Source organism: candidate division WOR-3 bacterium (assembly GCA_029858255.1).
GTDB lineage: Bacteria > Hydrothermota > Tepidihabitantia > SM23-42 > SM23-42 > SM23-42.
The window spans coordinates 57672-104735 of record JAOUFJ010000006.1; the positions used below are offsets into that span (position 1 = coordinate 57672).

The window sequence follows — 47064 nt, forward strand, 5'->3', positions numbered from 1 at the left end:
GGTGATTACGATCACTGACAGACCGATAAGCAGGGGTTTCGCGATGATATCCGGCTTTTCTTTCGTCATTAGCAGGAAGAAGAAAAGGAACCAGATGTAGAGTGAGATGTAGAATAGCGGGAAATGTGAGAAGATCATAAAAAAGGAATTTTCAGTGATGGGGGAGAAGCCGAATGTCTGGGTACCTTCGAACGCGCTCTCAAAGATATTGCGGACAGTTATTATGGAAAATAGACCTATGAGTCCGAGGTGAAAAGAATACTTTTCTTCTTCGAGTCTATTGATTATTGATTTAATGCTTGCACCTCTTTCTGTGCAATAAGAAAAAGGGGGAGTCACCTCCCCCTTTTGCGTGGTTCTTTTTCTATTCGAGAATCACTTTTCTCGTGGCGTCGACATCATCGTATTCCAATTTTAGGAAGTACACACCTTTTGGTAAATCGGCGCCTACATTGTCTTTACCGTTCCAGGACACAGTGTACGTGCCCGCGGTTTTGTGTTCATGGACCACCGTTGCGACATGTTGGCCTATCGCGTTGAACGCACGGATTGAAACCATTCCACTGACCGGAACCGTGTATGAGAAACGGGTCATGGAAATGAACGGATTCGGATAGCTCGGCCCCAGAAGGTTTCTTGGCGCGACGATCTTGTTTTCCTCGACCCCGGTATTTGACCAGGCATCAAAATAGACATTGTCGCCGCCTTCACCGACGTAAGCGAGCGCCGGAACTCCGGGCGCCTGGAAGGTCTGGATCGGCCTTGTGAATTCGGGCACCGAGTCATTGAACGTGTCTGGCTGTGCCCAGCTGCTGTCTGTATCCCATACAGTAGTATGTATGATCTGTCCGGTCCAGGTTGTGTCGTTCTCAGTAATTATGAAGCTGAGGTATGGAGTGTAGTGGGTAGCCGAATCGTAAACGACGATGCTTGGCAGAACTTCGTGCTTGAAGTAGGAAGACACGAACGCAGGTGACGACCATGCGCCGCCTTCGTCTTGTGTCCAGGAATACCACAGGTCATAGTCATATGGTGTGCCAGACCAGCGCCTCGGCCAGACGACCCAGGCATCGTCCGTGCCATCGTGAGAAGCCGCGATCTGTGGGCCGTGTTTAATTAACGTATCGGTTTGAACGACCTGAGAGCTAGCCCAGTTGGTACCGTAGTTTGTGCTGACGCGGGTTTGTATGTTCTTGTTGCCACCGGTCGGTCTGTAGAGATAAGCCTCGAAAATGGTACCGCCGCTGCCGTAGGTGATGTCCGGATAACCGGACCCGCTAAATTGAAGCTGCGTGGCTGCTTCCCAGGTTGTGCCATAATCGACCGTGCTGGTCCACCAGATTCCGTCCTGACCTGGACCCCCGAGAGATTTATGGTACGCGCAATAAACATAGTAGCCGGACGGCCAGTCTGCCCGGTCTGAGCAAACCGAGTAATTGGTGACTGTGTCTGCGGTGCTCTCGATCCCCGTGCCGCTCAGCGTGCCCGTATCGTCGTACCTGGCACCATAAAGATTACCGTTGCCCAGGGAATTGCGGACGATGATGTGGTAATAACTGCCGGTTGGGCCATGGATGATTTCGGGTTCATATACCGCAGACGGCGTAGTGAAAAAGAAGCCGTGTTCGTATGCCCAACTCAGTCCGTTATCTAACGAGATGAATACCCTCACCAACGAGTCAAGGCATGCGACAACTGCGCGGACCGTATCACCGCGGTGATAATCAACCGATATCGCTTCGTCATCAACGTCTGCAACCATAGCCCAGCTGTTGTAATTGACCTGTCCACTGTATATTATCTTATCATCACCCCATCTCAAGAGCGGGTCGTCTTCCGGCTTAACATTGATGACGTCTGGGAGCCTGTATTCATCCGCTGGCAGCGACATGCTCTTGTATTCTTCGAGCAATTTATTGTAGGTTTCCATATCCTGATTCTTTCTGGCTTCCATCAGGCGCTCGACAAGCGGATGAACTTCAGGAAAAAGGTCAGCGCCGATCGCTGGTTCAGGATTCTGTATGGTGACGTCATCGGAAATGTTCTTCTGCGGCGCTGCAAACGCAACTGCACATATTGCCAACATAATTACCACTTTGTTCATTGATCCTCCTTGTAGTACGTGAAAAACAGACTGTAACTTGTTTGCCCCAATATCACCCCCTTTTGTTTTTGATGTATTTTTTACTATTTGATTATTATATTGAACGAGGATTAAATGTCAAGATTTTTCTATGGTTTCCTGTCAGCAACGGGTGTGCAATATCGTGCGATATTATTACGGTACACAGATTTCGTTTTCCTTTTATTCTCGATGTATAGGTTTTGCAGATATTTTGAAGTAGAAAGGGACAGCATTGCTGTCCCTTTTCTCTATTCTGGTGAGTGCATACAATGCACTCGGTTGTTGTTATCTTACAACGGTCATTGTTTGGGTACCGACACCCTCAGGAGCTTCTACTCGCACAAAATAGATGCCAGCAGAGATATTTCTGGCTTCAATGTTGACCGAGTGGTCACCCGCCGTCATTGTCTGGTCGACGAGTGTATTGACCATCCTGCCTGCTGCATCATAGAGCGAGACGCTGACATGTCCTGGAGTACGAATCGTGAATGAGAGCCTTGCTATGTTTCGGGATATGGTAGGTGTCAAGAGCAGGTTTCTGATGGACGGTTCAGTTACGGGATATTCCTGTACTGCCGTGTTCCAATAATAGTCAAACCAAATAGCATTGTATCCACAATAGACTATCGCGCCGCCGCCAGCTGCTAGCACGTAGTTGACCGATGGCGCAGTGCCAACCTTGGACAGATGATCGCTGAGATTTTGAGTTGTGGTCCAGCTTCCGTACTGGCAGAATTGATAATCGACCCTTGTATCTGCCATGGTTGTCTGCGTATTATACACTGCGCGCGCCTGATTTGCGGCGTCCGAACCAACCAGGAGCTCAAAATATTTTTCATCGCGTGCCGGGTCGTTGGCCAGGTCTATATCAGGGAACAAGCTGTCATTGCGCCACGCGATGCCATCGTAGGAGTAATCCCACACAAGATTCCAGTCGCCGGAGTTGTTAAGGTTCTCTTCGGCAACCACCCATGCCGTATCACTGTCATAGAAACCGGTGATCTGGCCGTTGACATCATCCGAAAGCCCGCGGAAATTATGGGTGTGAGGCGTGATTCCTTCCCAACCGGCAAAACCCTGGTAGTCATTGCCTTTTGAGTAGGTGACAGGACCATTGTCCCAGACGATGTATGACCAGATTTCAGGCGCCGCAAGCATCCTGATATCGGGGTTGTGCACTGTTTGACCACTGAGCACATTGTAAGACGAGGTCCATGTGGCTCCATAATCGCTCGATGCCCTGAATCTGAGTATTGTGTCGTACACGCAGTATGCCATGTACATGTATTCCGAGCCAGGCAGCTCGAGTTGATCTAATGCCGGATCGAAAACAAATCCTGTCGTAACCTCGACCCAGTTAGTCGTTCCGGCAGTTATGTTGTATCTCAGCAACCAGATATCATCGTCCTGGGCATTGCACATCACAAAGATGAATGTGGAATCACTTTCATCCTCAAGGACGACATCGATATTATAGATCTCTGTTGTGTCGTCGACCGATGCGTCGAGGATCCAGCTCCAGGATTCTCCGTTATTCGTTGACCTGCATATCGTGATGGAAGAATTAGCACTGATGAGCGGTCCCATATACTTGTAGACGACATATAGCGTGCCGTCAGATGACTTGAGGAGTTTGCTGTCAGTTGCAAGCGTGTCATCGATAACCAACACATCCGTTCCCCAGTCAGGATTGGTCCCACTGCCATGTCTCTCTGTTTGTATGATTCCAGGGATCCGTGTGTTGGATGTTACATCACACTCAGCGTTGTAAGGTACAGTGGATTCGATGTATGGCGTACCTCCAGTCTCGATCAGTGTTCTGTCTCCCGCCTTTACGGGGGCAGGGGTTACTTCACTTACACCGTAGATTTCCTGATCACTTGCTGGTTGTGCGATGCTCATCGCAGTCAAAGCCAACACGCTAATAACAATATAAGACACATACTTCATTTTGCTCCTTTCTGTTGATTGATCACGTGACCTATTTCTATTCGTTGTGTTTATCCATCACCTCCTTCCCCTTTGAAGATACGCATGATCTGATATGTCAAATCAAAACACGCGTTTTTATACATTATTACTCTCTGCGCCAAAACAACTCTAAGATTATAACGAATTTTTGGGTATGTGTCAAGCTTGTTATGATGCGCGAATATTCAACATACTATTTGCAGATGCGTAAGAAAATGGGGCGGTTTTGCCGCCCCATTCCAATGATTATTCTTGGTTTACGGTCACGGTGCTACATCATAAAAGACAAGACCGGACACCAACTTCGGGTAGAAATCAGTAGATTTCTGAGGCATGCGCTCTCGGTTCTGCGCGACTTCCTTTACCTGTTCGGGTCGGGTTGGATTCATGAGTAGTGCTATCTGGAATTCGTCCGAATCAACTTTCCTCATCGTCTCTTCGGCTCCCCGTTCGTATCTTACGTGATCCTCGATCTTGTCGGGTTCCACGCCGAGTACTTTCTCGATCAGGAGTGTATGCAGTATCGCCACATCAAGATTACGGTACTCATCACTTCGATCGGGCATTACTTTTTCCATCACATCATGTGATTTCAGCCTCAAAATGTAAGCAGTGATATGGCTGTAGAATCCGAAAGTCCCGAGATCGGAAGCGGCCAGCTCATCTACGATGTGATCGCGGTCGGTCTTCTTAATATCAAAATACTCATTCGTTTTTTTCAGAAAATCTTCGAGGTTAAACCCCTCGAGGTTTCTTATAAGCCGGTGGGTTGGCAGGATTACCAGACCAGGATCTTCTATGTTCACGAGGGTGATCAGCTTGTAGTTTGCCGGATGCTCGAGGTCGTTTCCTTCTAATTCACTATGGTAATTGTAGGCCGTTTCATAGCGGTGATGACCGTCCGCGATTACGAATATGGAATCTTTGATCGCCGCGGCGATTTTCTTTATGGCCGCAGGTGTATCCACTGCCCATATCTTGTGGGTTACACCTTTTTCGTCGCTTACTTCAAGCAGGGGTTCTTTTTTGCAGTACTTATCAAGTGCTTTGTTGATGCTATTCTTCGTATCCGTGTAAAGCAGAAAGACCGGTTCAAAGTCCTTCTGGGTGATCCTCAACAGGTTAAGACGATCGGCCTTGGGTTTTGAGAGCGTTTTTTCGTGAGGCAGGATATTACCTTTACCGAGTTCTTCAAGGCGCACAAGGCACATGAATCCCTTTCGTTTATACGTCTTCTCACCGACCGAGAATTCCTGCCAATAGGGATAGATTGCTGCTTTGTTGTCCTGCACAAATATCTCATTCTTGAACCAGTCGTCATAGAACCTTTTCGCATCTGCATATTCCTTCTGTCGGTCGTGTCCCTCTGCATATTTGGTCAGCACCAGCCTTACATAATTATACGCACTCTTCTCCTTATAATCTCTCTCCATCCGGTCGGTTATCTGGTCATACGGCTGAGTGACTACATCGGCGAGGTTTTCTATTTTTTCGAGATTGTATCTAATTCCCTTGAATGGTTTTATTTCAGGCATAAATTCTCCTTCTAGTATTTACCGTTTGAACGTGGTAAAAGCTATTATTGTCCAGCGGACAGAACTGCTGCTATGCCCCTTTTAGCGCATCCCTCACAAGTTCAGCGATCTGGATGCCGGCGCGCAACTGTCCTTCGGCCGTCTGCGCACCTATATGCGGTGTCACAATAGCCTCATCAAGGCTGAATAATTTGTGTTCTTTTGCAGGCTCGTTCTCGTATACGTCCATTGCCGCGATCCGCACCTTGCCGCTTTTTACCGCGTCATAGAGTGCGTCTTCATCAACAACGCCACCTCTTGCGCAGTTTATGACTACCACGCCATCTTTCATTTTTTCGAATGCCGTCTTGTTGAGTATGTGAGTAGTTTCGTCGGTCTTCGGTATGTGCAGCGATACGTAGTCTGCCTCCTTGAGCAGTGTATCGAGATCTGATATCTGTGCTTGTTCGTGCGTTTTGATATAGGGATCATAGGCGAGTACTTTCATACCCATGGCCTTGGCCCTTTTTGCCAATTCAGTACCGATACGTCCCACTCCGATGATTCCCAGAGTCTTCCCAAAAAGCTCAAAACCCTTGAATTTCTTCTTCTCCCATTTGCCGGCTCTGGTTGACGCCGTTGCCTGCGGTATCCGTCTGGCTGCGCTGAACATCATACCCAGTGCAAGTTCGGCAACTGATATGGAAGTCGCGGCCGGTGTGTTGACTACCTTGATGTTCTTGTCTTTTGCCGCGGCGCGGTCAACGTTATCGAGACCGACTCCAGCGCGGCCGATGACCTTGAGATTTTTCCCGGCATCGATCACATCCTTTGTGACTTTTGTAGCGCTGCGGACAATGATACCGTCGTATTCGGGGATCACCTTGATCAATTCTTCCGGTGCAAGTCCTGTCTGTTCGACGGGCTCGATATCTGCACTCTTCAAAATCTCTATGGCTTCCTTGGCAATTGGATCTGATATCAATACTTTCATGGTTGCCTCCTTAGAAGATAGGATAAAATTCCTAAATACCTAAATGCCTTGACGGTTTGCCAGACGTCCAGTCATTTGGTGAGTCATTTTCATGCGTCCCTGTGTTCTCTACAATTTCAGGATTTCTTCGATATTCCTGATGACTTCCTTTACCTCGTCGAGGGTCAGGTCTCCCATGTGAGCGATTCTGAAGGTTTGCTCTTTGATCTTACCGTATCCATTGGATATCGCATAACCACGCTTGCCGAGTTCGGTGTTGAGATCCGCAACGCTGATATTCTTCGTGTTGTTTATGCAGGTTACCGTCACCGATTCGTAACCCGGTTCCGTGTAAAGACTGAAATGCTTTTTCGCCCAGTCCTGGACATAGTGAGCCATTTCGAGATGACGTTTGTACCTGTTCTCCATTCCTTCTGCCTTGATCTTGTCGAGTTGCTTGTCCATCGCCCACATCAGACTTATCGCCGGGGTCGTCGGAGTCTGTCCCTTTTTGTCGAAATAATCCTTGAGGTCGAGAAGATTCAAGTAATGGCCCTTGCCGCTTACGGTCTCTGCTTTTTTGAGAGCCTTTTCACTCACGATACCGACCGCCAAGCCAGGTGGCAGTGCAAAACACTTCTGTGAAGAAGTGACACACACGTCAATACCCAGTTTCTCTATCTCTATCTTATCGCCCATTAACGAACTGACGGTGTCAACGAGCAGCAATACATCAGGATATTTCTTCATCATTTCGGCTATTTTTTCGATTGGAGCTCTCGTTCCGGTAGAAGTTTCGTTCTGCACGACGGTTACTGCTTCGTATTTCTTCGTTTTCAATCTCTCTTCGATCATTTCCGGCTTCACTACTTTACCCCAATCAAGAGCAATCGCGTCCGCATTCCTGTCGCATGCTTTGGCAATCTTGAACCATCGTTCGCTGAAAGCGCCATAAGTACAGCATAATACGTCCTTGCTTACACAATTCCGGATCGCGGCCTCCATCAAGGCAGTGCCTGATGCGGTAAGCACGGTAACGAAATTATTTGTTTCGAGTAACTCCTTCAATTTAGTGACCATTCCCGTATAGAGTTCAGTAAATGCTTTCATGCGATGCCCGATCATTGGTTGCGCCTGGGCATTGAGAATATCTTCCCTGACTTCGGTTGGACCTGGAATAAATAACTTCTTATGCATCAGACCTCCTTTAAAATAGTTCCACTAATTTCCGTTGAATATCAAGTTTGAACAAACTTGATCCATATCTCTCTGGTTCTCGGCCCGTCGAATTCGCAAAGAAAAATACCCTGCCAGGAACCAAAACCGAGCTTTCCTCCCTCAATGAATAGAGTTCTCGATGAGCCCATAAGCGCGGCTTTTATGTGGGCATCCGAATTGCCCTCGGTATGGGCATACTTAGCGTTATGGGGTATCAGCCTGGCGAGTGTTTCAATTATGTCGTGTTGTACGGATTCGTCGTAATTCTCGTTGACCGTGACGGCCGCCGTAGTATGCGGGCAATATACGTGGATCAGCCCGTCAGTCATCTTGGATTGACCGACAATCTTCTGGATTGCGCCAGTTATGTCAACCATTTGCTGGCGTTCCTTTGTACTTACGCTTATTTTCTGGACCATCTGTAAATTATACAAAACCGAACCCATTTGTCAACGGGGATACGTCTCATCTTGACACGACAGATTGGATGATTATCATTATTCTAATGAAACATGTACGGTCTGTGAATTGGTTCAGAATACTCACGCAGGTCGATAGAATCAGTTCAAAGAAGCACACTCTTAAGAAACTCACTAAGGGCATTGAAAAAATACTCAGCGGGAATTTAAAAAATACTAAAGTTTTCGTAATTATCGGTCATGGCGGAAGCGCAAAAACTGCAGAATCCAATATGGGCAGAACCATCAAAACCGGCTCATTTGTCGATGACTTCGCCGCTCTCGTAGTTAGTAAGAAGAAGAATGTGACCGTGAACAAGAATCTGGCTGTGTTTTGCAGGAGTCATCGAATAAAACCTGCGCACCGCAATGTTCGCAGCGTGTTCGGTGCACCGCTTCAGCATCAGAGTAAGGTATACGGTGCAATCATCCTCGAGAATGTAAAAGACGTGAATGCATTCAAAAAGGAGGCGGAAAATACAGTCGGCATGATTGCGCAGCGGCTTGCCGCGGAGATAGCTTATGACCGTCTTGCCCAGGAGAATAACCGACTTGAGCAAGATATCAAGGATGCATGTTTGACCGACCCGTTGACCAACATGCCGAATCGTCGCTTCTGTGATCTGATTCTTGATATGGAATTCAGGAGGGCAAAGGGGTATACCCGACAGCTCAGCCTGGCTCTGATAACGCCTGACAATTACCGCAGTATCAGTTCAAAATACGGTAATGCCGCCGGAGATTCATTATTATTGCATGTGGCTGCTACTCTGAAAAAAAATGTCCGCGATACCGATTTCGTAGGGCGATTCAAGGATGACGAATTTCTGGTGTTGCTACCCGAAGCAGTAAATGAAGCGGCCGTGAATGCGGCTGAGCGTGTGCGTGATGCTTTTGAATGTGCGCCCTTTGCCGTGAAGAGATTGGGCAGAAAGAAGGTGACCCTATCGATCGGCGTGGTCACTTACCCAAGTAGTGCAGAAACACTGATCGCACTGCTCGAGCACGCCGGCAAAGCGCTTAAACGCGCGAAACAGGTTGGCCGAAATCAAGTTGTAGCATTATAGCATAGTGCAATAAGTGATCAAAAATAATCGAAAGGAGGGATTGATGAGAAAGGTTTTCACTTTGAGTATGTTGCTTACTCTGATGCTGCTATTTTGCGGTGGCCCTCAAGAAAGCCCCAAGGCAGAAACCGAGAAACCCGAAACAAAGGATGAAAGCAATCTATACTATGGTACTTTGGGTGAGTCAGAACTGCAGAGTCTTATAAAGGCGATCCCCGTATTCAATGCAGAAGTCGAGAAGCTTGATATGGAGTTAGAATCAGCCGAGGGTCCACAAGAATTAGCCGCGATGCTGGGGCAATACTCTACTCTGAACAAGCGACTGCCTGAACTCGACGCAAAACTCAGGAATGCAGGCATGTCCTGGGAGGAGTTCTGGCCAGCTTTAGGTAAGACCTATATGGCCGTAGGTGCAGTGATGATGGATTCGCTAACGATCGCGATGAAGAAAGAGATGCAGGGTGTACAGGAAGATATGCTTAAGGAAATGATGAAGAATATGGAAGAGGCTAATGAGGTATACAAGCAAGTTCCTCAAGGCAACAGAGATCTGGTTAGAAAGTATATAAAAGAGCTCAGCGCAGTAATGGATTAATACCCTATTCATGAGGATCTTTCTGGGGCACGACGGCGAAAACCGCCGTGTCCCATTTGTATCAGCATAACACTGTCCGACGCAGGCACCATCTGGTATGAACAAGAATATAATAGAACGTTTCATTGACAGAGTCGAGAGCCATTCCCTTGGACTGGCTGGCTTTTGCGTTATTTGTTGGGTTTTCCTGCGGATTTTTCTTGAGGGGATATTCGAATCCTATCACTACATTGGTTTTTCACCATTTTCATATAAGATGCTTCTGACCTATTTCGTACATTTCCCGCTATTCTATTTCTGTCTATTTCTTCTTTTGGTGATTATCATATCCGGGCTAATCAATGAACCTGTCAGAAATGTGACCAAGACTGCCAGCATCGGGCTCGTGATAATAGTATTTGTGCCACTAGTTGACCATTTTGTCGGTGGCGGATACGCGATCACCTATCCGCTCCGTTTGGAACCTTATCTTGTGAATTTCCTGAATCCTTTTGTTTCACTTGTCGACATCGGTGTGTCACCCGGACAGCGTGCTGCCGTGTTTTTGATATCTTTTCTGATCGGTATTTACGCTTTTTCGAAGACGAGAAGACCAATACGTTCCATCTTCATGTTCCTGATTAGTCTCGCGGTGATCATCCTATTCGGAGGGCTCACGACGCTACTGGCTGTCAACCACCCTGAATCTGTCTATGTCCCAGGCGGCATTCTCTATACAGATACTCAGAAATACTGTGCGTTGTACATGGTGCTTTTCTCAATACTTGCTTTTGTTTATTTGTTTTTGCTTAACGGAAAGTCTGCGAGAGCGTTACTCTCAACCTTACGGTTGGAGCGTGTTTCTTTCTATGGTGGAATGGCGGTCTTCGGGTTTGCGGTCTCTCTGCTACAGCGAGGTGTAGTACTAGAGGCAGGCATATTCAACTATGCCGGTATCTTGACGATATTTCTGAGCCTCGCTTTTGGATTTTGGAGCCTCCAGGTATGCAATGATCTCTTCGATGCAGATATCGACCGCACAGTTGGCAAGAAGAATCTTGTTCTGAGCGGTATCACGGGTGAGTACTATTATTCATTCCTTGTTTTTTTGTTTGCATGTGCCCTGTGCTGTGCTCTGATCATAAACTTCCAGGCTTTTCTTATCCTCCTTGCATATCTTGTGCTGGGGATCGTATATTCCATGCCTCCGGTACGGTTAAAAAGAATTCCTGTAGTTTCCACTTTTGTGATCGCTGTTGCCGTTTGCTTATGCATTGGCCTGGGTTTCTCTGTATACTATGGTGGTCGCGCATTCGCCGGGATCCCCGGCAGGGTGTTGATCCCGACCCTGGTCGGTGTAACACTTGGCTTTATTGCCAAAGATATTGGTCATGTGGAAGGTGACAGGTCTCAGGGAGTGATCACAGTACCCGTTCTGCTTTATGACCGCGTACGTTTGCCGGGTAGGATTCCTGTCGCTATGTTGGTTAGCTCCAGCTATTTGGTCTATGCCTTATTCATTCCGCAATCTTTTCCGGGTGCGCTTCTTTGTGCATCAATTACGTTCCTGTATACTATTGCTGTTAAGAAGACCAGTGAAGTATTCTATTTCTTAATGCTCTATGTTTTTGGTGGCTATCTGCTCTATGTGCTGTTAAGCGTATTGCCTTTTTGAGTTGACCGTGCGGAGAATTGTTTCCGTCAGACCTTATTGACCAGCGTTAAGCACGGGATAAAATATTGTGCTTGAGAGGAGATGTGATGAAAAAGATTGGGTCGATAGTAATCGTCTTTTCGTTGCTTTGCGCGGTGATGTATGCCCTTGAATATATAGAGTTCTCTAATGGTCTCCAGAATCCACAGCTTGAAGCAGGGCGGACCGAGGTTGAATTCGTGGATATAAATGCAGACGGCAATATTGACATCATATCCATTGGAGATCATGGGTCACCGTATGTCAATACCCAGGAACACGGTATAATGGTCTGGTTTGGCGATGGTGCGGGTAATTGGGACGTATATCAAAACGGTAATTTTGGCTATGGTGGTATTGCGGCTGGTGACCTGAACAATGACGGGTACCTGGATGTAGGCTACGGAATGCATCACAACTATTCGGGTAACGATCTGGGTGATTCGATCCTCGAAGCTGCACTGGGAGATGGGACCGGTCAGAACTGGCTGCCGTGGGATGACGGCATCTCGACCGGCAATCCAAATCAGTGGGGAATGTTCTGCACCGATTTTGCCGACGTGAACAACGATGGTTTCCTTGATCTCGGTGCTAATTCCTTTGGTGCCGGCGATGGTGTGCATATTTTTCTTAATAACGGCGACGGCACCTGGAACCAGTGCTTTGGATTCCTGGGCGGGAATTCAACAATGGATTTCTGCTTTGGGGATGTCAATGCCGACGGCAACGTGGATTTTGCGGTTGCGCATGAATACGGCACGGTTTATCTGGGTGACGGTGGCGGCGGTTTCACGGTTGCTGATGGGAACTTGCCTTCGGGAAGCTTACTCGGCCGGGAAGGTCCCTCACTCGGGGATGTCGATAATGACGGAGATCAGGATATTGCCTTCTGTAATTCTGACGGCGGGGTGGAAGTATGGGCATGGCAGGGTGATAACACGTGGGCAGATCTTTCTGGTTTGTTACCTGTTACTGGATCTTATGAAGTCACACAATTATGTGATATGAATATTGACGGGTTCATGGATATTATTGCTTTCGGTTCAGGAACAACGCGGGTATGGTTAGGCGATGGCACCGGGTACTGGACGGCAGATGCAATCTTGATAACTCCTGCACCCGGCGACTACGGAGCCTTCCGCATTGGCGGAGATGCCGATCACAACGGATACCCGGATATTGCGATTATCGCCGAAGAGGGTGATACATGGAGCGCGATAAATCATTTGAGATTCTTCAAAGAAACGTCGGCTGCGGATAGTCTCTTCGTGTTCCCTGTTTACCCGCGAGGGAGTGAAGTTTTCAGAACGGGCTCGGTGCGCTACATCCTGTGGACTTGCGGAGTTCCGGCCGGTCAAGTCGCTTACCTGAAGCTTGAACTATCCACTTCCGGGCTGTACGGTCCCTGGATAATGATCGCGGACAGCGTGCCTGACAACGGTCGCTATCAGTTCTCAGTCCCCGAGGGTGTTAATTCCACCAGTTGCTACATTCGTTATACTGCGGTTGCATCGATCGACACATTCACCTGCACGACCGCAGCGTCGTTTACCATTTCCGACGGAACGGGAGCGGATTCAGGTGATCTCTACCCAAAAGATACTGGATCTAGGATCTCGGTCACACCATCGGTCAGCAACACACGCTTCTCTGTGCGCATTTCGACATCAGGCCAAGGTGTCAAACGCGTCGTTGTATATGACCGCGGCGGGAATTCAATCCGCGAGCTGCTCGTGGTGAACGGTTCCGGCCAATTTGTAGTACCATGGGACCGAAAAGACGAAAATGGACAATTCGTAGCGGCGGGTACTTACTTTGTCAAGATAGTTGGTGGTGAGAGTAGTCTGACGGCTAAACTTGTTGTGGTTGATTGATCAAGTAGTAGTATACTTCTTTATTATTTCATTCAGCTCTTCTTCCCGTTCGACAAGTACCCTCCGTGACTTGCTTCCCTGGAACGGTTCGACGATGCCTGCAGCCTCGAGCTGATCGACAATACGTCCGGCCCGTGCATAACCGAGATTCAACCTTCGCTGAAGCAGCGATACAGACGCGACCTGGTGTCTGAAGACGAGGCGCGCCGCTTCTTCAAATAGCGTATCGACGGTCATATCTGTTTCTATTTCCTCGACAACTTCTTCGATTTCGGTTTCCGGCAGCTTGGGGTAATACCCCGCATCTATGATCTCGTCGATTTTCTCAACGGCGAGGATATTTGAAAGTGCCCGGCGTTTTTCATCGAATGCTACATCGTTTGTGTTAGTGAATATTGTCCAGAGATCTTCATCGACGATCGCCTCCACAATTTCTTCGAGGTCGCCTTCGACATCGCTCAGTAGTTCACGCAGATACATGCGGGCAATTAGTTGACCGATGCCGCTGACCTCGTCGGCGGCGATGTAGGCGCCATGCAGCCTCACTGGTGTTCCCTTCCCCGGCGGCAAGAAGAGCATGTCCCCGCGCCCCAGGAGCGATTCCGCTCCGTTCATATCAAGGATCGTGCGTGAATCGGTTTTCGACGCTACCTGGAACGCTATGCGGCATGGAAAGTTTGCCTTGATCAGGCCGGTAATGACATCAACCGACGGTCTTTGCGTTGCCAAAACAAGATGGATACCCACGGCTCTCGACATCTGGGCAAGGCGCGTGATGTTCTCTTCGATTTCACTCGGTGCGGTAAGCATAAGGTCGGCGAGTTCGTCAACCACCACGACGATGTAGGGTTTATTCTTGCCTCCCTTTTTCCTCATTTTTTCATTGTAGCCATCTATGTCGCGTACTCCTTCACGGGCAAAATGGCGGTAGCGCATCTCCATGACCGCGACCAACTTCTCCAATTCCCCGACCGCTTCCTTCGGCTCTGTTATTGCTCGGCGCAGTAAGTGTGGTATAGCATTGTACATTGGCAGTTCCAGCCGCTTCGGGTCGATCATCAGGAACCTTACATCCTCGGGGTTCGAATGATACAGGATGCTGGCGATCAGCGTATTGATGCAGACACTCTTTCCGGAACCAGTTGTCCCGGCGACCAGCATATGCGGCATGACCGCAATGTCCTCACACACGGGCTGGCCTGTAATATCTTCGCCGAGAACAATGGCCAAAGGTGATGGATGGTTTTCGAAATCGTCAGTCACCAGACCGTTCTTCAGGTAGACCAGGCTTCTCTCTTTGTTCGGGACTTCGATTCCAACCGCGGATTTCCCCGGGATCGGCGCAACGACCCGGATCCTGGTAGCCTTCAGAGCGAGTGCCAGGTCATTGTCGAGGTTTGCGATACGGTTTACTTTGATACCGGGATCGGGTTGGAATTCAAATCTCGAGATTACAGGACCTGATTCTACTGCGACAACCTCGCCGGTAACGTCGAACTCGGCGAGGCGTCTTTTGAGGATATCCGACTCTTTCTGTAGCTGTGCTGTGTCCACACCGTATTTTTGTGTCGGAACTTGTAGTATCTTCAGGAATTCCTCTTTAAAATCGATCTGCGGCGGGGGTTTTGCTCCAGCTTTAGCTTCCGGCGCCTGTTCTGGCTTTGGTTCTGGTTCCTTCTTTTTCTTCTTCTTAGGTGGCTTGGTGATCTCCTCCGCCGGCTGGATAATTTTTATCTTTGGAAAGACCTTCTCCTTGACCAGCATCAATACGACTACCACGATGCTGAAGCCTAAGATGATATATGTTCCCACCTGACCGAAATAGCTGGCCAGAAAATTACTGATAAGATACCCGAGAATGCCGCCGCTGCGCATGCCGTTGACACTCGTGTTGAGGAACATGGCCAGAAGTGTGTCTGCAATGAAACCGACAGGGATGAAAAACAGCAGCCGGGTGCCGATCTGCTTCTTGACGTCTGAGATCAGAACATAACCGGCGTAGCCGAACAAGGCGGGGATGATAAATATATATAATCCGATGAGCCAGAACAATCCATAAGACGAATAATGACCAAAAAGCCCGCACCAGTTCTTGTATCGTTCACTCGGATACATGAGGAAAGACACCTGCGCAAGAATGAAGAGAATCGACAGGAGTACGAGAATGATGCCGGAAAGTTTCCTTTTCTTCGCTGAATCCAATTCGCGTGCAATGAAAACTAGTATGCCGATTGCTGCGACGAGCAAGACCAGCGATATGATTGTGCCAAAACCGCCCACATCGAATTCTATTGATAAATCATATTTTGTCAATGATTGTTCATAATAAGACTGTGCCAGAACATGGGAAATCGTGCGATTGAATATCTTGATTTTTTTGTTTTTGTATGTATTATTTATGAATGGCGATTGTATATTTGATGGAACTGCAGAAAAAGTACAACGAGGATGTGCTCAAGGTATTTGACCGTCTCGTGGACACCGCAGAAGGCATGAAGGTGGTTCAAAAGAAATCACCAACCGCTGTGAAACTACACGTTGGTGAATCCGGCAATGTCAACTATGTCAATCCGAGGTATGTGAATCGGCTGGCCGATCTGATCGGTGAAGCTGGGGGCAAGACTTTCCTTACCGATACGACAACGCTTTACGCAGGGCGCCGGTTTAGGGCTGATCTGCATATCGTCCTCGCCCGTGAGCATGGATTTGATTTTGCGCCGATGATCATTGCCGACGGTCTTTATGGGGATGAATATGTCGATATCGATGGTGCAAAGATCGCCAGCCTGTTCGGACATATCGATTCTATGTTCTGTGTTTCACATTTTAAGGGTCATCTCAATTGTGGTTTTGGCGGAGCTCTGAAGAATCTCGGTATGGGTTGTAGTGCAAAGGGTGGCAAATTGGAAATGCACTCGAAGTCGAAACCCTACATCGATGACGCGCGTTGTACGCAGTGCTTGACCTGCTTCGACTACTGTATACACGATGCCATTCTCAACGAAAACGACAAGGTAAAGGTCGATAAAAAGGCCTGCACGGGATGCGCGGGCTGCATGTCGGTCTGCCCGGAAGGAGCGATCCGGTTCTCCTGGGATGCAGTATCATCAGACATTCAGGAGGGTATTGCGAGATACGCGGCAAGTGCCGTCAAAGACAAAAAGATATTTTATCTGAATTTCTTGATGAATGTTTCACCGAATTGTGATTGCTTCCACACCAGCGAACCGATGATTTCGTCGGATGTTGGCATTCTTGCGTCTTACGACCCGGTCAGTATTGATCAAGCATGTTACGATCTTGTTAAGGATGCCATCGATAAACTTCACCCTGAACTTGATCCCAGTGAACAATTACATTTTGCAGAGCAATTCGGTGCCGGAGAAAGAAAGTATGAAATCAAAAGTATCTGATCTGAGACACAAAATTAAGCGTCTCGAAACGCTGATCGATACCTCGATGGTCTTTTCTGGTATTCTTGATATCGACGATCTGCTTGACACGGTCATGCAGAAGGCGGAAGAGGTCATGGAAGCGGAGGCCTCATCGGTTTTCCGGATCGATGAAAAGCGCAGGGATCTGTATTTCATTACTGCCCGCGGTGAAAAAGGTAAGGAAGCAAAAGAAATCCGGGTGCCGATGGGCAAGGGTATTGTAGGTTGGGTGGCCGAACATGGCAAGCCGTTGCTCGTTCCCGATGTTCGAAAAGACCGCAGGTGGTTCCGCGGCGTGGATGAAAAGACCAAGTGGGTCACGCGCTCGATACTCGCTGTGCCTTTGATCGCGAAGGGCAAGGTGATAGGTGTCGCTGAAGTCCTGAACAAAAAAGGTGGCAGAAAATTCGACAAGGGAGATCTCGAACTCTTCGCAGCGCTTGGTAATCAGATCGCGATCGCCGTTGAGAACGCATCACTCTACGGTGATTTGGATAGACTCTTCCTTTCTTCGATCCGGGCGATCGTTGAAGCGGTCGACGCGAAGGATCCGTACACGCGTGGGCATTCGGGCAGGGTAGTTGAATATGCACTGCATATCGGACGCGCCGTCACCCGCAACAAAGATAGAATCAAGGAGATCGAGATATCCGCGATCTTGCATGATGTCGGCAAGATTGGCATACCGGATAAGATTCTGGGCAAGCCCGGCCGTTTGACCCGTCGCGAGCAGAATTATATGGAGCGCCATCCGGAATTCAGCGCGGCGATAGTCGAACCGATCGAGTTATTGAAGAAATTGATGAAAAATATCCTGCATCACCATGAACGAATAGATGGTGCTGGTTATCCGGATGGGCTAAGGGGGAGGAAGATACCTCTTGTAGCGCGCATCATATGTATCGCCGATGCTTTTGACGCTATGACCACGGACCGCCCCTATCGTAAACGCAAAAGTGCACGCACCGCGCTCCGCGAACTGAAACGGCATAGCGGCAGTCAGTTCGATACAAAGTTGGTGAATATCTTCATCAACGAGTTCAGGAAGAACAACCTGTCCTGATCTCAGTCGCCCTTTAATATCCTATCTGCGTACTTCTCAATACGGACTTTTCGTATTCTTGAAGGAGAATTGTTCTCTGCCGGAAGAAATCTCGTGTCCCGCCGGCGCGATTAGCGGTTACGACAACTCAAATCTCCCCAGATTGCCAGGTCCTTTCCATACCATGCTGCGCCGCACATTCGGATACACTTTCCACTGGTTGGATAAGGTGGTTTTTCCACTGCATGTAGTCCCCCGACAATGAATGGTGTAATGGTGAGTACAAACTGATCGACCAGATCGCTCCGGAGAAAGCTCGTAATGACACGCGCTCCTCCTTCGACCATTAGACTCGAGATCTCTTCGTTTCCGAGGAAATCGAGAAGGGCGGCCAGATCGATCTCGTCTTTATTTCTGGACCTCATGGGAATCACTCGTGCACCCTTTTGCTGCAATATCTTGCGTCGGGAAGTATTACACCTGGGCGAGGTTATGATCCAGGGCATCTTCTTGTTGCGCAGTGCTTTGGCTTTTTGCGGTATTCTCAATGTCCGGTCGAGGATAATGGGTTGCGGGTCAGAACCCTTGATCATTCGTACGTTGAGCCGCGGGTCATCAGACAGGATAGTTCCGATGCCAACCAGAATGGCATCGTGGGTAGCCCTGAGTCTATGGCACAGCCGTAATGATTCCCTCCCGCTGAGAGAGAGCCGTGCCCCCCGGTGGGCGGCAATGCTCCCGTCTAGGCTTTGCGCATAACTGATCGTTACCAATGGGCGCCCGGTTCGCTTTCTATGTCGTCTTGCTCCGGTGCACAGTGCTTCAATTTTCAATTTGCACCTGCCGGTAAAACCGGATGTCGTGCGATGCAGCCCGCACTGCTTTGAGAGCACTTTTTTCTTTGTCTTTTATCTCCAGCATGATGTCGAAATCATACGGGTGTGTTATCTTGAGGAATCTTTTGAATTTCCCTGTATTGATTCTTTCTGCATGTGCACCTTTCACTGCTCCCTTTTTCTGCTGGCTGTAGTCTATCATTGGAATGCCGTCGAATGATCTCCATGTGCGGCTTGACTCTTCAAGACATTCTGCAGTACCTTCTCCTTCATTATTCATTTCATGATGATATGCGTCGAATAGAACCGGAACATCTGTTTCTTTGTTTATTTTCAGACAATCTGCGAGTTTGTAGTTGTGTTCATCATTCTCGATGACAAGTCTCTTGCGTACTCTCGTGCTTAACTTTCCATAGCGCAGCACGAATCTCTTCATGCTTTTGTCTTTCTCTTTGTATACGCCCCCAACGTGGATTTGTATTTTGGCGGTTGAATTGAGGTCCATCAGGTCGAGGACGTCGGCATGATATTCCAGTTCTGCAATACTGCGCGTGAATATCCGGGGGTCAATCGAATTTATCAGCGTGAATTGGTCCGGATGCATGGATATGCGCAGATCATTTTTCCTTATGATATCGCCAATCTTCAGAAACTCTTTCTTGAAGAATTTTTGCCATCTGCATCTATTGACCGGGTGCGATGCGAACGGCACGAGGTCAGAGGTGATCCTGAAGAAATACAATTCCTCCCGGATGTTGTATTCGATGATCTCAAGAAGGCATTGCAGATTCCGGCGGACGGTTTCAATGAGCCTGGCCTCGGAGTAGTTTCTGATGCGGAACGTTCGGGCTGACTTGCATTTCAAAGATCGGTTTATGCATGGGTAACCGATTTTCATTTCGAAGATTAGTAATCCCTTCCTTTTCCGGAATCGCTGATATCAAGCAATTCCTGCGGGTATGGCCGGAAGAACGTCTGGTCCATCAGATATTTCTCGCCGAATCGGACTCCCCAGGCCATCAATACATCCAGATCGCTGCTCAAAGGAGTCTTGCCCTTGCGGTATTTATCCATGAGGTCGATGAAGAACGCTTTTTCCTCCTTGTTGAGTTTGTCCGAAAAGTATCCCAAAGCATGCATCAATACGTTTATGTATGACGTGTACCGTGCAGGTTTTGCCAGTGCACTATAAAGGTGGTCCTGGTAATCCTGGAATACCTGACTGGAGGGTTTTCTCTCATGGTTGGCAACGATTCTGCCCATTATTCTGAATTCTTTTTGATTGTAAGCCATCAGCAGGAATTTATTTTCAGCTTGGAATTGAACGATGTCTTTCATCTTTTGAGTTTTTCTGATCATGCGGAACCTGGTTATCGTGAACAACCGTCTCAAGAAATGCTCGCGTATTGTAAAGTTGCGAATACGGCCTTCATCTTCGACCGGTAAGATGGGGAATTTTTTCAATACGGCCGTAGCGAAAAAACCACTGCCCTTTCTGAGCGCCGCGCTTTTTTCCATGCTCGGGTATATCTTTACTTCTTTTACGCCACATGACGGTGAGCGTGATTTGAGAATGAACCCGTCAACATCTGTCAACGCATCCAGATATTTGCTGCAGAACCCCGTTATCTTATCGGTATGGTCCTTTCCCGTTGCGGGTTGCATCATTCGTAATTCAGTATTCAACAGCACCACGCGCACGGGGTCCCGTGGGACGCCGAGCTTTATCTCGACTTCCGGACAGACCGCGATGTAATCAACGTATTTTGCCAGGCGATCGACGAATTGATCTTGTATCGTCAACCCGTTCCAGCGGCAGCGCGCAAAGCCAAGGCATTTGCTGACAACGACGCGCGGCTTGGCAAATGTATCCACCAGGAGCCTTGTCTGATTATCTATTTAGGTGGAACAGGGCAAAGTTCAGGATGGCTGCAAAGGTAACCCAAACGATATATGGGATGAGTAGCATGCTCGCAAGTTCCGAGACCTTGCGGAACTTCAGGATTGTAGCAAAGATCGCAATCCAGAGTGCGATGATAACGATGAGCCCGGCGATGGGGGACTTCAGACCGAAAAATGCTATTGACCAGAAAACATTCAGAACTAGTTGTGCCCCAAACGCGACGAGCGCTGGTTTTGCATGGATGCTGTCGTTTCGCTCGCGCCAGACCAGGAACAGGGAAACACCCATGATGATGAATAACGTTATCCATACAGGTGAAAACAACCAGTTCGGCGGAGTGAAAGAAGGTTTATTGAGTGAGGCGTACCATGTTGGTATGTTAGCTGTTGTAAAGATGGAGCCGATGAAACCGGCAAGCTGGCAGATCGCAATGCTGAGTATCAACCGCCAAATATCCGGCAGACGGAATTTTTTCATTTCTTATCCTTGGAAAGTTATTATCACGATTCTGTGTACCCCCTGACAGATTCGTTATTGACTCGTAATTATATTGAGTCGAGCGTATTTGTCAATATGAACGAGGGTATTTGTGCCGTGGTTCTATCCGCTGATATTGACATATTTTAAATACTGAATAGACTATTTTATATGTTTCTTACTGACGCTGACGGTTACTGTCCACAATTACCTGCCATCCTCGCATCACGGACCATTTTTCAAATGCAGCAGGGTTCCGTGGGCGTACGACTATGAAAATCGATATCGGCATATATTACGGACCGATCGACCTGCTGGTTTATCTGGTCCGCAAGAAGGAAGTGGATATTTTTGACATTCCGATCGCTCAGATTGCCGAAGAGTACCTGGACTACATACGGAAGATCGAGCGTAGTGAATTTGAAGACGTCGCCGATTTTCTTCTGATGGCCGCGATCCTTATTAGGCTTAAGGTGCGTTCACTTCTTCCCCGGACACCGGAGGATGAGGATGCCGGACAGCCGGTCTCCCTCATGCAGATCGTTGAGGAATTCAAGAAGTACAAGGAGATAGCGAAGGCTTTCAGCATAATGGAGGCCGAGACCAGCAGGCAATTCCCGCGAATCGGCAAGGAAGAACCGCCGCTCGAGGAGGGCGATGTAATGAGTCTAATCCTTGCTCTTCGTGGTCTCAAACCGGTGGAGGATAAGAGTATTGTTGTGAAACGTCAGCAGGTGCCGATCGAAGAAATTGTGGAGGAGATCAAGAACATCCTGAAAGAGAAAGAAAAGCTGAATTTCCTGGAGTTTCTGAAAGAGAAGAACGATGTTGCGGTGGCAGTTGCCTATTTCTTTGGCATGCTGGAGATCGTCAAAATAGGATATGCACGAGCTGAACAGCATTCTTTGTTCGGAGACATATTTCTATACGCCGGCGATCGCGCTTAATCATTTCAGGGGAGGGGATGAAGAAGAAATATACGCTGCTGTTACTTGATTGCGGAAAAGTCATCAAGCAGATACCTCTCGGCACCGATGATGTTCTGATCGGGCGCGCCGAGGATACCGATCTTGCATTGACCAGTAATGAAGTATCGCGGCACCATGCGACCGTCAGATTTATAAATGAGCAGTATATCATCGAGGACCTGTCCAGCACGAATGGAACCTATGTCAATTCAGACAAGATAGAAAAGCATGCCCTCAGCCATGGCGATGAGATATCCATTGGTGAACATTCGATAATCTTCGATGACGGATCCTACGGTCTATCGTGTGTTGAAGAAACCGGGATCGCGCGTCGTGGCGAGGAGACTTCGATAATATCGAGTAAATTCAATTCTCTCGAAAGTAAGATTGATGACAAGTCACTTAGAAAGGAATTCAGGGATATCGAGAAATTTGTCCGTAAAAGCAGAAAGCGTTTGGCTACTCTTGCGCATGCCGACAAACTAACCGGACTCTACAACCGGCAATATTTTGACAAGGCCGCACCGCAGGAATTCCAGAAGGCGAAATCAGCCAACGTGTATTATTCGGTCTTGTTTGTTGATCTCGATCACTTCAAAGAGGTCAACGATACGCACGGACACAGGGTCGGGGATGAAGTGTTGAGGGCGGTTGCCTGGCTGATTCAGAGGGCATGCCGGAAGACCGATCTTGTTGCGCGTTATGGTGGGGAAGAGATCGTTATCGTGTTGCCCAAGACGCGGTCTTCGGATGCTGTCAAAATCGCGGAGGAAGTCAGGGTCATTATCGAAAAGCAGACAAAGAAGATTCTGGACATACCAATTACTGTTAGCATTGGGGTCGCCACGTATCCGGATGACGGCGCAGCGCTGAACTCTATTCTGGAGAAGGCCGACAAGGCCCTCTACGAGGCAAAAAGGAACGGGCGGAATATCGTCTGCAAGTATCATGAATAAAGAGATCAAGTACGTAGGCAATTACAGGATACTCGACATAATCGGCAAGGGTGGTATGGCAAGGGTGTATACGGCGATACAGGTGCCGTTGGACCGTGTTGTGGTAGTGAAGGAAATGAGCAAATCCTCGGGTGCCGAATACCGCAAGCGCTTTAAGAATGAATCTTTGATCACGGCTGCTCTTGAGCATCCCAACATTGTTACCGTATATGATTATTTCAGCATCGGCCAGACGAGCTATCTTGTGATGCAGTACGTCGATGGATTGGGTCTTTCAGAAATAATCGAGAGCGAGGCACCGCTTCATCCTTTGGTGGCGGCGACGATCTGCCGTGAGATATGTCTGGCGGTGGATTATGCGCACAAAAATAATGTCATACACAGAGATATAAAACCGACCAATGTGTTGATATCAAAAGACGGGAAGTTGAAGGTGACCGATTTTGGTGTAGCAAAGGACGAAACAGCGCGTGATCTCACGTCGGTCGGTACTCTGATCGGCACGCCGTGCTACATGTCGCCGGAACAGGCAATGGGCAAGAAACTCACCGCGCAGACAGACGTTTTTTCTCTGGGGATTGTATTGTACGAATTGGTTACAGGGAAGAAACCCTTCTGGGGCGAGACCGCGGAAGAGATCACGGCAAAGATACAGCGTGGCAAATATCGCTCACCATTATTTCTTGATCCGCATCACAGCTTCGGCCTGTCGCGTATCGTGAACAGGGCGATGAAGAAGAATCTCAACCGCCGTTACGAGAGCGTAGCACAGATGATACACGATCTTGAAAGATTCGCAGGGTGGCAGAATATCGCGCGCAGCCATAATGTCATGGGTCAACTGGTCAGCAGAGTTGAATTAAGAAAACAGACGACAACGGTCATCAGGAAGAACAAGAAGAAGAAGCAGAAAAAAAAGCGCGGCAGCAAGAGCACTCTTTTCTGGCTCTATTTTCTTCTGATCTTTGTTGTCGGTACGTTCGTTTACGTTCTCTTCCAGATGCTCCTTAACAAATGACGACGTTTAACTGATAAATTCGAATTTTGAAATTTCTTCTGAATGGGATTAACGATATCAGCGAAAATAGCGAAATTAACGACAATAGCGGGAATAACGATACTAACGGGATCAACGTTTTTGTTAAATCAAGCGTAGCGCTGCGCAGATGAAATTTATCTATTCTCCTAATTACCATGCTGACATTGGGTCTCACGTATTCCCGACTGAGAAGTACGACCTTATCTACAAACAATTACAAACCGAAGGTTTGATAAAAGAGGGGGATATGCTGTCTCCCGAACGTCCTAGCAATGAACAATTGCTCCGTGTTGTCAGTCGGGAATATCTGGATGATCTGGTCAACTACCGTTTGACCGCACGCACATACCCGTCAGAAATGCCGGTTAAAAAAGACATTATTGATGCACAGCTTCTTTGCTGCGGCGGTTCGCACCTGGCTGCGCGGTCAGCTATTGAACATGGTGCGTGCTATCATATTGGCGGTGGTTTTCACCACGCGTTTGCTGACCATGCGGAGGGCTTTTGTTATCTAAATGACGTGGTTTTCAGTGCAGTCATGATGCTCGAACAGGGTGTTGAGAAGGTTGCTGTTATCGACTGTGACCTGCACCAGGGCAATGGTACTGCAAAGTTCTTTGAGAACGAAAAACGTGTCTTCACTTTTTCGATGCACCAGGAACATCTCTATCCTGCAAAACAGAAATCGGATCTGGATATCGGATTGCGCAACGGCGTAGACGATGAAGAGTATCTCGAACTCCTGACAGGCGCTCTGGAAAAGATCTTCGGCGGATTCCGGCCTGGTTTTGTTATTTATCTTGCCGGTGCAGATCCCTACATTTTTGACCAACTCGGCAGTCTCAGGTTGACAGTCGATGGTCTGAGAAAAAGAGATGAATTCGTTATGAGTAAGGTCAATGAAAGTAATATACCGGTAATTGCCGTGCTCGGTGGCGGTTACGCAGAGAACGTGGCAGATACGGTCGAGATCCACTGCAACACCGCACGCGTGATGACGGAACTACTCAAAGAACGTTAGGTGCGCTACTATCGTTATTATCGCTATATTCGCTAGTACTTTCGTCACGGACACTCCGCAGTAGGAGTTGAATGTTCTGCGACGTGAAGGGAGGGAGTATGATGTCGATCTTGTTCTGTGTCGTAATGGGAAGTAGTGATATGATCAAGTTGCCAGATCCTGAATTCACTGGGCGTTCAATTGAAGAATGCATTGAGCTGCGAAGGTCGGTGAGAAGTTACCAGGACAAAGCGTTGACGCTACAGCAGATATCCAATATCTTGTGGTCTGCGCAAGGGCTGACCGAAGACAAGTATGGATTCCGTGCCGTGCCTTCAGCGGGTGCTACATACCCGTTGGTAGTGTTCATTGCCAACAAGGATGGGTTATTCCGCTACATCCCTGAATCTCATGCGTTGAAGCATGAAATAAAGAGAGACATTCGTAAGGACATCGCGAATGCTGCGCTCGGTCAGGGTTTCATAAACGATGCCGGGGTTGTTGTCATCATTACAGCCATTTACGAACGTACTACACAACGTTATGGCGAACGTGGGGTGCGCTATGTACATATCGAAGCGGGTCACTGTGCCCAGAATATCCACCTTGAGGCAGTTGCGCTTGGTTTGGGTTCAGTTCCGGTCGGAGCATTCAACGATGAGAAGTTGAGCAAGTTGCTCAAACTCGAGCGCGAGAAACCTTTGTACGTCATACCGGTTGGCCACACACGTTAAGACGAGACTGAAAAACAAATCCTAAATTTTTGTTTCTAAATACTAATGTCAGAAGAGTCAGGGCAAGACGACATCATGTTCTCGACTTCGCTCGCCTGTTCCGAGCGTAGTGAGGGGAACAGTAGGGGAGATTTATTCTTCGAGCAAGCGCAGCGCGTCGAGAAGTGTATTTGTTCCCCCTCTCGTGAGCGATATTACCGAGCCTAACGGTATTAACGATGATAACTGCCGCCAATTATCTCGAAATTTCGTGTTCGTCGTCCTTGACACCCCATCTCTATTCCCATATAATGCATCTAACAATTGAACTTTTTTGATACAGGGGGCAACGTGAAATACATTGCAGGTCTTATTTTGTTTTTCTGTCTGGCCAGTGCCAGTGATCTCGATCTGGTCAAGATCGATGCGGTGAACAGGACCGACATCAAGGCGCTCGACAGGAATGGTGTGATCATAAATCAGGTTCATCCCGACCATATCGTCGCCGAGATCTCCAAAGACATGTATCAAATGGTGAGATCGAGGGGATTCAATATTGAAGTGATACAGGAAAATATCACTGAAATATACCGGCAGAACAGTATGATGAAATCTTCGCGCAGCCAGTATCTCACATACCAGACATATGTGGATTCGATGATAACGATGGCTACGAATTACCCCGCTATTTGCCATCTGGACACGTTGGGTTACAGCCATCAGAACCGGCTCCTGCTGATAATGAAGATATCCGACAACGTCGAGACCGACGAGATCGAACCAGAGGTACACTTCGAGGCAAATATCCACGGTGATGAAAAGATAGGATGGGCAGTTAGCTTCTGGATGATACGGTACCTTCTCGAGAACTATCCAACCGACACACTTGTCCAGCGCCTGGTCGACACGCGCGAGATATGGATCGCGCCTCTGGTAAATCCCGATGGTTTTGCCAACAACAGTCGCTACAACGGTCGCAGTGTAGATCTGAACCGAAATTGGGGCTGGATGTGGGGCAATGAGTATTCCTGTGGTACGGATTTCATGAGTGAAAATGAGGCACGGAGATTCGTCGAGCATTTCTGGCGCCATTCTTTCGTAACGTATGTTTCCTTTCATGCGGGGACGTTGTACATTTCCGAACCCTGGTCATATACGACATATACACAACCACCCGAGCAAAACCTGCTGCATCATTTGTCACAGGGCTATGCGTATTTCACAGGCTATCCTTATGGACAGGGTTCGATCGGTATGTATGAGATAAATGGATGCACCAAAGACTATGATTACGGGTGCGGGGGAGAGATGGGCTGGTCGATCGAAGTATGCTACTACAAAACACCATCGCCCGATTCTATAGACCCGATCTTCGACCGTGACCGGCCAGCAATGCTCCGTCTCATGCACAGGGCTGGTCAGGGTATACATGGTTATGTTTACGATTCACTCAGTATTGAGCCGACCAAGCTGCGTTCTTTGATATATGTTAATCCCGCTCACTGGCCCAGCTATTCAAGGAGTGCCAACGGGGACTTCCATCGTTTTTACTTACCCGGAACCTACAGTGTTACGGCGCTCAGTCCGGGCTATGAGCCGAAGACCATTGACAGTGTTGTCGTGCCTTCGAATACGCCCGACTCGTCGGTATATATAGAGTTCGGTCTTATCCCAAATCCGGAGTTGCCTATCTATGCGACAGGGGTTATTGGCACACGTTATGTCTCTACATATAGTAACCAGACCTACCCGGTGCAGGCAATAGGGCCTCATGACGGTCAGGCCTTTCAGGTGGATGCTACCAAATGGATCGTTTTGGGCTTTGATTATCCTATTCATGATTATCCTGGCAATGATCTTATGGTTTACCGTTCAAGCGGTTCTGGCAGCGCAACGGTCAGAGTTAGTAATGATTGGTTCGGTTCATGGCAGACCCTGGGCACGGCAAACGATACAGTTACCGAGTTCGACATCAGCAGTACCAGCCTCGATTCAGCCCGCTACGTGCGAATAGAGGCATCCAGCACGTTCATGCTCGATGCGGTTGAGGCATTGCAGGTGCCGACCGGCGTTACCAAGGGTGATGACATTACTGTAGCACAAAGAACCTTGTTTGAGATCACGCCGACCGTGCTACGAAAAGGTGATCTGCTCCAGGTAAATAATGCTCGACAAACTCCGGTGCAGGTCAGGCTGTTCAATCTGCTCGGGCAGGCATTGAGAGAGGATGTAGTGGAGCCGGGGGTGACACAGTGGTCTTTAGCCGGTTTGCCGGCGGGGATTTATTTCCTCGTTGGACCGGAGATCCATTCTGCGCGGCGCATAGTACTGGTTGATTGACCGCATTCCAGGCGTAAAAAAGCAAGGTATGGGAGTGAAGTACGCATGAGAGAGGGTTTTATCCTTAAAAAGGATCTCGCTGCATTGCTGGTGATTGATATGCAACGGCACTTTTGCGAAAAAGCGAGCAGTTTTTTTGTTCCAGGTTCAGACCAGCTTGCATCACAATTGAAAGATCTTGTTGATGCTTTCAGCCGGCAGCAGCGTCCCGTAATCTTTACCCGTCATATCGATTCTGAAAATCCTGATAATCTGATGCTGCGCTGGTGGGCAGAGAAAATAAAAGAGGACGATCCCATGAGCCATGTCGTTGACATCCTCGATACGAGTATGGGTACGGTCGTAATAAAAAACCAGTATGATGGATTTCTGAATACCGATTTGGAGGAGATACTCAAGCAAAAAGGAGTACGGCAGGTAGTTGTATGCGGTGTCCTTACTAATCTCTGCTGTGAAACAACCGCCCGCAGCGCTTTCATGCGAGGCTTCGAGGTTTATTTTGTCAAGGATGGTACTGCCACCTTCAGCAGGGAAATGCACGAAGCGGCACTGTTGAATCTGTCATATGGATTCGCTACACTAACAACGCTCAAAGATGTGGTCAAAGTTCTGCAATAGCTTTTCTTGACAGACATAAGTTTTGACCATATAATTCCAAAGTGAATGCCGTGATAAATATTGAATCTATTCTAAAAACATCACAGGAACGCAAATGAAGATCCTTGTTACGGGTGTTGCCGGTTTTATTGGCTCGCACCTGGCCGAGAGGCTGCTCGGCACGGGGCATGAAGTCACCGGGGTGGACTGCTTCACTGATTACTATCCGCGGAAGATAAAGGAATCCAATCTGTCAGTGTTGCGCGACAGTAATAAGTTTGTTTTCCACGAGGATGATCTGTTGCGTATGGATCTGACGGCTTTACTGAAAAATGTTGACATAGTTTTTCACGAGGCAGCACAGGCAGGCGTGCGGGCGAGCTGGGGTTCGAGTTTCAGGATATATACGGAGAATAACGTGCGTGCTACGCAATGCCTCCTTGAAGCTGCCAAAGAAACAGAACTGAACAAGTTCATTTACGCATCGTCTTCCTCGATCTACGGTGACGCGGAATCTTACCCCACAGATGAGGATACAAAACCAATGCCGATATCGCCGTACGGCGTGACAAAACTTGCCGGTGAACACCTGTGCTATTTATACTACAAGAACTACGGTGTTCCGACCGCAAGTCTACGTTACTTTACGGTCTATGGACCAAGACAGCGTCCTGACATGGCTTTCAACAAATTCATCAGGGCGATACTCAGTGATGAAGAAATAACGATCTACGGCGATGGCGAGCAAACGAGGGATTTTACCTATATCGACGACATTATCGACGCCAACATCTCAGCCATGGATGCACAAGTCATCGGTCATGTGTTCAATATTGGCGGAGGGTCGAGGATCACGGTCAACGATACAATACGTATTCTCGAAAAAGTCACTGGCAAAAAGGCAAAGATCAAATATATCGAAAAACAGAAAGGCGACGTTCGGCATACCGGTGCGGATATTTCGAAGGCGGCAGAATTACTCGGCTATAAGCCTGCTTACGACCTGGAAAAGGGGATTGCCAACGAAGTCAACTGGCTGCTAAACACGAAACAATAACAGCGTTAATTTCGTTTAGTTCGTTATTACCGCTAACCCCGCTATTATCGTCATTCCGTTACCATCGTTAATTCTGTTGAAAGAAATCTTGTTCGAGTGGGGGAACAGTATACTTCTCAACGCGCTACGCTTGCTCGAAGAATAGACTCTCATTACTGTTCCCCTCACTACGCTCGGGACAGGCGAGCGCAGTCGAGAACATCCCCATTCTGCATTGACTGTTTTGGTAATTTGAATTTTGATATTCGAGTTTGTTTAGTATTTAGTGTTTAGAATTTCGTGCCTGCTTTCAGCCAACGGGTTTCGTTACCGTTCAACGTAACCGGACAAAGTTGCGAGTTACTTATTATTCAGTCCCAGCAGTTGCCCGAAGCTTTTCATGCAGAAAAATATTACATTTGAATGGTAGTCGAAGTTTATACGCGGAACAAGTAATTCCACCCAAAATCTATTCTGTTTTACGAAACTAAAAAGGTTCTCAACTTCCTGGTCACTGAGTCTTGCAGCGATCAATCTCAGATTTCTGCCGATATCGAGTTCGGAAACCAGGGCGCTGCGCCAGGTTATTTCATAGTCATTGAGGCTGAATCCATCCTTGAGGGTCTGTGCCAATTTTTCAGCCGCGATCTCGGAACACAATAAGCCGTAAAAAATACCGCCTCCGGTTGTGGTTTTAACCTGGCCTGCGGCCTCACCAACAGAGAGGATGTTACCGTTGACACTCTTCTTCACAGGGCCGAATGCGATGGGTTTAACCTGTATCTTATTCTCGTCAAAGCCGCGATTGATGCCAAGTCTATGCTCAATGAACTTCTTCAGCCATTTCTTGCCTCTTTGCGTAAGCAGCAGTCCGATCTTTGCCTGACCCTTCCGAAAAGGAACAAGCCAGCCAAAAGACCCGGGCGCAAAATCACGGCCGATGTGGATCTCGAGTTTAGAAGGAGAGTGAGGTACCGTCATCTCGACCTGCGAGCCGTAGAGATATTGTGGTGGCGTGGTGAGTCCTGCCTTTTCATGCAATCTGCAGTCAAAACCAGTGGCGATAACGATCGCCTTTGCCTGAAAGGTCTGACGGGTGCTTTTGACAGAATAAAAATAAGGAACGCCGGAGATATCCCTTACCTTTTCGTCGAGAAATACCTCAACGCCTCGTTTCTTTGCCTTCAGGAGTAATTTATTATCGAACAGATCGCGATCGACAACAAATGCAAAGAAATCCTCTTGCTCATATTCCAGTCTCTGCCCAAAAGGAGAAAAGAACGACACTGAGTTAATGCTTCTCAGCACCGTGTCGGATGGTAGGTCGTAACGCTCAAAGGCTTCTTTCCCGATCACTCCTGCACATATCGATCCGGCTCCTATTTTCTTCTTCTTATCTATCAGGCAAATGTTCAGTCCGCGGTCAGCCAACTGGTATGCGGTATGAGAACCAACAGGTCCAGCGCCAATCACTACTACATCAAATCTCCCCTTCATGCATTCATTATAGATATGAAACACAACAAGTCAACACAACGCGAATGAGAACCGGAGACCGGGAGACGCGGAGAACCTAAGAGGTTAAGAACCTGAAACGAAACGATAATAGCGGAATTAAGGAAATTAGCGGGAATAACGAACATTACGTCTTTCTGTTAAATTCGCATTTCGCCACGTATTCTGTCCAAATCTTTGATTTGGCTGCAGAATACAGTGTCCCGAGGATCAGTTTGTGAAGGGAATACGCAATTCGTAATATTAGTGTATTGTTATTCGTGTCCAGCATTTTCGTTGACTTCGTTAAATACGTAGCTATAATAGGCCATGAATAAATACGACGTCGTCGTGATCGGTGCTGGTCCAGGGGGTTATCCGTGCGCAATTCGTCTAGGTCAATTGAAGAAGAAGGTTTTGATCGTTGAGGAAAAATTGCTCGGCGGTTTGTGTCTGAACTGGGGTTGTATTCCGACAAAAGCACTGAGCTTTGCCGCGGAATTGGTTGATGATTTTGAAAAAGCAAAACGCATGGGTTTTGATCTGACGTTCAATGGTTATGACCTCGACAAGGTCCGCAACTGGAAAGAGTCAGTTGTAAAGAGACTGAGAACAGGCATTGAATATCTTTTCAAGGCGAACGGCGTCGAGTGGAAGAAAGGCAGGGCGCGAATAATTGATGAATACAAAGTTGAGATTGAAATGGAGACCGGCATAGAGACAGTCGAAGCCGGTAATATTGTTATTGCGACCGGAACCGAGGTCATATCATTACCCGGACTTGAATTCGACCACAAGCACGTCATTGATACTGATGACGCGCTCGATCTGAAGGAAATCCCCGAGAGATTGCTTGTGATCGGTGCTGGTGCTTCAGGTCTGGAGATGGCAACGATCTATTCACGCTTCGGCAGCGCGGTGACCGTTGTTGAGATAATGGATCAGGTGCTGCCTGGAATGGAAACCGAACTGTGTGAAGCCCTCCAGAAGATCATGAAAAAGTCAGGTATTGAGCTCTACCTTGGATCCCAGGTAACTGGATTCGAGTTGTTGGACAACAGGATTGAAGTATCGATCAAAACATCCGGTGATGTACGCGAGGCGATCTATGACAAAATACTTGTTTCGGTTGGACGCAGGCCATCTGTTTCTTCGTTTGAAAGAATGGGTATTGAGCTGGACAGTAAAGGATATGTGAAAACGGACGCCACATTCAAGACTAATTTGAGCAACATCTATGCGATCGGTGACATAGCGGGTCCGCCACTGCTGGCTCACAAAGCGACCAGACAGGGTATCATTGTTGCCGAGAACATCGCTGGGCTGAAAAAGACCCCGGGTAAATCCATTATCCCTTCTTGCGTTTTCACTATACCTCCCTTATCAGCTGCAGGTTTGACCGAAGCAGAGGCAATTGCAAACGGTCATAAGGTGAAGGTTGGCCGTTTTCCCTACCGTGCCCTGGGCAAAGCAATATCCATGGGCGAGACCGAGGGTCTTGTGAAGATAGTCGGCAGCGAGGAAGGTAAGTTGCTGGGCATTCATATTCTTGGTGCTGAATCTCCCAATCTGATTGGTGAAGCGGTCCTCGCTCTGGACCAGGGTCTAGACGTTGAGCATATTACCGGTTCAATCCACCCGCATCCAACTCTGACAGAAGCGCTGCAGGAAGCAGCTGAAAACTTCTTTAACAAAGCTATACATGTTGCCAATAAATAACCTATATTTGGAGAGTTCATATGCTAACTGAAGACATTACTTTAACTAACTTCATTATCTCAGTAAGCCTTATCGTCGGTGGTTTCATCGTCGGGGTTGTACTTGAAAAGGTCATCCTCGCCAGGCTGAGGAAATTCGCCAAACGCACAAGTTGGGAAGGTGATGAGATAACCATAAACTCAATAAAAGGTGCGGGGATCCTTTGGTTTGGGCTTGCCGGCATTTACGCTGCCTTCGCCAATCTGCCCCTGAAACCAGTCATTCAGACGGTAGTCAACAAATCGTTACTCATCGTTATTTTGATCTCGGCAACAGTGGTTCTTTCAAAGGTCGTCGTTGGCTTCATAAGCCTGCACAGTAAGAAAGCGACCGGTGGCTTACCTTCGGCATCTCTTTTCATAAACGTCTCCAGGGGTGTCGTCTTTTTGCTCGGCGCACTAATAATACTTCAGTCCGTGGGTGTGTCGATCACTCCATTGATTACTGCCCTGGGTGTGGGAGGTTTAGCAGTGGCTCTCGCTCTGCAGCCGACTCTATCCAATCTTTTTGCCGGGGTGCAGATCATCGTATCCAAACAGCTCGAACCGGGTGATTGGGTGGAGATAGATTCTGGAGCCAAGGGGTATGTCGTTGACGTCTCCTGGCGCAATACTACGATCCGGGAATTGCCGAACAATCTTATCATCGTTCCTAACTCGTTGCTGGCGAATAGTGTCATAACGAATTTCAGCCGGCCGCAGAAGCAAATGTCGGTAATAATCGAAGTAGGCGTTAGTTATGACAGCGATTTGGCAAAAGTCGAAAGGGTAACTATCGACGTTGCCAAGAAAGTTGTCAAAGAGGTGCAGGGGGGAGAGGCGGAGTTCGAGCCAATATTGCGCTTTCACACATTTGCCGACTTCAGCATAAATTTTTCGGTCATCGTGCGGGTCAAGGAGTATATAAACAAGTATCTGGTTCGTCATGAGTTCATCAAAGCCCTGCATAAGCGGTACAACGAGGAGGGCATAGAAATCCCCTTCCCGATCAGAACCGTGCATATGAAGGACACCAAACACTGATGGCACATCACCCTGCTCCTGAAGACACGCTTCCGCTGAATTCACGCTGCGCCGAAAACAAAACGAGAAGCTGATAGCTCTAGAAGTTGAGAAACGAAGATAACGCCATTCGTTAATTTCGCAATGCGCAATGCGCAATGTCGCTCTAGCGATATTAACGAGACTAACGAGACTAACGAACCTAACGGGATTAACGATGCCAGCGATATTAACGATAGCAACGTTTTTTGTGAATTTCGCATTTCGCAATCCGAAATTGGAAATGTCTTTTGATCGGTAGCAACGATATTAGCGAAACTAGCGAAAATAACGAACCTAACGAAATTAACGAGATTAACGTTTTCACAGTTGACAACTGTCTACTTGTGCTTATAATTAAGTCTGAAACAGCCGTATGGATGGTAGATGGATATGGGGGTGCGCGTAGGATGATTTGTAGTCAGTCGTCTTGGTGCTGACAAGAGCGGTAGCCTTTTATAATAGGCATAGGGGGATAAGAGCTGCGCGGAGCTCGGTTCTATGAAGATATTCAAGGATCTCATTTGTATGTCACACGGGATACGATCGTGAAAGGCGGCGGATATTTCAAAGCTGGTGACAATGTAGAAGTACGCAGTGAGAGTGAGATTGCTGTTACTCTTGATGAGAATGGGATGTTAGACGGTTTACCCTTCATGCCCGAGATGAAAAAGTACTGTGGTTCGCGTTTTGAGATCACTGCGCCGGTAACAAAGGCACTGGTTGAAGGCACTGGATACAGGATTTTCGACGACCTGGTGCTGCTTGATTGTGCATTTTGCGATGGCAGTGCACATGATGGTTGCCAGAGAATGTGTAATATTCTCTGGAAGACTTCATGGCTGAAGAAAATTGACAGTTCAGTCCCGAATGACGGGCGTACGGATAAGCGGCGCATTTCACAAAAATCAAGTATCAAATTCTCTGCACCATGCCAGTCGGCGAATCTCAAGAATGCCAAAGCACACGTTCCTTTTTCTTTTGAAGATTATGTACGCAGATATATCTATAAAGAGAATTTCAGAAGGCATTGGGTTCTCAAGAAAGCGGGTTCGTTGATTCTCTTCCTCGTCTTGAAGGTCAAAAGGCTTTTTGGCGGAAGTCACACGATCGTTGGGTCGCTGGCCAAGACACCGAATGATGTCCTATCCCTTAAAAAGGGTGAAAATGTGATAGTAAAGACAAAAGCCGAAATACTCGCCACGCTCGACAAGAATGGTAAGAACCGCGGCTTGGGGTTTACTCCCGAAATGCTCAAGTACTGTGGAAAAAGACTTTCAGTTCTCAGACCCGTGACGCGGATAATCGACGAAGAAAGCGGGGAAGCGCGGCAGATATCTCATACGGTGATCCTGGAAAACGCCAGATGCGACGGCAGGTATCACGCGAAATGTCCGCGTAGATGCTACTTGTTATGGCGTGAGACGTGGCTCAAGAGGGTGTGAGCCGATGGTTATTCTATTTTTTCAACATTCGAGTTTTCAGGTTCTAAGTAATATGCATAGGAGGTGAGTCGATGAAGCGAGTAATTACTGTGTTTTTATTGTTTGCGTCTTTCGCTTTTCCTGACTTCAAACGAACGTCAGGTTTAGTGGATATCCCGACTGCCAGGATAATGCCACATCTGGGTTACCGCGTGGGGGCGGATTTGACGATAGAATTGGGCCCAGGTGAATATCAATACGTCGTCGAGGAGAACCTGCATTTCTCGTTGGGCCTGGGGGATTTTGTTGAGACATACTTTGATGTATACACGATAATCGAAAGCTGGACCGTGGCATTTGGTTTCTGCCACAATTTTTTCAATCATGGGAGGTTTGGTCTAGCATGGGGCATACATACATTTGCAGTTCCTGAGGACATCTCGGAGATCGCGCACGGTGATTCCACTGGCTGGCATGACGACCTCATGTATGAGTATGGAGACTATGAGAAGCCGTACGAGCGGTTTTCGGGATTTGTGGTAGCGTCGTATGCGCTGACAGACAAGATCGACGTCTCGCTCGGTGCTGGTCGTGGAAGATACGTTGGTTACGGCGCGACATCCAAATATCTCAATTCAAATCTTTATCACAAGATGGGAGGAGATTGGGGTATCGGACTTTTTGGCGGAGTAGAATACAAGATCTCTGATAGAACGTCACTCATGATCGAAGGTGACGGCCGTGATGTGAACGCTGGTATTCGGTTCCAACCCCTGCCCTGGGAATTTGAGCTCGGTCTGACCAAGATCGAATACATTTTTGCATGGGATGAATACCGCCCCAGGATCGCGCTTTCGGCGTCGTACAAGCACATACCGAAAAAGCCGGGTCCCGGCATCATAGCGGGCACAGTGCGCGATACCGGAGGCAATGCCCTGATCGCCGCAGTGCGTATTTCTGAGACTGAGATACCGCCAATGATGACCGAAGCGGAATTCGGTGCTTATCAATTCACAGATGTGAAACCATCGCTGTATGAAGTAACCGCTACGGCCGAAGGGTACTCAAGGGGTGAGAAGAAAGTTGAAGCCCTGGCTGACCAGACGGTGTATTGCGATTTCATTCTCACCCGGCTGATGGGCGGTCTTGTGGGTATAGTGATCGACGATGACACAGAAGAGCCGTTGGTTGCCACAGTAGCGGTGGAGAACACCGATGCAGTTACCGAGTCCAATATTGAAACTGGTTTTTCGTTCATGGATCTTGATCCCGGTCCGTATACGCTGAATGCCGAGGCGCTTGGATACCACCCGGGCAGTGCAACGGCTACGGTCGAAATAGGCGCTACGACCGATGTTCTGATCCGATTAGAGCCGATAACATTTGAACTTCAGGGTATACAGTTTGACTTTGACAAATCAACCCTCAAACCGGTTTCGATCCCGATCCTCGACCAGGCAGCTGAGGTATTGATGAACTATCCGAACCTGCGCGTGGAGATACAGGGGCACACCTGTTCGATGGGTTCGGACGAATACAATCTGAGGCTCTCGCAGTCGCGGGCGAATTCGGTGATGAATTACCTTGTGCAGCAGAAGAATATCGACAAGGCGAGGTTGACCGCAAAGGGTTATGGCGAGTCGAGTCCGATCGCGACCAATGAAACAAACGAAGGTCGCGTGCGGAATCGCCGTGTTGAATTCGTGATCATTAAGTAGTACTGTGATAAGAGTGAAGCGTGCCGGTCAGAAGCGCACCGGCACCTACACTTTCTTGTTGGATGATATCTTTGTATAATGGTTGGTCATTGAATCATACGCTGTAAAATATATCAGGAGGAACGCGCATGAAAAAAGTGTTGATATCATGTATGCTCTGTATATTACCGCTGTCTGCGGATTTCAACCGTACATCCGGGCTGGTTGACATTCCCACCGCCAACATATTGCCGCATTTTGGTCTCAGGGCAGGCATTGATGGCTCCATGGGGTTTCAGGACATGACCGATGATGCTGAAATCAACCTGCATTTTTCGATGGGTTTGTTCGACATTGCCGAGGCCTATCTGGATATCTATACATTCACGGATTTCACCGCGGCAATGGGTTTTTGTCACAGATTTTATAGCACAGACAAATTCGGTTTTGCCTGGGGCCTTCACACGATATCCTATGACCTTGATGTGTCCGAAATCGGTCGCGGCGATACTGTTGGTTGGTATGATGACTTGCTGTACAACTATGACACATATGAAAAGCCGTTTGAACTCGGGTCGGCATTTTTGATCACCACTTATGCGATCAATGATAATATTGATGCCACACTCGGCATAGGCAGGGGAAGATATGTCGGTTATGGCACGCACTCGAAGTACTTCAATACCAATTTCTTTCGCGACGAAGGTGGTGATTGGGGTGTAGGTTTGATCGCTGGTATGGAAGTGCGGTTCCTCGATCAGTTCAGATTCATGCTCGACGGTGATGGTCGTGATATGAATATTGGTTTGGGATACCGCTTTACGCCCGTAGAATTGAATATCGCCCTGAGCAAAGTCGAATGGTTCTTATGGTCTGATGATGATTACAGGCCGAGGTTATCGGCTTCAATTTCGTATCTGAATATGCAAGAGGAAAAGGGACCAGGCGCTATTGCGGGCAAGGTCGTTGACGAACTGGGCAATCCGATAGTGGCAGAGGTGGGTTTTGTCACCGATACGATAGCATCCGTGATGACGAATCCCGGGTCCGGTTTGTTCAGTTTCTCTCCGATTGATGCCGGTTCTTACGAAGTCTATGCACACGTCTCCGGCTATCAGACAGCGCGCAGAAAGATAAAAGTCCGTGGCGGAAGGACAGCATATCAGGAATTCAAGCTGCAGCCGGAGCCGATACCGCCGGCGAATATACAGGGGAAGGTCGTCGAAGTAGAGACCGGACGGCCTCTCATCGTTGATTTGACCGTTGTTGAAACCGGGTACAAGACAAAATCAGATTCACTTGGTGTATTCGATATCCCCGGTCTGCAGCCGGGTATGTACAAGATACAGGCCGACGCGATCGGGTTTGAAACAGGTCTTTATCCGGTATCTTTAGCACCCAGAGACAAGCATGTCCTCGACATCCGGATGTTGAAACCTTCTGACGTGATCCGGCTCTACGGCATAAATTTTGAGTTCAATAAAGCAACAATTCTTTCCGAATCATATCCGATCATTGATGAAGCAGCCGCGATCGTGATGAACCACCCGGATATCAAGGTTGAGATACAGGGGCACACCGATGGTATCGGATCGGCCGAATACAATCTCCAGCTTTCCTACATGCGCGCGAACGCGGTCCGTGACTACCTGATCGAAGTACACGAGATAAGTCCAGAACGGCTATTTCTCATGGCGTATGGCGAGAGCCGGCCAGTCGCACCGAATACTACCGAGCAAGGGCGGTATAAGAACAGGCGGGTGGAATTTTTCATAATAAAATAAACGGCGTTAATTTCGTTATGTTCGTTATTCCCGTTATTCTCGCTGCAAAAAATCTGACACTCGATGCATGATATGAAGGTCGCTAATTGCGTTATTTGCGTTAGTATCGTTAATATCGTTGAACAACCGTTCTTATGAAGATAAGACGTTTTGAGGATCTGGAGTGTTGGAAACTTGCGCGCGAATTTGTGAAGTACATATACAAACTCACTCGTAAACTAAAATTCTCAAAGGATTTACGGCTTGTTGGTCAAATAACGAATGCTTCTGTTTCAATTATGAACAACATTGCCGAGGGATGGGCCAGTCAATCCAACCCAGAATTGATGAGGTTTCTAAAGTACTCACGCCGTTCATGTGCTGAATGCCAGAATTGTCTGTATGTTGCTCTGGACCAGGAATACATTACCGAAGACGAGTTCAGTGCCGGTTATGATATGGCATCAAGAGTTACCCAAGTAATAGATGGGTTGCTCCGATATCTGCGCTCCTACGGGAATAAACAACGAGGTATGCAGGTTAAGGATATCCTTTCGGAGTATTATGGTTCGTCTGATAGTAATGAACATCAGTAGCGAAATGAACGAGATTAACGGGACTAACGAAATTAACGGGATTAACGAAAATAACGATATAAGCGTGCGTTATTGACTTGTCCGTATGAGTGAGTATTATAGCGTTGGAGGTTAAATGCGCAGAGTGATTGTTTTGTTATCCATTTTTTCCTTTGTATTTGCATCCAATCTTGAACTAGTGAATGTCCTTTGTTCCCAGGTGGTAAAAAAGGAAGAGGGTTATAAGATCGAACCGGGGGATGTTCTTGAGATCGTCATCCTGGGGGAAGAGGAGTTGTCCAGAACTCTCATGGTGATGCACAACGGGTCGATTTCATTCCCCCTGATCGGTGAGGTTAAGGTTGCGGGTCTGTCTACGGATGATGCAGCAGCATTGCTTGCATCGGAACTGAGATCATATTTCACTCATCCGGTCGTTTCGATCATCCTAAAAAGCCCAACCATACCTTATGTGTCTGTTTTCGGCGAAGTCCTGCGTCAGGGTGCAGTGGAATACCAGCGCGGACTACGAATAACCGATTATGTAGCGCTCGCCGGAGGCCCGACCCCGGTTGCCAATCTGGGAAAGGTGCGTGTCGCACGGCTACAGCCAGTTGAACCCGCACTCATGGTTGTAGAAACCATTGACCTCGACAGGGTGCTGAACGAGGGCATCATGGTAAAGAACTACGAGCTGAAATCGGGCGATTGGGTCTATGTTCCGAAGAGATTCACCGTCAACTGGAGCATTGTTATTTCAACCCTCACTCTTGCCGCTACTCTCGTCAATCTCTACATCACGTACGACCGACTCGCACGAGACTGAGACACGTCCTTGGCTGAAGACACGCTTACGCTGAATTCACGCTTCGCTGGAGACACACTGCGTTGAAGACACGCTTAAGCTGAATGAATGCTTTGCTGAGGAAAGGATTTGCTGATTTTATCGAGTGATGGAGAAAATTAGGAGTTTTAGAGATTTGATTGTATGGCAATTGTCATCTGAACTATCGAAAGAGATCCATGATCTTGTTAAGAGTTTTCCGCGGGACGAGAGGTTTTCACTTTCCGATGACTTGTTGCGTTCGGTGCGTTCGATACCAGCAAATATCGCGGAAGGGTGGGGACGGCGTTTCCCAAAAGAAAAAATTTCTTTTTATAATATAGCGAATGGTTCTGCAGAGGAATGTTCTAATCACATTATTGAAGCAAGAAATATCGATTATATAAGCGAGGCAACCCATGACCGTCTGCAGAAGAAAGTCCACGTTGTCGCTGTGAAATTGACGAATCTGATATCTGCTACCTGTAAGCGAGTAACAAAACCGCCGCATGAGATATCGAAGAAGAATTTGAAATGAATATTTCGTCTTTTTTTTGTATTCTTCAGTCGAAGACATGTCTTCAGTTTCGTGTCTTCAAAAGAATTGTGTCTTCAATCCGCCTCGGCGGATGTGTCTTCAGTGGGTCATCCATAGGTCAAATATGTGCAAGTTGATTGTGAGGATATGTCTATGACAGACGAAAAAAGTGTGCATCGTGTGTCGCGTGATGAGTCGATCGACGTTCGTGAGCTCGTCAACGTCTTCCTGCGCAGGCGGAATTTGTTCGTCTACATAGCCGTTCCTGTCTTCCTTGGCATCCTAATTGCCCAGCTCGCCCGTCCTTTCAAACCAATTTACAGGGCGACGTTTGATGTCGGTGTAACCGAGGAGGGCCCGGTTGACGGTGTATTTTCGCCGGGGCTGTCTGAAACACCGAGCACACAGATCACTGCTGGTATCCAGGGCGCTATTTCGAGCCTTTTGAGCATTAGTCTTGCAGAGAAAGTTACGGATACGCTCGGGCTTTACGCATATGCGAAAAACGGCAATTCCGACATTAAGGTTGAAGCACGGATAAAAGAGGATTTTGAACGTCCCGTCGGTCCTTTGAAGCTCAAAATTGAAGATGGAATGTTTTCTATTATGCTGAGCGATGGTACATCTAAGGAAGCAGTCCTCGGCCAATATGTTAACCTGGGCAAGTTTGAACTGAAGGTCACCAAATTGTTACCTGTTGATGAGAAGAGAACATATGAGGTCACGATTTATCCAAGAGAACGTATCGCCCTGGCGTTGCGCAATTCCCTCGCCATCGAAGTACTTGTAGCGGACAAGGTAGAGCAGGAGATCGGCACAGAAGCGGTTCCATTTTCGGGCGAAGGTGCACCCAAGAAACTTTTAAAGGCCAAAACGATCTTCCCGGGCATGGACTTCATCGGTATTTTGAGAATAGACGTTCACTGGAGCAATCCCGAAGACGCTTTGAGGATTGCGAAGGCTCTTTCTGAACAGATCATCTTGCAGGATAAGAGCGAGAAATCTCAGTCGTTCACGCAGTCAAGGTTGTTCATCGATTCCCTGATGGTCGATTACCAGAACCGCTTGAAAGAGAGCGAAGAGCAGATAAGATCGTTCAAAGAAGAGAAGAATATCATTGACCTTAGTGCATCGACCCAATCTTTGATTAACCAAGTCTCAACGCTCGAGTCCAAGAAGAACCAACTCCAGATCGAACAAAAAATCCTTAAGGAATTGGGGGATTATCTCGCAAAAAGCGCAGTAAGCATGGAAACACCCAATCTCGCTTCTGTGCTTGTATCTTCCGATGTGTTGCAGAAGTTCTACGGGCAGCTTTTGGATGCTGAAGCCGAACTGAAAAGTGTGTTAAAGGAATATTCTAGCAATCATCCGAAAGTCATGGAAATAAGGGCAAAATTGTCGGGGCTTAAAGAACAAATGCAGGTAGAGATCGGCAAGCGTATCCCTTCGATAAAGACTGAGATACAGAGTGTTGAAAATCAAATCGATGGTCTGCAAGCTAAGCTGCAGACCGTTCCAGTTGATGAGATCAGCCTGGCGCGGCTCGAGCGGGACCGGCAGATTGCAGACGAACAATATAGCTTCTATAGGGAAAAGCTGGAGGAAACCAAAGTGCAGGAAGCTGGTGTCACCTCAGACCTTAAGATAGTCAATCCGCCCATGGTTTCAAACGCGCCGGTCAATTCACGCCGCCGCATTTTGACCCTCTTCACGGCAATTATCATAAGCATCATGGCCGGCGGATTTGCGGTCTTTGTTGCTGAATACATAGATAATACGGTAAAAGATCCCGATATTTTGACCGAAAAGACTGGTCTGGCCCTGTTCGGTACGATCCCAGCGATCGTACTGGACGCTAAGGAGGAGACAAAGCACGTTGAATCACCACCGCTGGCTTTCCTGAAGAAGGCATATTCTACGATTATGGGGACATCCGCAGCATTAGAAGGCAGTGATTTGAGAATGCTCGATCAGGATGTCTCAACACCAGAATTCGAGGCATTCCGCAAGCTGGCAATGAATCTTGAATTTGCGCATCCGGAAAAAAAGTACGGGGCAATATACGTTACTTCACCGGGGCCAGAGGAGGGGAAGACATTCACTGCGCTGAACCTTGGTATTGTTTACGCGCGTACTGGCAAGAAAGTGCTGCTTGTCGATACTGATTTTCGCAAGAAAACAGGCCATCTGAGTGACGTCACAAGATCAAAGCAGGAAAAGGGTTTGTTCGATGTTCTCAGGGGAGAAGCAGTGCTCGATGAAATCATCCTCCCCTTCAACAACTCCAACAATGCAGAGAGTGCAGAAAAACCGGTTGGTACTGAGACTAATAGCGATTCAGACTTCTGGACATCCATTTATTCAAGGATCGAGCCTCAAGAATCAAGTATCAGAGTTTTGCCCATAGGTACGCTTCCGGTTAATCCTTTCATATTCCTCGAGTCTGCGAAGATGAAAAACATGATCGACGAGCTGAGAATGCGCTATGACTTTGTCATAATCGACGGTGTACCCGTTATGTTGTTCGCGGATGCGGCTTATCTTGCTAACTATACTGACGGTGTTCTCCTGACCACACGCTATGGCAGAACCGATATGAAGGACCTCGCTCATGCCAGAGATATACTGCTGACGGCAAAGGTTCACATAATCGGTCTCGTGGTCAACGGTATTCCTAAGACACGAGGCAGTTATTACTACCAATATTACCATAAGTACTACGATAAATACTACAAAACATAATACGTACGTATTTTCGTTATGTCCGTTAATTTCGTTAACCCCGCTATGAACATGATACTTGATACTGGATACTGGATAGGAAAGACGTCACTTTCGTTAGTATCGTTCATTTCGTTTCTCAACTTCCCATCCTTTCAACCTCTAATCTTCTGTCTTTCTCCTATGCGCCATGCGCTATGCCCTTTGCTTGATTTTATGGTTCGAGCGAGCGTAGGGTTTACCCGCCTTCGGAGGGAGTCGAGAACCTCACCAGGAAGCGATAGTGCTATCTACATATCAAGCATCCTTAGGGGGTGCGCAATTCGCAATTCGAAATAAATCAGTGATATGTTGAAAAAAGTTAAAAATACGTTTCTGTGGTTCTACCGTAACCTCGTGCCGCACCACGCGGCAATGTGGAAACGCCTTAGACGTGAGGGCGTAATAACTTTACCATGGAGGGTATATTTCTTCAGGTACCGGGTCAGGAAAAAGAGGGGAGTATACATTTCGCACAGGCGGTTCAGAGAAGAGAATCTCTTTCTGAACGTGCATATCGATACCTATGCTGCGTGCAGCAGGAAGTGCAGTTTCTGTTTCAATAGCCTTAAACAGCCGAAAAGGAAACTCGGTATTATGTCCGAGAGAACATATAGAAGCGTAATCGACCAGTTGGCCGATATTGAGTACTGCGGTAAGATATCGCCATATTTCTACGGCGAGCCGCTATGCGATAAAAGGTTACCAGAGCTAATCGCCTATGCGCGGAGGAGATGTCCTTGCAGTTTTATCCAGATAAATTCGAACGGTGATCATCTGACAGAACCGCTTCTGCTCAATTTGATAAGAGCGGGTCTGGACAAGGCACTCGTGACCGACTACGAGAATGTCGGTCTGCCCAAGAATACACCGGAAAAGAAAATTAATGAGCAAAGCGAGCGACTCCTGAACCTTGCAGAGTTGTATCCACAATTCATGGACCTCAGGCACTGGCAGGAGATCAGTTTCGAGAATCGGGCTGGGATGGTACTCACACGCATTACCGAGAGGGTCAAAGAGCCATGCATGCGCCCATCTTACATGCTGGTCATTGACTGGAAAGGTGATGTGCTGTTATGCTGTGTCGACTACTACGCGCAGCACGTTTACGGCAACGTGGCGGACAGACCCCTAATGGAGATCTGGAAAGATGCGAAATACCAGGAAATGCAGCGTATACTGCAGAGGCCAGGGGGAAGGCAGGAGATCCCGATCTGCGCCAAATGCGACGCACCGGCGGGGATAGAGGAATGAGATTTCCGTCGTTGCGACCGTCAGCAAGGTCCCGTACTGCGGGATTCTCGATTATCGTTTTATGTGATATGCTAGACAGGAGAAATCGGAACAATCTTAGCCTTGTTGTCTTCAGTGTAGCTTGTTCTCAGTGAAACGTGTCTTAGGTTAATCGTGTTATGTTTCGAGCGAGCGTAGTGTGTGCCCGCCTTCGGAGGGAGTCGAGAGCTACATTATCGTTAAGTAAATAAGTCAAGGCGATCATAAATATGTGTGGTAGTCCAGGACATGCCAAAAAGACAATTATTGCAGTCGTTGCCTTTGGTATGCTCCTCTCGTACGCTATTTTCCTGATACTGCCAGCGGACACGGTTATTCAATCTACACGAGAGGACGGTATTATTGAGAATTTCACTGCTGGTTTCTACCTTTTCGCGTCGGTCTTTGCGTTCGTGCTTTTCTTCGGCACTCGTAGGGGTAATGACCTCGGATTCATCAAGATGAAAAGGAATGTGTTCTTTCTTTTTTTAGGTATAATCCTGTTCCTGATATTTGGAGAGGAAATCAGCTGGGGGCAGAGAATCTTTGGCCTGGCGACGCCTGGCTTTCTCGAGGAGATCAATGTGCAACGAGAAATAGGTTTCCATAACCTGCGGATATTCAGAGGCATGCTACGCGCTAACCGTCTTCTTCAATATTTCTGTTTTTTATACGCCGTTCTGTTGCCGGTTATTCATTTGACTATTCCGAGATTGAAAAAGTGGATATACAAGATCAACATTCCTGTTGTGCCAGTATCCATGAGCTTGCTTTTCCTTTTTAGCTACATTCTTTCACGGATATTCAATGCCCGCGTGTCAATCAAGCTGACGCATAGTGTGATTGAAGTCATGGAATTTAATTTTGGGATTCTGTTCTTGGGTGCGACTGTCTGGTTTCTGTGTTCATTAGGCACAAAACCACAACATGCAGCATGATTTGAACGTAACATGTATTTTGGGAGTCATTAATGAGAAGTTCCATTAAGGGAATGAGCGTTCTTGTAACTGGCGGCGCCGGCTTCATCGGCTGTAATCTTGTGCGACGGCTTCTCAAAGTTACCCTATGTATTTCTCGCCTTTGACAGAGAAACATGCTTCTGCCAATGCGATCTCGCTGGGTAATACTTTAATAGACGAAATGAAACAGCGATTAATTTCAATCAGTATCATGCGATATTTCGCATCGAAAGTATTGGAATCGTTAAGCAAAGCCTTAAGCGTACCAATAAGGATCACCTACAAGACATTCTGGGGAGAACGGATGTATATCGTGATTCCAGAAGAGATTTCATTGCATCTGTTCCGACATGGAATGTACGAGCCTGGATTAACGGCTATGATACTGAAATTCCTGAAACCGGGTATGGTTTTTCTCGACATAGGTGCACATTATGGGTATTTTACGTTACTAGCTTCAAATATAGTAGGAAAATATGGTAAAGTACATGCTTTCGAACCTACACCAAATACTTATGAGATACTCAAGTGCAATTCATCAAGCAAAGAAAACGTGATTTTGAATCAGTGCGCGGTACTCGCGAGACATCAGATGGTTGTGATACATGATTATGGATATGAGTATTCTGGATTCAATTCTATGTTTGCGGAAAGATTGCCCAATGAAATAGCAAGTAAAATAAGGACCGTGAAACATAAGGTGAAGGCAGTATCTGTTGATGAGTATGTCGCAAACGTATCCGTTGTTCCCGATTTCATTAAAATCGATGCGGAAAGTTCTGAATCGATGATTTTACGTGGTATGGAGGATACGATAAGGAAACATCGGCCTATCATATCAATAGAAGTGGGTGATGCAGGCATTAAGGGTGTTCCAAGGAGCGTAGAGCTGATAAATTACTTGGTTAATAAGGGCTATCAGGCGTACGAGTACAAAAATGGTTCAATTCGGAAACATGATATTTCGGACAATCAATATGCCTTTGAGAATATTCTTTTTATCATGAAGTAAGAATTATGCGATACCGTCGAATCTTTATCAACGCCGTTATGTCTGCTATACAAGTTGTTTCCATAACGTTGATTTTGTTCATTCTTTATCAATTTTTGCTGATAACCATTGGTGCGGATCGACAAGGAGTTCAATGTC

The 47064-nt window shown here is 47.5% G+C and carries 39 protein-coding genes (1 of these 39 cut by a window edge); 26 read left to right on the forward strand and 13 right to left on the reverse strand.

Annotated elements, in window-relative coordinates:
* The 7 genes from OEV79_04655 to OEV79_04685 form a co-directional block, all read right to left on the reverse strand.
* Positions 1 to 339 carry the start of a tetratricopeptide repeat protein gene (locus OEV79_04655; protein ID MDH4210718.1) on the reverse strand. It extends 1734 nt beyond the left edge of the window, so 339 of the gene's 2073 nt are visible here — the first part of the coding sequence; the start codon lies at positions 337 to 339; its stop codon lies off the left edge, out of view.
* A gap of 25 nt (positions 340 to 364) precedes the next feature.
* Positions 365 to 2104, reverse strand: coding sequence for a T9SS type A sorting domain-containing protein (locus tag OEV79_04660; GenBank protein ID MDH4210719.1), 1740 nt, complete (start codon positions 2102 to 2104; stop codon positions 365 to 367).
* A gap of 306 nt (positions 2105 to 2410) precedes the next feature.
* Positions 2411 to 4075, reverse strand: coding sequence for a T9SS type A sorting domain-containing protein (locus OEV79_04665; protein MDH4210720.1), 1665 nt, complete (start codon positions 4073 to 4075; stop codon positions 2411 to 2413).
* 284 nt (positions 4076 to 4359) lie between these two features.
* The gene (locus OEV79_04670; GenBank protein MDH4210721.1) at positions 4360 to 5631 is read right to left on the reverse strand and encodes a DUF1015 domain-containing protein; all 1272 of its coding nucleotides are present in this window, start codon (positions 5629 to 5631) and stop codon (positions 4360 to 4362) included.
* Between the two features lie 70 nt (positions 5632 to 5701).
* Positions 5702 to 6604 carry an NAD(P)-binding domain-containing protein gene (locus OEV79_04675; protein ID MDH4210722.1) on the reverse strand — a complete coding sequence of 301 codons (903 nt, stop codon included), beginning with the start codon at positions 6602 to 6604 and terminating at the stop codon, positions 5702 to 5704.
* Positions 6605 to 6712: 108 nt separating this feature from the next.
* Complete coding sequence (locus tag OEV79_04680) at positions 6713 to 7780, reverse strand: alanine--glyoxylate aminotransferase family protein (GenBank protein MDH4210723.1); 1068 nt, start codon at positions 7778 to 7780, stop codon at positions 6713 to 6715.
* A 41-nt stretch (positions 7781 to 7821) separates the two neighbouring features.
* Complete coding sequence (locus OEV79_04685) at positions 7822 to 8220, reverse strand: secondary thiamine-phosphate synthase enzyme YjbQ (protein MDH4210724.1); 399 nt, start codon at positions 8218 to 8220, stop codon at positions 7822 to 7824.
* An 86-nt stretch (positions 8221 to 8306) separates the two neighbouring features.
* Here OEV79_04685 and OEV79_04690 point away from each other — a divergent pair, with 86 nt between their 5' ends.
* The 4 genes from OEV79_04690 (at position 8307) to OEV79_04705 (ending at position 13467) form a co-directional block, all read left to right on the forward strand.
* Positions 8307 to 9326, forward strand: coding sequence for a sensor domain-containing diguanylate cyclase (locus OEV79_04690; protein MDH4210725.1), 1020 nt, complete (start codon positions 8307 to 8309; stop codon positions 9324 to 9326).
* A gap of 43 nt (positions 9327 to 9369) precedes the next feature.
* A complete protein-coding gene (locus OEV79_04695; GenBank protein ID MDH4210726.1) occupies positions 9370 to 9921 on the forward strand; it encodes a hypothetical protein in 552 nt (183 codons plus the stop codon).
* A 97-nt stretch (positions 9922 to 10018) separates the two neighbouring features.
* Positions 10019 to 11575 (forward strand): UbiA family prenyltransferase, encoded by a 1557-nt coding sequence (locus OEV79_04700; protein MDH4210727.1) that lies wholly within the window; start codon positions 10019 to 10021, stop codon positions 11573 to 11575.
* A gap of 86 nt (positions 11576 to 11661) precedes the next feature.
* A complete protein-coding gene (locus OEV79_04705; protein MDH4210728.1) occupies positions 11662 to 13467 on the forward strand; it encodes an FG-GAP-like repeat-containing protein in 1806 nt (601 codons plus the stop codon).
* Here the strand turns inward: OEV79_04705 and OEV79_04710 are convergent, their stop codons facing one another.
* On the reverse strand, positions 13468 to 15747 hold the full coding sequence (locus OEV79_04710) for a DNA translocase FtsK 4TM domain-containing protein (protein ID MDH4210729.1): 2280 nt from the start codon (positions 15745 to 15747) through the stop codon (positions 13468 to 13470).
* A 122-nt stretch (positions 15748 to 15869) separates the two neighbouring features.
* Between OEV79_04710 and OEV79_04715 the strand changes: the two genes are divergently transcribed.
* Entirely contained in the window at positions 15870 to 16880 is a 1011-nt protein-coding gene (locus OEV79_04715) for a DUF362 domain-containing protein (protein MDH4210730.1), read from the forward strand.
* Positions 16861 to 17964: a GAF domain-containing protein gene (locus OEV79_04720; protein MDH4210731.1), complete on the forward strand. Its 1104-nt coding sequence runs from the start codon at positions 16861 to 16863 to the stop codon at positions 17962 to 17964. Before OEV79_04715 ends, OEV79_04720 begins: the two co-directional genes overlap by 20 nt.
* Before the next feature lie 110 nt (positions 17965 to 18074).
* Here OEV79_04720 and OEV79_04725 read toward each other — a convergent pair whose 3' ends face one another.
* From OEV79_04725 to OEV79_04740, 4 genes are read right to left on the reverse strand one after another with little or no spacing between them, the layout of a single operon-like run.
* The gene (locus OEV79_04725) at positions 18075 to 18776 is read right to left on the reverse strand and encodes a RibD family protein (GenBank protein ID MDH4210732.1); all 702 of its coding nucleotides are present in this window, start codon (positions 18774 to 18776) and stop codon (positions 18075 to 18077) included.
* Entirely contained in the window at positions 18766 to 19677 is a 912-nt protein-coding gene (gene uvsE / locus OEV79_04730; GenBank protein MDH4210733.1) for a UV DNA damage repair endonuclease UvsE, read from the reverse strand. The genes OEV79_04725 and uvsE overlap by 11 nt, the downstream gene beginning before the upstream one ends.
* Positions 19678 to 19685: 8 nt before the next feature.
* Entirely contained in the window at positions 19686 to 20654 is a 969-nt protein-coding gene (locus tag OEV79_04735; protein ID MDH4210734.1) for a DUF523 and DUF1722 domain-containing protein, read from the reverse strand.
* 16 nt (positions 20655 to 20670) lie between these two features.
* The gene (locus OEV79_04740) at positions 20671 to 21159 is read right to left on the reverse strand and encodes a tryptophan-rich sensory protein (GenBank protein MDH4210735.1); all 489 of its coding nucleotides are present in this window, start codon (positions 21157 to 21159) and stop codon (positions 20671 to 20673) included.
* 272 nt (positions 21160 to 21431) lie between these two features.
* Here OEV79_04740 and OEV79_04745 point away from each other — a divergent pair, with 272 nt between their 5' ends.
* From OEV79_04745 to OEV79_04780, 8 genes are all read left to right on the forward strand, one after another.
* Positions 21432 to 22106 carry a segregation/condensation protein A gene (locus OEV79_04745; protein MDH4210736.1) on the forward strand — a complete coding sequence of 225 codons (675 nt, stop codon included), beginning with the start codon at positions 21432 to 21434 and terminating at the stop codon, positions 22104 to 22106.
* Positions 22107 to 22123: 17 nt separating this feature from the next.
* Entirely contained in the window at positions 22124 to 23083 is a 960-nt protein-coding gene (locus OEV79_04750; protein MDH4210737.1) for a GGDEF domain-containing protein, read from the forward strand.
* The gene (locus tag OEV79_04755) at positions 23076 to 24101 is read left to right on the forward strand and encodes a serine/threonine protein kinase (protein ID MDH4210738.1); all 1026 of its coding nucleotides are present in this window, start codon (positions 23076 to 23078) and stop codon (positions 24099 to 24101) included. Before OEV79_04750 ends, OEV79_04755 begins: the two co-directional genes overlap by 8 nt.
* Positions 24102 to 24249: 148 nt before the next feature.
* Positions 24250 to 25143, forward strand: a complete 894-nt coding sequence (locus OEV79_04760) for a histone deacetylase (protein MDH4210739.1) — start codon at positions 24250 to 24252, stop codon at positions 25141 to 25143.
* 98 nt (positions 25144 to 25241) lie between these two features.
* Positions 25242 to 25856, forward strand: a complete 615-nt coding sequence (locus OEV79_04765) for a SagB/ThcOx family dehydrogenase (protein MDH4210740.1) — start codon at positions 25242 to 25244, stop codon at positions 25854 to 25856.
* A gap of 330 nt (positions 25857 to 26186) precedes the next feature.
* On the forward strand, positions 26187 to 28175 hold the full coding sequence (locus OEV79_04770) for a M14 family zinc carboxypeptidase (GenBank protein MDH4210741.1): 1989 nt from the start codon (positions 26187 to 26189) through the stop codon (positions 28173 to 28175).
* Between the two features lie 45 nt (positions 28176 to 28220).
* Positions 28221 to 28793, forward strand: coding sequence for an isochorismatase family protein (locus tag OEV79_04775; GenBank protein ID MDH4210742.1), 573 nt, complete (start codon positions 28221 to 28223; stop codon positions 28791 to 28793).
* 94 nt (positions 28794 to 28887) lie between these two features.
* On the forward strand, positions 28888 to 29829 hold the full coding sequence (locus OEV79_04780; GenBank protein ID MDH4210743.1) for an NAD-dependent epimerase/dehydratase family protein: 942 nt from the start codon (positions 28888 to 28890) through the stop codon (positions 29827 to 29829).
* A gap of 339 nt (positions 29830 to 30168) precedes the next feature.
* Here OEV79_04780 and OEV79_04785 read toward each other — a convergent pair whose 3' ends face one another.
* Positions 30169 to 31305, reverse strand: coding sequence for an NAD(P)/FAD-dependent oxidoreductase (locus OEV79_04785; GenBank protein ID MDH4210744.1), 1137 nt, complete (start codon positions 31303 to 31305; stop codon positions 30169 to 30171).
* A gap of 327 nt (positions 31306 to 31632) precedes the next feature.
* Here OEV79_04785 and lpdA point away from each other — a divergent pair, with 327 nt between their 5' ends.
* The 12 genes from lpdA (at position 31633) to OEV79_04845 (ending at position 46926) form a co-directional block, all read left to right on the forward strand.
* Entirely contained in the window at positions 31633 to 33021 is a 1389-nt protein-coding gene (lpdA, locus tag OEV79_04790) for a dihydrolipoyl dehydrogenase (protein ID MDH4210745.1), read from the forward strand.
* A gap of 20 nt (positions 33022 to 33041) precedes the next feature.
* Complete coding sequence (locus OEV79_04795; GenBank protein ID MDH4210746.1) at positions 33042 to 34082, forward strand: mechanosensitive ion channel family protein; 1041 nt, start codon at positions 33042 to 33044, stop codon at positions 34080 to 34082.
* A gap of 542 nt (positions 34083 to 34624) precedes the next feature.
* The gene (locus tag OEV79_04800) at positions 34625 to 35545 is read left to right on the forward strand and encodes a hypothetical protein (protein MDH4210747.1); all 921 of its coding nucleotides are present in this window, start codon (positions 34625 to 34627) and stop codon (positions 35543 to 35545) included.
* Between the two features lie 71 nt (positions 35546 to 35616).
* On the forward strand, positions 35617 to 37242 hold the full coding sequence (locus OEV79_04805; GenBank protein ID MDH4210748.1) for an OmpA family protein: 1626 nt from the start codon (positions 35617 to 35619) through the stop codon (positions 37240 to 37242).
* A 128-nt stretch (positions 37243 to 37370) separates the two neighbouring features.
* Entirely contained in the window at positions 37371 to 39005 is a 1635-nt protein-coding gene (locus OEV79_04810; GenBank protein MDH4210749.1) for an OmpA family protein, read from the forward strand.
* 134 nt (positions 39006 to 39139) lie between these two features.
* Positions 39140 to 39580, forward strand: a complete 441-nt coding sequence (locus OEV79_04815) for a four helix bundle protein (GenBank protein ID MDH4210750.1) — start codon at positions 39140 to 39142, stop codon at positions 39578 to 39580.
* 115 nt (positions 39581 to 39695) lie between these two features.
* The gene (locus tag OEV79_04820; GenBank protein ID MDH4210751.1) at positions 39696 to 40385 is read left to right on the forward strand and encodes a polysaccharide export protein; all 690 of its coding nucleotides are present in this window, start codon (positions 39696 to 39698) and stop codon (positions 40383 to 40385) included.
* A gap of 127 nt (positions 40386 to 40512) precedes the next feature.
* Positions 40513 to 40920 (forward strand): four helix bundle protein, encoded by a 408-nt coding sequence (locus tag OEV79_04825; GenBank protein ID MDH4210752.1) that lies wholly within the window; start codon positions 40513 to 40515, stop codon positions 40918 to 40920.
* Positions 40921 to 41073: 153 nt separating this feature from the next.
* A complete protein-coding gene (locus tag OEV79_04830) occupies positions 41074 to 43665 on the forward strand; it encodes an AAA family ATPase (GenBank protein MDH4210753.1) in 2592 nt (863 codons plus the stop codon).
* Between the two features lie 327 nt (positions 43666 to 43992).
* Complete coding sequence (locus tag OEV79_04835) at positions 43993 to 44937, forward strand: SPASM domain-containing protein (GenBank protein ID MDH4210754.1); 945 nt, start codon at positions 43993 to 43995, stop codon at positions 44935 to 44937.
* Between the two features lie 248 nt (positions 44938 to 45185).
* On the forward strand, positions 45186 to 45893 hold the full coding sequence (locus OEV79_04840; GenBank protein MDH4210755.1) for a hypothetical protein: 708 nt from the start codon (positions 45186 to 45188) through the stop codon (positions 45891 to 45893).
* Between the two features lie 325 nt (positions 45894 to 46218).
* Entirely contained in the window at positions 46219 to 46926 is a 708-nt protein-coding gene (locus tag OEV79_04845) for an FkbM family methyltransferase (GenBank protein ID MDH4210756.1), read from the forward strand.
* Positions 46927 to 47064 lie beyond the last annotated feature (138 nt).

Coding starts and splice junctions, on each gene's coding strand:
- OEV79_04810 (MDH4210749.1), top strand. CDS start 37,371: ATGAAAAAAGTGTTGATATCATGTATGCTCTGTATATTACCGCTGTCT.
- OEV79_04795 (MDH4210746.1), top strand. CDS start 33,042: ATGCTAACTGAAGACATTACTTTAACTAACTTCATTATCTCAGTAAGC.
- OEV79_04845 (MDH4210756.1), top strand. CDS start 46,219: ATGTATATCGTGATTCCAGAAGAGATTTCATTGCATCTGTTCCGACAT.
- OEV79_04835 (MDH4210754.1), top strand. CDS start 43,993: ATGTTGAAAAAAGTTAAAAATACGTTTCTGTGGTTCTACCGTAACCTC.
- OEV79_04690 (MDH4210725.1), top strand. CDS start 8,307: ATGAAACATGTACGGTCTGTGAATTGGTTCAGAATACTCACGCAGGTC.
- OEV79_04660 (MDH4210719.1), bottom strand. CDS start 2,104: ATGAACAAAGTGGTAATTATGTTGGCAATATGTGCAGTTGCGTTTGCA.
- OEV79_04680 (MDH4210723.1), bottom strand. CDS start 7,780: ATGCATAAGAAGTTATTTATTCCAGGTCCAACCGAAGTCAGGGAAGAT.
- OEV79_04760 (MDH4210739.1), top strand. CDS start 24,250: ATGAAATTTATCTATTCTCCTAATTACCATGCTGACATTGGGTCTCAC.
- OEV79_04765 (MDH4210740.1), top strand. CDS start 25,242: ATGATGTCGATCTTGTTCTGTGTCGTAATGGGAAGTAGTGATATGATC.
- OEV79_04720 (MDH4210731.1), top strand. CDS start 16,861: ATGAAATCAAAAGTATCTGATCTGAGACACAAAATTAAGCGTCTCGAA.
- OEV79_04775 (MDH4210742.1), top strand. CDS start 28,221: ATGAGAGAGGGTTTTATCCTTAAAAAGGATCTCGCTGCATTGCTGGTG.
- OEV79_04755 (MDH4210738.1), top strand. CDS start 23,076: ATGAATAAAGAGATCAAGTACGTAGGCAATTACAGGATACTCGACATA.
- OEV79_04665 (MDH4210720.1), bottom strand. CDS start 4,075: ATGAAGTATGTGTCTTATATTGTTATTAGCGTGTTGGCTTTGACTGCG.
- OEV79_04685 (MDH4210724.1), bottom strand. CDS start 8,220: ATGGTCCAGAAAATAAGCGTAAGTACAAAGGAACGCCAGCAAATGGTT.
- OEV79_04820 (MDH4210751.1), top strand. CDS start 39,696: ATGCGCAGAGTGATTGTTTTGTTATCCATTTTTTCCTTTGTATTTGCA.
- OEV79_04695 (MDH4210726.1), top strand. CDS start 9,370: ATGAGAAAGGTTTTCACTTTGAGTATGTTGCTTACTCTGATGCTGCTA.
- OEV79_04840 (MDH4210755.1), top strand. CDS start 45,186: ATGTGTGGTAGTCCAGGACATGCCAAAAAGACAATTATTGCAGTCGTT.
- OEV79_04815 (MDH4210750.1), top strand. CDS start 39,140: ATGAAGATAAGACGTTTTGAGGATCTGGAGTGTTGGAAACTTGCGCGC.
- uvsE (MDH4210733.1), bottom strand. CDS start 19,677: ATGAAAATCGGTTACCCATGCATAAACCGATCTTTGAAATGCAAGTCA.
- lpdA (MDH4210745.1), top strand. CDS start 31,633: ATGAATAAATACGACGTCGTCGTGATCGGTGCTGGTCCAGGGGGTTAT.
- OEV79_04675 (MDH4210722.1), bottom strand. CDS start 6,604: ATGAAAGTATTGATATCAGATCCAATTGCCAAGGAAGCCATAGAGATT.
- OEV79_04785 (MDH4210744.1), bottom strand. CDS start 31,305: ATGAAGGGGAGATTTGATGTAGTAGTGATTGGCGCTGGACCTGTTGGT.
- OEV79_04670 (MDH4210721.1), bottom strand. CDS start 5,631: ATGCCTGAAATAAAACCATTCAAGGGAATTAGATACAATCTCGAAAAA.
- OEV79_04745 (MDH4210736.1), top strand. CDS start 21,432: ATGAAAATCGATATCGGCATATATTACGGACCGATCGACCTGCTGGTT.
- OEV79_04750 (MDH4210737.1), top strand. CDS start 22,124: ATGAAGAAGAAATATACGCTGCTGTTACTTGATTGCGGAAAAGTCATC.
- OEV79_04825 (MDH4210752.1), top strand. CDS start 40,513: ATGGAGAAAATTAGGAGTTTTAGAGATTTGATTGTATGGCAATTGTCA.
- OEV79_04705 (MDH4210728.1), top strand. CDS start 11,662: ATGAAAAAGATTGGGTCGATAGTAATCGTCTTTTCGTTGCTTTGCGCG.
- OEV79_04805 (MDH4210748.1), top strand. CDS start 35,617: ATGAAGCGAGTAATTACTGTGTTTTTATTGTTTGCGTCTTTCGCTTTT.
- OEV79_04715 (MDH4210730.1), top strand. CDS start 15,870: ATGGCGATTGTATATTTGATGGAACTGCAGAAAAAGTACAACGAGGAT.
- OEV79_04830 (MDH4210753.1), top strand. CDS start 41,074: ATGACAGACGAAAAAAGTGTGCATCGTGTGTCGCGTGATGAGTCGATC.
- OEV79_04780 (MDH4210743.1), top strand. CDS start 28,888: ATGAAGATCCTTGTTACGGGTGTTGCCGGTTTTATTGGCTCGCACCTG.
- OEV79_04740 (MDH4210735.1), bottom strand. CDS start 21,159: ATGAAAAAATTCCGTCTGCCGGATATTTGGCGGTTGATACTCAGCATT.
- OEV79_04700 (MDH4210727.1), top strand. CDS start 10,019: ATGAACAAGAATATAATAGAACGTTTCATTGACAGAGTCGAGAGCCAT.